At 73.5% G+C, this 46,504-nt stretch carries 29 protein-coding genes and 27 pseudogenes; 40 read left to right on the top strand and 16 right to left on the bottom strand.

The features are described from left to right. The 20 genes and pseudogenes from FF86_RS57185 to FF86_RS68225 all read left to right on the top strand — a co-directional run. Positions 1-200 (top strand): GDP-mannose 4,6-dehydratase (locus tag FF86_RS57185; protein ID WP_313954380.1); only part of this gene is annotated, 200 nt, incomplete at both ends. A gap of 38 nt (positions 201-238) precedes the next feature. Continuing rightward, a pseudogene (locus FF86_RS68210) lies at positions 239-304 on the top strand (hypothetical protein); the annotation flags it as partial. Between the two features lie 332 nt (positions 305-636). After that, entirely contained in the window at positions 637-1,773 is a 1,137-nt protein-coding gene (gene wecB / locus FF86_RS24745; protein WP_044887478.1) for a non-hydrolyzing UDP-N-acetylglucosamine 2-epimerase, read from the top strand. Between the two features lie 129 nt (positions 1,774-1,902). After that, positions 1,903-3,166: pseudogene (locus FF86_RS24750) on the top strand (nucleotide sugar dehydrogenase); the annotation flags it as partial. A gap of 274 nt (positions 3,167-3,440) precedes the next feature. Next, positions 3,441-4,001, top strand: a pseudogene (locus tag FF86_RS57190) (glycosyl transferase); the annotation flags it as partial. 33 nt (positions 4,002-4,034) lie between these two features. Further along, on the top strand, positions 4,035-4,889 hold the full coding sequence (locus tag FF86_RS57195) for a glycosyltransferase (protein ID WP_242419517.1): 855 nt from the start codon (positions 4,035-4,037) through the stop codon (positions 4,887-4,889). A gap of 212 nt (positions 4,890-5,101) precedes the next feature. After that, a partial coding sequence (locus FF86_RS24760; protein ID WP_396230071.1) for a glycosyltransferase occupies positions 5,102-6,128 on the top strand: 1,027 nt, incomplete at its 3' end. Between the two features lie 626 nt (positions 6,129-6,754). Continuing rightward, positions 6,755-8,060 (top strand): O-antigen polysaccharide polymerase Wzy (wzy, locus tag FF86_RS57200; protein ID WP_304438184.1); only part of this gene is annotated, 1,306 nt, incomplete at its 3' end. A gap of 908 nt (positions 8,061-8,968) precedes the next feature. Then, the gene (locus FF86_RS57205; protein ID WP_242419519.1) at positions 8,969-9,340 is read left to right on the top strand and encodes a polysaccharide biosynthesis C-terminal domain-containing protein; all 372 of its coding nucleotides are present in this window, start codon (positions 8,969-8,971) and stop codon (positions 9,338-9,340) included. After that, positions 9,340-10,272, top strand: a complete 933-nt coding sequence (locus FF86_RS24770) for a bifunctional 2-polyprenyl-6-hydroxyphenol methylase/3-demethylubiquinol 3-O-methyltransferase UbiG (RefSeq protein WP_052681391.1) — start codon at positions 9,340-9,342, stop codon at positions 10,270-10,272. The genes FF86_RS57205 and FF86_RS24770 overlap by 1 nt, the downstream gene beginning before the upstream one ends. Beyond that, positions 10,269-12,188 carry a glycosyltransferase gene (locus tag FF86_RS24775; protein ID WP_044887504.1) on the top strand — a complete coding sequence of 640 codons (1,920 nt, stop codon included), beginning with the start codon at positions 10,269-10,271 and terminating at the stop codon, positions 12,186-12,188. The genes FF86_RS24770 and FF86_RS24775 overlap by 4 nt, the downstream gene beginning before the upstream one ends. Positions 12,189-12,496: 308 nt before the next feature. Beyond that, on the top strand, positions 12,497-14,712 hold a 2,216-nt coding region (locus FF86_RS24780), incomplete at its 3' end, for an aconitate hydratase (protein WP_242419505.1). Between the two features lies 1 nt (position 14,713). Beyond that, positions 14,714-15,071, top strand: a pseudogene (gene acnA / locus FF86_RS57210) (aconitate hydratase); the annotation flags it as partial. A 1-nt stretch (position 15,072) separates the two neighbouring features. Further along, positions 15,073-15,280: pseudogene (locus tag FF86_RS57215) on the top strand (hypothetical protein); the annotation flags it as partial. A 213-nt stretch (positions 15,281-15,493) separates the two neighbouring features. After that, entirely contained in the window at positions 15,494-15,700 is a 207-nt protein-coding gene (locus FF86_RS24785; protein WP_044887483.1) for a hypothetical protein, read from the top strand. Positions 15,701-15,732: 32 nt separating this feature from the next. Then, on the top strand, positions 15,733-15,912 hold the full coding sequence (locus tag FF86_RS24790) for a hypothetical protein (RefSeq protein ID WP_044887484.1): 180 nt from the start codon (positions 15,733-15,735) through the stop codon (positions 15,910-15,912). A gap of 180 nt (positions 15,913-16,092) precedes the next feature. Continuing rightward, a pseudogene (locus tag FF86_RS68215) lies at positions 16,093-16,313 on the top strand (UDP-N-acetylglucosamine 2-epimerase (non-hydrolyzing)); the annotation flags it as partial. A 1-nt stretch (position 16,314) separates the two neighbouring features. Beyond that, positions 16,315-17,466: pseudogene (locus FF86_RS24795) on the top strand (UDP-N-acetyl glucosamine 2-epimerase); the annotation flags it as partial. A 1,334-nt stretch (positions 17,467-18,800) separates the two neighbouring features. Continuing rightward, the coding region (locus FF86_RS68220) for an ATP-binding protein (RefSeq protein WP_396230068.1) at positions 18,801-19,411 on the top strand (611 nt) is incomplete at its 3' end. 1,891 nt (positions 19,412-21,302) lie between these two features. After that, on the top strand, positions 21,303-21,731 hold the full coding sequence (locus FF86_RS68225; protein ID WP_396230072.1) for a response regulator transcription factor: 429 nt from the start codon (positions 21,303-21,305) through the stop codon (positions 21,729-21,731). A 63-nt stretch (positions 21,732-21,794) separates the two neighbouring features. Here the strand turns inward: FF86_RS68225 and FF86_RS24810 are convergent, their stop codons facing one another. Further along, positions 21,795-22,601, bottom strand: coding sequence for an inositol monophosphatase family protein (locus FF86_RS24810; RefSeq protein WP_044887488.1), 807 nt, complete (start codon positions 22,599-22,601; stop codon positions 21,795-21,797). 180 nt (positions 22,602-22,781) lie between these two features. Here FF86_RS24810 and FF86_RS57220 point away from each other — a divergent pair. From FF86_RS57220 to valS, 3 genes and pseudogenes are all read left to right on the top strand, one after another. Further along, positions 22,782-23,346 (top strand): class I tRNA ligase family protein (locus FF86_RS57220; protein WP_242419507.1); only part of this gene is annotated, 565 nt, incomplete at its 3' end. 1 nt (position 23,347) lies between these two features. Then, positions 23,348-23,510, top strand: a pseudogene (locus FF86_RS57225) (hypothetical protein); the annotation flags it as partial. Between the two features lies 1 nt (position 23,511). Then, positions 23,512-25,418, top strand: a pseudogene (gene valS / locus FF86_RS24815) (valine--tRNA ligase); the annotation flags it as partial. A gap of 28 nt (positions 25,419-25,446) precedes the next feature. Here the strand turns inward: valS and FF86_RS57230 are convergent. From FF86_RS57230 to FF86_RS57240, 3 genes and pseudogenes are all read right to left on the bottom strand, one after another. Next, on the bottom strand, positions 25,447-26,253 hold an 807-nt coding region (locus FF86_RS57230; protein WP_396230069.1), incomplete at its 5' end, for an MFS transporter. 1 nt (position 26,254) lies between these two features. Beyond that, positions 26,255-26,671, bottom strand: a pseudogene (locus FF86_RS57235) (MFS transporter); the annotation flags it as partial. 1 nt (position 26,672) lies between these two features. Next, positions 26,673-26,829 (bottom strand): annotated as a pseudogene (locus tag FF86_RS57240) (MFS transporter); the annotation flags it as partial. A gap of 411 nt (positions 26,830-27,240) precedes the next feature. Here FF86_RS57240 and FF86_RS24825 point away from each other — a divergent pair. After that, positions 27,241-28,353, top strand: a complete 1,113-nt coding sequence (locus tag FF86_RS24825) for a sigma-70 family RNA polymerase sigma factor (protein WP_044887505.1) — start codon at positions 27,241-27,243, stop codon at positions 28,351-28,353. Here FF86_RS24825 and FF86_RS24830 read toward each other — a convergent pair. Both FF86_RS24830 and FF86_RS24835 read right to left on the bottom strand, forming a co-directional pair. Then, entirely contained in the window at positions 28,336-28,854 is a 519-nt protein-coding gene (locus FF86_RS24830; protein WP_044887491.1) for a gamma carbonic anhydrase family protein, read from the bottom strand. The two genes, FF86_RS24825 and FF86_RS24830, sit on opposite strands and share 18 nt — an antisense overlap. A 119-nt stretch (positions 28,855-28,973) precedes the next feature. Beyond that, positions 28,974-29,235 (bottom strand): annotated as a pseudogene (locus FF86_RS24835) (DUF4235 domain-containing protein); the annotation flags it as partial. Positions 29,236-29,530: 295 nt separating this feature from the next. On the opposite strand from FF86_RS24835, the gene dut reads away from it, so the two are divergent. From dut to FF86_RS24855, 5 genes and pseudogenes are all read left to right on the top strand, one after another. Beyond that, positions 29,531-30,196 (top strand): dUTP diphosphatase, encoded by a 666-nt coding sequence (dut, locus tag FF86_RS24840; RefSeq protein ID WP_044887493.1) that lies wholly within the window; start codon positions 29,531-29,533, stop codon positions 30,194-30,196. Beyond that, on the top strand, positions 30,177-30,404 hold a 228-nt coding region (locus tag FF86_RS57245; RefSeq protein ID WP_242419510.1), incomplete at its 3' end, for a DUF3710 domain-containing protein. The genes dut and FF86_RS57245, both read left to right, overlap by 20 nt. Position 30,405: 1 nt before the next feature. Then, positions 30,406-30,890: pseudogene (locus FF86_RS24845) on the top strand (DUF3710 domain-containing protein); the annotation flags it as partial. Positions 30,891-31,053: 163 nt separating this feature from the next. Next, positions 31,054-31,440: an OB-fold nucleic acid binding domain-containing protein gene (locus FF86_RS24850; protein WP_044887494.1), complete on the top strand. Its 387-nt coding sequence runs from the start codon at positions 31,054-31,056 to the stop codon at positions 31,438-31,440. A 46-nt stretch (positions 31,441-31,486) separates the two neighbouring features. Next, the gene (locus FF86_RS24855) at positions 31,487-32,224 is read left to right on the top strand and encodes a DUF3159 domain-containing protein (RefSeq protein ID WP_044887495.1); all 738 of its coding nucleotides are present in this window, start codon (positions 31,487-31,489) and stop codon (positions 32,222-32,224) included. A gap of 21 nt (positions 32,225-32,245) precedes the next feature. Here the strand turns inward: FF86_RS24855 and FF86_RS57250 are convergent. The 5 genes and pseudogenes from FF86_RS57250 to FF86_RS57270 form a co-directional block, all read right to left on the bottom strand. Next, the coding region (locus FF86_RS57250; protein ID WP_304438183.1) for a TrkA C-terminal domain-containing protein at positions 32,246-32,631 on the bottom strand (386 nt) is incomplete at its 5' end. 1 nt (position 32,632) lies between these two features. Then, positions 32,633-32,941: pseudogene (locus FF86_RS57255) on the bottom strand (potassium channel family protein); the annotation flags it as partial. Positions 32,942-32,943: 2 nt separating this feature from the next. After that, positions 32,944-33,099 (bottom strand): annotated as a pseudogene (locus FF86_RS57260) (TrkA family potassium uptake protein); the annotation flags it as partial. Position 33,100: 1 nt separating this feature from the next. Next, positions 33,101-33,304, bottom strand: a pseudogene (locus FF86_RS57265) (TrkA family potassium uptake protein); the annotation flags it as partial. Between the two features lies 1 nt (position 33,305). After that, a pseudogene (locus FF86_RS57270) lies at positions 33,306-33,606 on the bottom strand (potassium channel family protein); the annotation flags it as partial. 164 nt (positions 33,607-33,770) lie between these two features. Between FF86_RS57270 and FF86_RS57275 the strand changes: the two are divergent. The 8 genes and pseudogenes from FF86_RS57275 to FF86_RS24890 form a co-directional block, all read left to right on the top strand. Continuing rightward, positions 33,771-34,719 (top strand): APC family permease (locus tag FF86_RS57275; protein ID WP_242419511.1); only part of this gene is annotated, 949 nt, incomplete at its 3' end. Between the two features lies 1 nt (position 34,720). After that, positions 34,721-35,638, top strand: a pseudogene (locus FF86_RS57280) (amino acid permease); the annotation flags it as partial. A gap of 1 nt (position 35,639) precedes the next feature. Further along, positions 35,640-35,870, top strand: a pseudogene (locus FF86_RS57285) (DNA-binding protein); the annotation flags it as partial. 98 nt (positions 35,871-35,968) lie between these two features. Further along, positions 35,969-36,791, top strand: an 823-nt coding sequence (locus FF86_RS57290) for a TRAM domain-containing protein (RefSeq protein ID WP_242419521.1), incomplete at its 3' end; no start/stop codon positions are given. A 1-nt stretch (position 36,792) separates the two neighbouring features. After that, positions 36,793-37,540, top strand: a pseudogene (locus tag FF86_RS57295) (class I SAM-dependent RNA methyltransferase); the annotation flags it as partial. 157 nt (positions 37,541-37,697) lie between these two features. Continuing rightward, positions 37,698-39,668: a 1-deoxy-D-xylulose-5-phosphate synthase gene (gene dxs, locus FF86_RS24880; protein ID WP_044887497.1), complete on the top strand. Its 1,971-nt coding sequence runs from the start codon at positions 37,698-37,700 to the stop codon at positions 39,666-39,668. Between the two features lie 146 nt (positions 39,669-39,814). Beyond that, positions 39,815-40,882, top strand: a complete 1,068-nt coding sequence (locus tag FF86_RS24885) for a lysylphosphatidylglycerol synthase transmembrane domain-containing protein (protein WP_044887498.1) — start codon at positions 39,815-39,817, stop codon at positions 40,880-40,882. 551 nt (positions 40,883-41,433) lie between these two features. After that, on the top strand, positions 41,434-42,243 hold the full coding sequence (locus tag FF86_RS24890) for a hypothetical protein (protein WP_128423625.1): 810 nt from the start codon (positions 41,434-41,436) through the stop codon (positions 42,241-42,243). Here the strand turns inward: FF86_RS24890 and FF86_RS57300 are convergent. The 5 pseudogenes from FF86_RS57300 to FF86_RS57330 form a co-directional block, all read right to left on the bottom strand. After that, positions 42,154-42,551, bottom strand: a pseudogene (locus tag FF86_RS57300) (MFS transporter); the annotation flags it as partial. The gene FF86_RS24890 and the pseudogene FF86_RS57300 overlap by 90 nt on opposite strands. Before the next feature lies 1 nt (position 42,552). Continuing rightward, positions 42,553-42,753, bottom strand: a pseudogene (locus tag FF86_RS57305) (MFS transporter); the annotation flags it as partial. Between the two features lies 1 nt (position 42,754). Then, a pseudogene (locus tag FF86_RS57310) lies at positions 42,755-42,807 on the bottom strand (hypothetical protein); the annotation flags it as partial. A 1-nt stretch (position 42,808) separates the two neighbouring features. Further along, a pseudogene (locus FF86_RS57315) lies at positions 42,809-43,749 on the bottom strand (MFS transporter); the annotation flags it as partial. A gap of 597 nt (positions 43,750-44,346) precedes the next feature. Further along, a pseudogene (locus FF86_RS57330) lies at positions 44,347-44,596 on the bottom strand (TetR/AcrR family transcriptional regulator); the annotation flags it as partial. A 134-nt stretch (positions 44,597-44,730) separates the two neighbouring features. Between FF86_RS57330 and FF86_RS57335 the strand changes: the two are divergent. The 3 genes and pseudogenes from FF86_RS57335 to FF86_RS24905 all read left to right on the top strand — a co-directional run. Then, the coding region (locus FF86_RS57335; protein ID WP_242419513.1) for a DUF262 domain-containing protein at positions 44,731-45,017 on the top strand (287 nt) is incomplete at its 3' end. Between the two features lies 1 nt (position 45,018). Continuing rightward, positions 45,019-45,731 (top strand): annotated as a pseudogene (locus FF86_RS32505) (DUF262 domain-containing protein); the annotation flags it as partial. A gap of 603 nt (positions 45,732-46,334) precedes the next feature. Beyond that, positions 46,335-46,504 (top strand): annotated as a pseudogene (locus FF86_RS24905) (IS701 family transposase); the annotation flags it as partial.

Genomic DNA, 46,504 nt, shown 5'->3' on the forward strand with positions numbered 1-46,504 from the left:
GGATTATGTGGAGGCGATGTGGCGGATGTTGCAGCAGGACACTCCGGATGACTATGTGGTGGCGACGGGGGTGACGCATAGTATTCGGGAGTTGTTGGATGCGGCGTTCGGGCGGGTGGGGATTTCGGACTGGTCGGGGTTGGTGCAGCAGGATCCGCGGTTTTTCCGGCCGGCGGAGGTGGATGTGCTGGTGGGTGATCNGTCGAAGGNGCGCGAGGTGTTGGGGTGGACGCCGCGNGTCGGGTTCGAGGAGTTGATCGCGATGATGGTCGACGCCGACCTCGTCACCGAGGCCGAGGTGGCCGCCCGCGAGCGCCTGACCGCCACCGCGCCACCGCCGCCCGTCGCGTCGCCTCTGTCCGGCGCGTCGCCCCTGTTCGTCACGTCGCCCCTGTTCGTCGCGTCGCCCCGCCCGACCTCGTCGCCCCGCCCTGCTCCGCCGCCTCGTACCACCCCGCCATCCCGCCCTACTCCGCCGGCCGCCCGCGCACCATCCGCGGGCCTGCCGGTCCAAGGGGCGTCACCCGAGGTCAGGCCATGACCGAAGGGTCAGCCGGGTCAGCCGGGTCAGCCGGGTCGGGCGGGGGTCGGGTGGCGCGGCCGCCCGGCCAGCGGATTCCCAGACCGGCACGGCCGATGCCGCAGGTGGCCCCGGGGCCACACGCGGTGGTCGTCGCGGGTGCCCGGCCCAACTTCGTCAAGGCCAAGCCGGTCCTGGACGCCCTGGCAGCCGGTGGGTTCCGCACCACGCTCGTGCATACGGGCCAGCACTACGACGAGGCGATGAGCGGGGTGTTCTTCGCCGAGCTCGACCTGCGCCGCCCCGACCATCACCTGGCGGCGGGCTCGGGTTCCCACGCCGTGCAGACGGCCGCGGTGATGACCGCCTTCGAGCCGCTGCTGGAGCGGCTGGCCCCCGACGTCGTCGTCGTGTTCGGGGATGTGAACTCGACGCTGGCCTGCGCGCTTGTGGCGGCGAAGGCGGGGGTGCGGGCGGCGCACGTCGAGGCGGGCCTGCGCAGCGGTGACCGGTCGATGCCCGAGGAGATCAATCGGATCGTCGCGGACCATCTCTGCGCCGACCTGTTCGCCACCTCGCCGGACGCGGTGGAGAACCTGCTGCGGGAGGGCGCCGCGCCGCGGTCGGTGCACCTTGTCGGCAACGTCATGGTGGACACCCTGCTGGCCCGCCGCGACGAGGCGCTCGCTCGGCCGACCCTCGCCGAGCTCGGGCTGCGTCCCGGCGGCTACGGGCTGGTCACCCTGCACCGGCCGGCCAACGTCGACGACGCCGCGGCGCTCGACGGCCTGCTCGGGGCACTTGGTGAGATCGCGACGCGCTGCCCGCTGGTCTTCCCGGCGCACCCGCGCACCGCGGCCCGGGTGGGCGGCCGACTGCCCGCGGGGGTCCGCCTGCTCGGGCCGGTCGGGTACCTCGACTCGGTGGCCCTGCAGGCCGGCGCCCGGATCGTCCTCACCGACTCGGGCGGGATCCAGGAGGAGTCGACGGTGCTCGGCGTGCCGTGCCTGACGCTGCGGGAGTCCACCGAGCGCCCACTGACGGTCACCGAGGGCACAAACCGGGTGGTCGGGCGCGACCGCCGGGTGGTCGTCACCGCGGCGCTCGACACCCTGGAACATCCGCCGCCTCCGCGCCGTCCGGCGCTGTGGGACGGGCAGGCCGGCCGGCGGATCGCCCAGGTGCTGGCGCAGGCGGTGGCGCATCCGTCGGCCGGCGGCGTGTCCGCCGGCCCGGTGGCCGCCGCGCGATGAGGACACGATGAATCGGTTGCGTCTCTCTATGTGATTAATGGGCAACACTCTGCTCATGTCATCGAACAAGCTGGTGGTGGTCGGGCAGGGCTATGTCGGTCTCCCGGTGGCGATGCGGGCCGTCGCCANGGGCTGGCACGTCGTCGGGGTGGAGGTGGATCCCGACCGAGCCGCGCGGCTCGCGGCCGGGCGCTCCTACGTCGAGGACATCCCGGACCTCGAGCTCGCCGCGGCCCTGCGCAGCGGCCGGTACGAGCCGACCGGAGACTACGCGCGGGCCGGGGGGTTCGATGTCGCGGTGATCACGGTGCCGACCCCGCTGCGCGAGGGCGCCCCCGACCTGTCCTACATCGTCGACTCGGCCCGCAGCCTGGCGTCGCTGGTCACCGCGGGAGCCACGGTGATCCTGGAGTCGACCACCTATCCCGGGACGACCGAGGAGCTGCTCGCCCCGCTGCTCGCCGAGGGCTCCGGGCTGCGTCCCGGGGTGGACTTCCACCTCGGCTACTCCCCGGAGCGCATCGACCCGGGGAACCGGACGTGGAACCTGGTGAACACGCCCAAGGTGGTCTCCGGCACGGGTCCGGCGTCGCTGGCCGCCGTCACCGCCTTCTACGACAGTCTGATCGAGCGGACGGTCCCGGTCGCCTCGACCCGCACCGCGGAGCTGACCAAGCTGCTGGAGAACACCTTCCGCCACGTCAACATCGCGCTGGTGAACGAGCTGGCGATGTTCGCCCACGAGCTCGGCGTCGACGTCTGGGAGGCGATCGACGCCGCGTCGACGAAGCCGTTCGGCTACCTGCGCTTCACCCCCGGTCCCGGCGTCGGCGGCCACTGCCTGCCCATCGACCCGTCGTACCTGTCGTGGCGGGTGCGCCGCAGCCTGGGGCGCAGCTTCCGGTTCGTCGAACTGGCCAACGACGTCAACGACCACATGCCCGACCATGTCGTACGCCGGGTGACCGAGATGCTCAACGCCCGTCACCTGCCCGTCGCGGGCAGCCGCATCCTGCTGCTGGGGCTGGCGTACAAGCGCAACACCGGCGACGCCCGCGAGGCACCGGCGACTCGCATCGCCGGCCTGCTGGCCGATCTCGGCGCCGAGGTGCGCGCCGCGGACCCGCACGTCGATCCGGCCCGGCTGCCGGCTCGGGTGACCCTCGTCGAGGCGGGCGCGGCGGAGCTCGCGGCGGCGGATCTCGTCGTCGTGCTCGTCGACCACGACGCCTTCGACCGCGACGAGGTGGCCCGGCACGCCCGGCTCGTGCTCGACACCCGCCGCTGGCTGCCCGGCCCCGCCGACGCCCGGCGATCGGGCCCCGCCGTCGTACGGATACCGGCCCAGGCGACCCGGCACGAAGACGCCGGACTCGCCGTGGAGTCCCTCTGAGCGCAGTGCGCCTACGGGACAGGTCGCGCTGGGCAGCACGGTGACGTCGGGGCCGACGTTCCTGACCGGGATCTCCTGCACCATCCAGGCGGGCCTGGGGACCAGGGGAAGCGGGCGGGTGGGGCGCTTTGCCCCACCCGCCCGCTCGTGCGTCCGGCGCCGGATGTCGCGCGCTGGCGCCCGAACTCTCCGTGAGTGCTGTATCTCTCTGTAGTCAAGTCATGGCTGTAGGTTGAGCACGTCGTGGAGGGAGTACCGGCGAAGGGCGGGCGCCATGCGAGTTGTCGTCGCGACGGAGGCACGGTTCCATCGGGGAGGCGACGACAGGGTGCTGGCCCCCACGCCCGCTGAGGCCCACCCACACTGGTGCGGTTACCTCGGCGTCTTCGACGAGGTCGTGGTGCTCGCCCGGGTCGGCCCGGCGTCCCCCGACCCGGCGTCCCCCGACCCGGCGTCCCTCGGCCCGGCCGCGAGGGCATCCTTCCCGGTCGAGGGCAAGCGGGTCCGGGTCGTCGCGCTGCCGTCCTACCAGGGGCCGGCCGGCTATCTGCGCGCCGTGCGATCGCTACGCTCCGTGATCGCCATGGGGCTCGACCCGGGCGGCCAGCTTGCTCCCACCTCCTGGCAGCGCGCCGCGGCCGCGGGTGCGGCGCGCCGATCGTCGCCGCCCGGGCCGATCCCGGCGCCCCGGTCGCCCGCCACCCCCCGTCCCGGGGCGCTGCCCGCCCGCCCGTCCCACGTTGTGGACACCCGCTACCTGGCGGTGATGCCCGGCATGGTCGGGGCGGCGCTCATCACCGAGCTGAGCGCCCGCGGGCTGCCCTACGCCATGGAGNTCATCGGCGACGCCGAAGCGGTGGCCGGCGGGATGTTCGGCCGCTGGGCGCGCAGGCCGGCGCGGCGCTGGTTGGCCCGGCGGGCCGCGGGAGCCCAGGCGGTCGGCTACGTCACCCGCGAGACGCTGCAACGCCGCTACCCACCGGCGGCCGGAGCGTTGACGGCCCACTATGCCTACGGTCGCCTGAGCGCCCAGGACTTCACCGCGGCCCGGCCGCGGGCCGCCCGGCCCCCGGTGCCGGCGACACTGGTGACGATCGGCTCGCAGGACCGCCGGTACAAGGGCCACGACATCCTGCTGGCCGCCGTCGGCCTGCTCGACGCGTGGGGGTACCGGCTGCGCGTCGTCATCGTCGGCACCGGCCGCCATCACCCCGCCCTCGTCCGCGCCGCCGGGCGTGCGGGGCTCACCGACGTCGTCGAGTTCGTGCCGGCGCTCGACCGTGCCGGCGTGCGCGCCGTGCTCGACGCCGCCGACCTGTTCGTCCTGCCGTCCCGGACGGAGGGCCTGCCCCGGGTGCTCATCGAGGCGATGGCCCGTGGGGTGCCCTCGATCGCCACCGCGGTCGGCGGGAACGTCGAGCTGCTCGCGCCGCAGGACCTCGTCCCGCCCGAGGATCCCGAACGGCTCGCCCTGCGGATCGCCGAGGTCCTCGCCTCACCCGGCATGCTCGCCGCCATGTCCGCGCGGAACCGCGCCGCCGCCGAGGACTACCGCGGCGACCGGCTGGCCGCGCGGGCGTCGGCCTTCTACGCGGCCCTCGCCGGGAACCCGCCGGCGGACGGCGCTGCGGCGCCGCCCCCCGAGCGGGCGGTGCCGGCGGTCGCGACGCCGGCCGCATCGCCACCCGTGCGGACCCCCCAGCCGACGGGGCGACGATCATGACCCCGGACCCCACGTCCGCCCTGGAGACCACCGGACGGACGGCGCCCGGGGACACCCGCGTCGATCGGCGGCCGCAGGCCCCGACCGGGCCCGTGATCGAATCTCGCCCCGTCGCCCCGGCGGCCGGCGAGGCCACCATGGCCACCCGGCCGGGGCCCGGCGACGCCGGCCGGCCCCGCCGCCCGGTGCGGGTGCTGGAGGTGCTGGGCCGGATGGATCGCGCCGGGGTGGAGCTGCGCGCGGTGAACCTGCTGCGTCGGCTGGATCCGGAGGAGTTCCGCCTGGAGTTCGCCGTCACCTCCGGTGCCTCGGGTTCGCTGGACGCCGAGATCCGCGACCTCGGTAGCGAGGTGTACTACTGCCGGGCCGACTGGCGGTTCGGCTGGCGGTTCCTGCGACTGCTGCGCCAGGTCCGCCCCGACGTGGTCCATTCCGCCGTGGCGACCTTCTCCGGGGTGGTGCTCGCGCTGGCCCGCCTCGGCGGGGTGCGCCGGCGGGTGGCCTACTTCGTCAGCAGCGCCGACCGGCACGGCGACAGCCTGCGCGGCCGGGTGCAGCGGGCGTTCGGGCGCCTGCTGCTCGACCGGTTCGCCACCGACCTCGTCGCGGTGAGCGAGGCGGCGATGCGGGGGTTGTGGCGGGAGGACTGGCGGCTCGATCCGCGCTGCCGCGTCGTCTACAACGGCGTCGAACTGGAGCCGTCCGGGGTCGCCATCGCCGCGCGGCGCCGCGCCGAGGACCTGGCCGAGGACGACCACGACGTGGTCACCCTCGTCCACATCGCCCGCCCGGACCCGCTGAAGAACCGGGCCCGCGCCATCGAGATCCTCGCCGCGCTGCGGGCCCGGTCGGTCCATGCGCGACTGCGCATCGTCGGCCGCCAGGACGACGCCGAGACCGCCAGCCTGAGCGCGCTCGCCGACCGGCTCGGCGTCGCCGAGCACGTGGAGTTCACCGGCGAGGTCCGCGAGATCCCCCGGCTGCTCGTGGCGTCCTCGCTGCTGCTGGTCACCTCGCTGCACGAGGGGATGCCCACGGTCGTGCTGGAGGCGCTCGCGGTGGGCACCCCGGTGCTCTCGGCGGACCTGCCGGGGGTCGTCGAGATCGGCCGCCTGCTGCCCGGGGTGGCGACGCTGCCGCTGGCCACGTCGGACGCCGTCTGGGCGGACACCGCCGACATGCTCACCGCCCTCCCGCCGACCATCGATCAGCGCCGCGAGGCGATGCGGCTGCTGCGCCNCTCCCCGTTCACGATGGACACCTGGCAGCGCGACATCACGGCGGTGTGGTCCTAGGCGATGGCCGTCCCCAGCCGCGGCGCCGGACCGTGCCAGTCCCGGTGGCCGTACCCATCCATCGCCGTGGCCCCCGTCCCGACCGCCCAGCCCACTCGGACCGCCCAGCCCACTCGGACCGCCCAGTCCACTCGGACCGCCCAGCCCACTCAAACCGATCGACGGCGTCGGGTGGGCGCGGCGCCGTCCCGCCGGGCGAGCGGGGTGGCGCTCGCCGGCTGCCTGCTGGCCCTGTTCGCGGTAGCGGCCTGGTCGTCGTCGTTCGCCGAGCTGACGGAGCACTCCGCCGCCCGGCTCAGCGTCGCGGTGGTCGCCGGCTGCGTGCTGCTGTGCGTCCGGGCCCAGCCGCGTGGGGTGTGGGCCTGCTCGTCGGTCTACCTGATCACCCTGTCGGTGTTCCACTTCGGGGTGGCGGCGCTGTTCGCCACCAGCACCTCCTTCGACCGGATCCGCGGTCAGTACGACTTCCGCTGGCTGGGCGTCTACCCGATGAGCCGGCTGTTCGCCGTGGCCACGCTGGGGGTCGTCAGCGCCGCGGTGGGCGTGGCGGCGATGACGTGCCTGCGGGCCATGCGCGCCGGAAGCGAGAGGCCCGAGCCCGCCGCGACCAACCGGCCGGCTGCCGTCGCGGAGCGGCCGGTCGTCGCGGAGCGGCCGGACCTGCGCGCGCCCGTCGGCTTCGTCCTGCTCGCGGTGTCGGTCCTCGGGCTCGTCACGATCGTGCTCGCCGCCGGCGGGACCGGGCTGCTGTTCGGGTCGTACGCCGCGGTCGGCGAGACGGCGTTGCGTGGCCCGCTGGTGCCCTACGTGCTGCTCGGGACGGGCCTGGGCCTCGTGCTCGCGGTCATCGGCGGGCCGAGCCGGTGGCGTACGGCGACTCTGGTGGTCTTCGCCCTGTTCGCGGTCGTGGCGCTGCCGCTCGGGCTGCGGGGCGAGGTGATGTTCCCGGCCGTCGCGGCGGCGGCGGTGGCCGCCCGCCGGCGCATCGTGGTGCGCGGGGTCGTCGTTCTGCTCGGCGCGGTCATCCTGTTGGCATTGATCGGTGGGCTGCGGGAGATCCGCCAGTCCGGTCTCGCCGCCACCCGGCTCAGCGCCGTCACCTTCAGCCCCGTCGACGGGATCGCCGAGCTCGGGGCCTCGATCCGCCCGATCGGCTCGGTGCTCGAATGGCGCGACGAGTTCGGCGAGCGCCCGCCCGCCGGCTCGACCTTCTACGGCCAGATCGACCGGCTGGTGTCCGGGCGGCTGCTCGGCCATCCCCAGCCCTCCCAGTTCAGCGATGAACGGCTGTTCAACGTGCTGATGCTCGATCGGGAGGGTCCGATCGGGGGGTCGCCGATCGCCGAGGCCTATTACAACTTCGGCGCTCGCGGCGTCGTCGGCTTCCTGCTGCTGACCGGTCTCGTCGTGGCCTGGATGGACCATGGCCGGTCCGTGCGCGGGACGGACACGGCCTGCCTCGTCCTGCTCGTCCCGTTGATCACCGAGGTGCGCAACGCCTTCGCGGCGGTGCCGGTTCAGGTGATACTCGGACTGGGCGTGCTCGGCCTGATCCGGGCCGCCGAGACCGTGGCCCCCCGCACCGTCCCCGCACGTCCGCAGCGGGATCCGTCGCGGCCCAGTCCGGTCCACCCGCACCCGCCGCGTCAGCTCGGGCAGACGCCGGCGCAGGCGGTGCGACGGCCCGGGCGGGCAGGGCAGCAGTCCCTGCCGGCGTGGGCCGAGGCGGCGATGGCGCCGGGTCCGCCGGCCGGGGGATCGTGGACGAGGGTGGACCCCGCACTGCCCCCGCCGGGGCGGAGGGTGGGCGTGATGCATCCCTACCGCGGGATCGGCCGGGTCGGTGCGGTGGTCACCGGGTGGCTGGGGCTGTCCGNCGTCGCCAGCCTGGGCCAGGCGGTGGTCACCGCGCGGATGCTGCCCCTGGGCGGTCGCGGGGCGCTGGTGGTCCTGCTGACGGTCTCCGCGCTGGGCTCGCTCGTCGGCGGGCTCGGCACCAACGTCGCGTTCCGGCACTACTTCGGCCGCGGCGACCCCCGGGTGTCCCTCGGTGACTACCTGGGGCTGTCCCTTGCCGCGACCCCATCCGCCACCGTCCTGATCACCGCGGCGTCGCTGCAGGTGATCCACCTGTCCGGCGGGGCGCGGGTGGACGCCGGTCTGGTGCTCGCGATCGCCGTCCTCGCCGCCGCGAACCTGCTCGCCGTGCAGGTGCTCGACGCGCTCAACGCCGCCGGTTTGATCGTCCTCGCCGCCGAGCTCGTCGCCGCCACCGGGCTCGCCCAGCTCGGGCTGCTGCTGGCCGGCCCGCGCCATCCGTCCCTGTCACACATCCTGGTGATCCTCGCGCTGTGCTGGGCCGCGCAGGCGGTGACGGGGGTGGCGGCGCTGGCCCGGAGGGGGCTGTCCGTGCGGCCGCGGGCCGACCCGCGGGCCTGGCGGCTGCTGGTCGTCAAGGGTGTGCCCGCGCTCGGCCTCAACGTGGGCGCGACGATGGCGTTCCGGTTCGACCGCCTGCTGGTCGCGGCCTTCGGCGGCGCCGCCGCCGCCGCCGTGTACTCGATCGCCGCCGCCACCTGCGAGGCACTGCGCCTGCTGCCCGGTTCGGTCGGCCAGGTGGTCTTTCACCGCACCGCGCGGGGCGTTCTGTCCCGTGCGGCGCTGCGGGCGGTGACCCGCAGCCTGCTCGCCATCCTGCTGGTCGCCGCGGCCGCCCTCGCGCTCGCCGCGCCGTGGCTGGTGCGGACCCTGTTCGGGCCGGGCTATGCCGCGGCGATCACCCCGATGCGCCTGCTGCTGGTCGCCGAGCTCCTGCTGGCCCCGTTCCTGGTCGAATGTCGGGCGCTGACCGGCCTCGGCCGCACCGGCGCGGCCGGTGGCGCCGGGCTGCTCGGCCTGGTCGTGTCGCTGGCGACCTACCCGGTGCTCGTGCCCTGGCGGGGACCCGCTGGCGCCGCGATCGGCAGCATGCTCGCCTATGCGCTCATGACGGCGCTGGCCCGCCGCGCGTTGCGGGGGGAGCTCGACGCCCCGCTCGCTCTCCCCTCCCCGCCGCCGACCGTGCCGCTGACCGCATCCCGCCCGTTCGGACCAGACGATTCGCGCGAGCCGGGCGGTGCCGAGCCGCTGCCCGTCCTCGGAAAGGGGATGCCCTGATGGCACCACACCCGGCGTGCGACACCCTCGTCGTCGAGCCGACCGTCCACGGCGGGCGGCTGGTGTTCTACCGCCAGGCGGCCGACGCCGCCTACTGGGACGAGCTGTGGGACGCCCAGCCCGCGGACTACCGCCGAGCCCGCGCGGGCCATCTCCCGCTCCATCTGCGCCGGGCGGTCCGTCGCCACCTGCGGCCGGGCGGCCGGGTCCTGGAGGCCGGGTGCGGGCCGGGGCAGTTCAGCGTCGCGATGGCGGCGCGGGGATTCGCCGCCGAGGCGGTGGACTGGGCGCCGCGCACCGTGGAGCGGCTGCGCGCGGCCGCGCCCGAGATCCGCGTCTGGCAGGGCGACGTCCGCCGGCTCGACGTGCCCGACGGCTGGTACGACGCCGTCTACTCGCCCGGCGTGTGCGAGCACTTCGAGGACGGCCCGCAGGAGGTGCTGCGCGAGACCCTGCGCGTGCTGCGACCGGGCGGGATCGCGCTGGTCTCCACACCATGCTTCAGCCCGCTGCTGCGCACCCTGGGCCGTGGCGGCCGGGTCGGCCGCGCCGGGGTCGGTGGCGCGGGCTCCGGCGGGGGGCCGGTCTGGCTGCCGCTGCCGGGGGCGGGGGCGTTCTACCAGTACGCCTTCACCCCGGCGGAGCTGTCCACGGTGCTGCGCGCCGTCGGCTTCGAGCAGGTACGGGCGCATCCCTACGGCGCGCTCGCCACGGCGCTGGAGTTCACCGCGGCCGGTCGGGCCGTGTCCGCCCGCGTTCCCCGCCCGCACCTGCGGCCGCTGGAGGCCGCCCTCGACCTGCTCGGCGCGGCCCACCTGTCCGGCCGGGCCTGCCTGTGGGTGGCCCGCCGGCCGGCCACGCCTCGCGTTCCGCGACCCGCGGCGGTGCCCGTCGCCCGCCCGTCCACGACCCGGAAGGACCGCTCCGCATGAAGATCGCCACATTGGTCAAGACCGGGGACGGGCCGTTGTGGATCATCCCGCACGTGCTCGCCGCGCGGGAGTCCGGCGACCAGGTGGTCGTGCTGCTGCCCGCGCCCGACCACATCGACAGCCGGGTGGCGCGGGAGCTGACGGCGCTGGGGATCGAGGTTGTCGAGAGCCCGGCTCCCCGGCGCGGCGCGTCGCCGGCCGCGCAGCTCGTCGGGATCCTCCGGCTGCGGGCGAGGCTGCGCGAGCTCGGCGTCGACATCGTGCACTACCACCTGTACGCGTCGGCGCTGGCGGTCCGGCTCGCCACCCTGGGTACCCGGATCACCCGGGTGTACATGGTCGCGGGCCCTCTCTACCTGGACAACACGCTGATCCGGCGGGCCGAGCGGGTGCTGTGCCGGCTCGACCACCTGCTCATCGCGTCCAGCGCGGACATTCGCCGGCGATACGCCGCGCTCGGCCTGCCAGCGCACCGGATGCGCACGCTGTCCTACGGCGTCGACCTGGAGCGCTTCAGCCCGGCCGACGACGAGCGGCGGCGGGCGGCGCGGGCGGAGCTCGGCCTCGGTGAGGACGAGTTCGTCGCGGTCTGCGTCGCCTACTTCTACCCACCGAAGCGGCTGGTCCATCCGGGCCAGGGCGTCAAGGGCCACGAGGTGCTCCTCGCGGCGTGGGCCCGCTTCGCCGAGCGGGGCGGCCGCGGGACGCTGATCCTGCTCGGTGGGGGCTACGGCGAGGCCGGCGAGAGCTACCGCGAGCAGGTCCGGGCGTGGGCCGCCCGGCTGCCCGGCGCCGACCGGGTCCGCTGGGTCGACAGCGTCACCGACGTCCGGCCGTTCTACGCCGCCGCGGACGTCAACGTCGTGTCGTCGTGGTCGGAGAGCTACGGTGCCGGGGGCGAGGCGTCTGCGTGCGGGGTTCCCTCCGTCGCCACCGCGGCCGGCGGGCTGCCGGAACTGGTCGACGAGGAGACCGGCTGGCTTGTCGGGCTCGGCGACGCCGTGGCGATGGCCGCCGCCCTGCAGGAGGCGGCGGCCGGCCGACGCACGCCCGCGGCCCGCCGCCGCGGTGAGGCGGCCCGGTTGCGGGCGGAGAAGCTGCTCGACCGCCGGGCGCTCAGCCACGATGTGGTGGCGGCGCTGCACCACGCCGCCCGCGTGCGGCACACGCCGCGTCGGGGGCTGCACCGGGCTTCGTCCCCGTCGTCCCCGAAGCCCTCCGCGGTCCAGCCGTCCTCGTCGCTTCCCGTCGGCCCGTCGGCCCGCCGGTCCGGGCCGGATCGGCCGGGCGCGGGGGCGCTGGTCGGCCGGGTCCGCCTGGCGCCGCTGGCGGCATTGCCCGGCCGGGCGTTGCGGGCGGCCTTCCGCACCTACCTGCTGCGCACCGACCCGGTGGGCTACGCCCGCAGCATCGGAGTGCGGCTCGGCGTGGACTGCCGGCTTATCGAGGTCACCGCCGCCACCTTCGGCACCGAGCCCTACCTGATCAGGCTGGGCGACCGGGTCGCGATCGCCGGCGGCGTCCGGTTCGTCACGCACGACGGTGCGGTCACCCGGATGCGCCGGCAGCATCCCGACATCGACGTGGTCGCGCCCATCAGGGTCGGCAACGACACGGCGATCGGACTGAACGCGATCATCATGCCGGGCGTCACGATCGGTTCCGACGTGGTGATCGCCGCCGGCTCCGTGGTGATGCGCGACGTTCCGGCGCGGTCCCTGGTCGCCGGGGCGCCGGCCCGGGTGGTGACCGACGTCGAGCAGTGGGAGCGGCGGATGCTCGCCCGGTCGGTGGGCACCGGCGCGATGAGTCCGCAGCGTAAGCGGGAGGTGTTCCTCGACCGGTTCGCGGCGGAGCTCGCGGCGGATCCGTCTGATATCGTTAGCACTGCTAATATCGTTAGCACTGCTAATTAAATGGCCGCACGTCCCCCCGGGGCGCCNTACGGTGGGATCCGGCGTCCCCGCCGCGGCGGGTGGGACCGCTCGAGCCTCGGTGGGCGCAGTCGCGTCGGCTGTGTCACAACCCCTCGGGCGCGGTCCCGCAAGGCGGGAAATGCCAGGATGGACACGAGCCGGTCGAGGATGGCCGACGCCGCGGGCGGCCCTGCGCCTACGCCAGCCGCCGTCGGCGGCGTCGCCATGGCGTAGCCGCAGGGGCGCGACCATGGTGGCAAGCCCCGCCGTCCGCGGGTGACGGACGGCGGGTCACGAGGAGGAGAACGATGGACAGCTTCGGCAGTACCGGATCGCTCGCGGTGGGTGATCGCACCTACACGATCAGGCGGCTGGACGCGGTGCCCGGGGCCGATCGACTCCCCTACAGCCTGAAGGTGCTGCTGGAGAACCTTCTGCGCACCGAGGACGGCGCCAACATCACCGCGGACCACGTCCGGGCGCTGGCGAACTGGGACCCGGCAGCGGCACCGAGCCAGGAGATCCAGTTCACCCCCGCCCGCGTGATCATGCAGGACTTCACCGGCGTTCCCTGTGTGGTCGACCTCGCCGCCATGCGCGAGGCGATGGCCGCCCTCGGGGGCGACCCGGCGAAGATCAACCCGCTGGCACCGGCCGAGCTCGTGATCGACCACTCGATCATCGCCGACAACTTCGGCCGGCCGGACGCCTTCGAGCTCAACGCCGCGCTGGAGTTCAGCCGGAACCGGGAGCGCTACCAGTTCCTGCGCTGGGGCCAGGCGGCGTTCGACAACTTCACCGTCGTCCCGCCGAACACCGGCATCGTGCACCAGGTCAACCTGGAGCACCTGGCCCGGGTCGTGTTCACCAAGGACACCCCCGAGGGCACGCTGGCCTACCCGGACACCCTGGTGGGTACGGACAGCCACACCACCATGATCAACGGTCTGGGTGTGCTCGGCTGGGGCGTCGGCGGCATCGAGGCCGAGGCCGCGATGCTCGGCCAGCCCGTGAGCATGCTCATCCCGACCGTCGTCGGCTTCAAGCTGACCGGTGAGCTGCCCGCCGGCACGACGGCCACCGACATGGTTCTCGTGATCACCGAGCAGCTGCGCCGGCACGGCGTCGTCGGCCGGTTCGTCGAGTTCTACGGCGAGGGTGTCGGCAACGTGCCGCTGGCCAACCGGGCGACGCTGGGCAACATGAGCCCCGAGTACGGCTCCACCTGCGCGATCTTCCCGATCGACGGCGAGACGCTGAACTACCTGCGCCTGACCGGCCGCCCGGCGGAGCAGGTGGCGCTGGTCGAGGCCTACGCCAAGGAGCAGGGTCTCTGGCACGACCCGAGCCGCGAGGCCGCCTACACCACCACCCTGGAGCTGGACCTGTCGACGGTCGTGCCGTCGCTGGCCGGCCCGAAGCGGCCGCAGGACCGGGTGCCGCTGTCGAACGCGAAGCAGGCGTTCCGCGCCGCGCTGGCCGACTACGCCCAGCCCTCGGCGTTCACCAACGGTGGCGCGGACGAGGCCGACGCCGAGTCGTTCCCCGCCTCCGATTCGGCGGCGGCGTTCGAGGACAAGCCGTCGGACGCGCCGATCTCGGTGAACGCCGTCGCCGGCGACATCACGAGCCGCCCGGCCAGGCCGACCTCGGTCACCCTCGCGGACGGCACCTCGGTGGAGATCGACCACGGGGCCGTCGCGGTCGCCGCGATCACCTCCTGCACCAACACCTCGAACCCGCAGGTCATGATCGGCGCGGCGCTGCTCGCCCGCAACGCCGTGGAGAAGGGGCTGACCCGCAAGCCCTGGGTCAAGACGACACTGTCCCCGGGCTCCAAGGTCGTCATGGACTACTACGAGCGGGCCGGGCTCGTGCCGTATCTGGACAAGGTCGGCTTCAACCTGACCGGCTTCGGCTGCATGACCTGCATCGGCAACTCCGGCCCGCTGCCGGAGGAGATCAGCACCGCGGTGAACGACGCCGACCTCGCGGTCGTCAGCGTGCTGTCCGGCAACCGCAACTTCGAGGGCCGGATCAGCCCGGACATCAAGATGAACTACCTGGCATCCCCGCCGCTGGTCGTCGCCTACGCGCTGGCCGGGACGATGGACATCAACCTCGACACCGACCCGCTCGGCCACGGCAGCGACGGCCAGCCGGTGTACCTGCGCGACATCTGGCCGACCGAGGCCGAGGTGTCCGCGGTCGTCGCCGACGCGATCCAGTCGGAGATGTTCGAGTCGGACTACGCCGACCTGTCCGGTGACGAGCGCTGGCGCTCGCTGCCGGTCGGCGACGGCGGCGAGGTGTCGCGGACGTTCGCCTGGGCCGACGACTCCACCTACGTCCGTCACCCTCCGTACTTCGAGGGCATGGCGACCAAGCCCGAGGCGCGCACGGACATCATCGACGCCCGCGTGCTCGCGGTGCTGGGGGACTCGGTCACCACCGACCACATCTCCCCGGCCGGTTCGATCAAGAAGGACTCGCCGGCCGGCCGCTACCTCGCCGAGCACGGCGTNGCGCCCGGTGACTTCAACTCCTACGGGTCGCGGCGCGGTAACCACGAGGTGATGATCCGCGGCACGTTCGCCAACATCCGGCTGCGTAACCGGCTGGCGCCCGGCACCGAGGGCGGCGTCACCCGGCACCTGCCCGACGGCGAGCAGCTGGCGATCTACGACGCGGCGCAGAAGTACGCCGCCGAGGGCGTGCCGCTGGTCGTGCTCGCCGGCAAGGAGTACGGCTCGGGCTCGTCGCGTGACTGGGCGGCCAAGGGCACCTCGCTGCTGGGCGTGCGCGCGGTGATCGCTCAGTCGTACGAGCGGATCCACCGCTCGAACCTGATCGGCATGGGCGTGCTGCCCCTGCAGTTCCCGGNGGGTGAGTCGGTGGAGTCGCTCGGCCTGACCGGCGAGGAGTCGTTCACCATCACCGGTCTCGCCGACGTCGACGAGAAGACGCCGTCGATCACCGTGCGCGCGGGCGACAAGACGTTCGAGGCGGTCGTGCGCATCGACACCCCCGGCGAGGCGGAGTACTACCGCCACGGCGGCATCCTGCTCTACGTCCTGCGCTCGCTGCTCTAGTCGACCTGCTCGAGTCGACCTGCTCGAGTCGACGAGTTCGAGTCGACGAGCGTCCGGCCCCGGTCGGAGCATGTGCCGGCCGGGGCCTCGCGGTCCCGGCCAGCGTGCTCCGGCCGGGACCGCGAGGCTCATCCCGCGTCGTCGCGGCAGTGCGCGCCGGGGTTCTGCTACGTCGTACCTTCTGCTCCTTCAGCGCGCCGGTGGTCCTGGGCGGTGCTGATCCAGCAGGCCATCGTCGCGTACGGCGACGTCGAGACGATCCATGATCGGGTACGTCGGCACTTCGAGGCAGGCGCGGACCACGTCTGCATCCAGGTCCTCACCACCGACCCGACCGCACTGCCTGACCAGCAGCGGCGCGAGCTCGCGCCGGCGCTGCGCCAAGCTGCGACCGCGCCCAGAGGGATCCCAAGAAACTAGCCGGGCCACGCCGCCAGCGCGGCGGTGACGACGTGATCGAGTTCGGCGTGGGTGGCGCCTTTCCGGATGACGCCGCGCGGCAGGCTCACCTGTCGAGAAACCTCGGCGCGCTCCAGGCCGCCGCGGCGGAGCTCTGCGTCGCCGCTCCGACGATCGAACCCGCCGACATCCTCGCCGCAAAGCTGCCAGGCCAGAGCACCCGGTCTGGCTGACGGGCTGCGTACGGTACGGGCTGTCCCCTTGGGTCGGGCCCGGATCGTGATGCGTTCTCGGTTACCTGAAAACTACAGACGGTGATACCTTCCCCTTGTGAGGCAGCCCCGGGCCGCCCGGCGATCGTCCGGGCGGGCCCCCGGCCGCTGGTGACGACGCGTTGCGCCAGGGGGAATCCGATGCCGCGTGGTACTCCGGAGCAGAGCGGGCCCTCCGTACCGACGGTTCCGTCGGGGTTGCCAGGCGAGCGGGTCACACCGCTGGTGCCACAGCCCAGCGGGCCGCAGCCCCGCCGCCCGTCGCTGACTGCCTCCCGGCCGGCGTCCGCCGTGTCGCGGGCGGCCGGCCCGACCGAGCGCCGCCTGCGGGTGCTGGTGGTGGTGGGCACCCGACCGGAGGTNGTCAAGCTCAGCCGGGTCGTCGCCGCCCTCGACCGGGCCGTCGACCTGCGCCTGGTCCACACCGGGCAGAACTACGACCACGACCTCAACCAGGTCTTCTTCGACGAGCTCGGCATCCGCCGGCCGGACCACGTCCTCGACGCCGCCGGGCCCACCCCCGCCGAGACGATCAGCCGGCTGATCTCCCGGCTGGACCCGATCCTCGCCGCCGAGGCCCCCGACGCCGTGCTCCTCTACGGCGACACGAACACCTGCTACGCCGCGATCGCCGCCAAGCGTCGCCGGATCCCCGTGTTCCACCTGGAGGCCGGCAACCGCTGCTTCGACCAGCGGGTCCCGGAGGAGATCAACCGGCGGGTCGCCGACCAGCTCAGCGACGTCCACCTGGCCCTGACCGAACGGGCCCGCGGGCACCTGCTCGCCGAGGGACTGCCCGTCCAGCGGATCTTCGTCGTCGGCTCCCCGGTCAAGGAGGTGCTCACCCACTACGCCCCGCTCATCGACACCTCGGCGGTGCTGACCACCCTCGGCGTGCAGGCGGGGCGCTATCTGCTCGCCAGCGTCCACCGCGAGGAGAACGTCGACCGACCCGAGGCGCTGTCGGCCCTGCTGGAGACCCTCAACCGGCTGGCGGCCCGCTACCGGCTGCCGGTGATCGTGTCGACCCATCCCCGGACCCGCGACCGGCTCGGGTCGCTGCGCCGCTCCGGGCGGGCGCCCCTGCTCGACGAGCGGGTCCGCTTCTGCCGGCCCTTCGGCTTCTGCGACTACATCGCGCTGCAGCGGGCCGCCCTGTGCGTGCTCTCCGACAGCGCCACCCTGACGGAGGAGGCCTCCCTCGTCGGCTTCCCCGCCGTGCTCGTCCGCGAGGCGCACGAGCGGCCGGAGGGCATGGACCGCGGGGTGCTCGTCGCCAGTGTGCTGCGCCCGGAGCGGATCCTCGATGCCGTCGAGCTGATCGTGCGGGAGGCCGAGAGCGACCGCCGTCCGCGGGTCGTCCCCGACTACGACGCCGACGACGTCTCCCGCCGGGTGGTGCACATCATCGTCAGCTACGTCGACCACGTCCGGCGGACCGTCTGGTACGGCGACACCGGCTCCAGCGCCGGGCCGAACCCCGCCGCCCCCGCCGCGACCGCGGACAGCCGCTGACCACAGCTCAGACACAGATCAGGGATCACCGTCAGGGATCTCCCCGACGCGCCGACCGGCCTTCGGTTCGCAGACTGCGAGCGCAGCTACTGGAACCGATCGGGGAGGTCGACCGGCATGCCCGGATTCTGGGACGCCACCATCAAGGCCGTCTACGCGGCCGACAGCGNCACCAACGACACCATCAATGTCATCGACATCGGTAAGGCGTTCGACGTCGTCGCCGATGTCGAGGTCGGCGGCGGCATCATCTCGTTCGGCGGGGCCGACTACCTGCTGAGCGTGGTCATCCGCAACCAGAGCACGTTCTCGGTGGTCTTCACCGCCAGCACAGGGGCTCACCTGCCGATCACGAAGGGGCAGACCTCGCAGACGGTCAATGAGCAACTGCGGCTGCAGGTCCCGGGCCCGTGGAACGCCGACGACGGGGACGTGCTCGACGTCCTCGCGACCTTCAAGGTCACCTCGGGGAACTTCGTCAACATCACGACGGTCACGGGTTCGGCGTTCCTCACCACGTCCTGACCGCGGCCGTGTCCCCGGGCTCGAACCGGCCCGGGGACACGGCCGGCACTGCCTGGTGGCCCCGGCGGGTGATCCCGTCGGGGCCACCGCCGTGTGTCAGGACCTCTCCAGCAGGCGGGCGAGCACCCGATGCGTCTTCGTGTCGGCCTCCGTCTCGATGGCCAGGCCGCGCACGCCCGCCGTTCCCCCGCCCAGTCGGCTTCCAGGCGGAACGTCTCCCCGCCGCGGCGGTGCGTGCCGAGCCATTCCGGACTCAACCGGGACCGGCGCGCTGGCCGCAGTTTGACAGTCGAATCGTCGCGGTCCCGCTCAAATCCGCCATACTGACGTATTCGTAGGATGATGCCGTCGTCGAACGGTGCTATTCCGTCGCATTCCTCGGTGGCGACGGGATCCACGCAGAAGAAAACGTGGCGCCGCGCGCCCGAGGTGGTGGGCAGGATCAGCGCCCGCCGGGCGGCGGCTCGGGACCCTGTCAGGGTCACCTTGGCCTGGACGCAGTCCAGGTGGTGGCGAGGATCCATCACTGCTCTCGACGGGTTGTCGGCCGTGTTCGTCGACCGCGGTCATCCGCGGGCAACACAGGAGAGGAACTCCGCGCTCCCACGACGGCCGAGTCGGCGGGCATGCCCTAACGCTGCTACCCCTTCCTCCCAGGTCAACACCCGGATTTCCGGGCGCGTGTCGGGGAGTTTCCGAAATGGCATCCGGATGGCCGTCACCGGCTATCCGAAAAGCCCTTTCCGGCATTCCCGGGCACGGCAGGATGGTGGCTGCGGACAGGACGTCGCGGGGGGAGGACGGCCGTGATGGAGGTCGTGGAGACCGCGGCCGGGGATGCCTCCGGCCGACGCCTGCTGGTCGGTCGGCAGCGGGAACGCCGCCTCATCGACGGACTGCTGGCGGCGGTGACGCAGCGCGGTGGTGCCCTCCTTCTGCGAGGCGAGCCCGGGGTCGGCAGGAGCACTCTGCTGCGGTACGCCGAGTGGCGATCCGCCGCTCGCGTGCTGTGGCTGCGCGGGGTCGAGTCGGAGTCCGCGCTCCCGTTCGCCGCGTTGGCCGATCTCGTGTTGCCCCTGCGGGAGAACCTGCGGGAGCTCCCCGACGCGCAGCGGGCCGCATTGGAGATCTGCGTCGCGCTCAGCGAGGGTTCGCCGGCCGGCCCATACGCCGCCTGCGCGGGGACACTGAGCCTGCTGGCCGCGGCGGGGGAGGACCGCCCGCTGGTGCTGCTCGTCGACGACCTGCAGTGGGTCGACCCGGCGTCGCGACAGGCGTTGCTGTTCGTCGCCCGCCGGCTCGCCTCGGAGCGGGTGGCGATGCTGCTGACCGTCTGCTCGCAGCCCGCCTCGGTGGGAGAGGAGAGCGGATTGCCCGCGGTGGAGGTCACCGGGCTGTCGATCCCGGACTGCGTCGACCTNCTTGCCGCCCATGGCGTGCGGATTGCCCGGCACGTGCTCGCCGACCTGGTTGGTCGAGTCGGCGGGAACCCGTCCGCGCTGCTCGACGCGGTGGCGTCCCTGCGGGCGGCCCAGCTCAGCGGGCAGGTGCCCGTCGACGAGCTGCCCCTGCCCGGCCGAAGCTGGGAACGGGGCTGGTCGCAGCGACTCGACGCCCTGCCCGAGGCCACCCGCGCCGCCCTGGTGGTCCTCGCGGCGGGCAACGCGGTGCCGGTCGTGACGCTGGAACGCGCCCTNACCGCGGCGTGCGGCTCGCTGGCCGACCTGGACGCGGCGCACGACGCCGGCCTGGTCCGCACAACGATCCCCGCGATCCCCGCGATCCCCGCGACCCCCGCGACCCCCGCGACCACTGTGGTCGGCGACCCGGAGTGCCGGCCTGCGCGGGCAGCGGTGGACACCCCGCCCGCCGAAGGCGGGTCGGGGCTGGCGTTCGCCCATCCGCTGCTGCGTGCGGTCGTGCTGCGCCGGGCCACCCCCGCCGCCCGGCTGCGGGCCTACCGGGCGCTCGCCGAGGTCTGCGACGGCGACGCGGCCGTGTGGTACGCCGCCGCGGGGGCCGAGGGCCCGGACGACCGGGTCGCCACCGCGCTCGCCGACGTCGCGGTCCGCACCCGTCGACACGTCGGCTACGGAGCGGCGGCCCGGGCCTGGCACCGCGCCGCTGAGCTGACCCGCCCCCGCGAGGTCCGCGTCGACCGGCTTCTGCGCGCCGCCGCCGACGCGCACCTCGGCGGCCTGGCACTCGAGGCCGGTTCCTGGGCCGAGGAGGCGGCCCGGCTCGCCGGTGACGCCGCCCTGCGGGCCGATGTGGAGCTGCTGCGCGGCCGGGTCCTGACCTGGTCCGGCCACCCCACCCGGGCGCACGAACAGCTCGTCCGCGCGGCCGAGTCGGTGATCGACGTCGCCCCCGACCGGGCCGGCGCACTGCTGGCCGAGGCCGTCCTGCCCGCCCTGATGGACGGTCGCATCACGATCGCGTTGCGGGCCGCCCAGCGCAGCCGGNGGCTCGGCGCTGGCCGGTCCGGGCACGCCCTGCCCCAGGCGGTGCACCGCGGCCGCGCCTTCACCCTCGCCGGCATGATCGGCGAGGCGAACGCCTGCCTTCAGTCCGCCGCCGGCCCGCTGGGCGCCGCCGACGACGTGGCCGATCAGCAGGCGTTGACCCTCGCGGGACAGACGCTGCTCGACGTCGAGGAGGACCGGGACGCCGTGCGGCTGCTGTCCGCGGTGGTGGACGCCGCCCGGCGCGCGGAGGCCCCGGCGATGCTGCCCTACGCCCTCGCGGTGCGCTGCGAGCTGGAGGGCTGGCGCGGACTGTGGGCGGCCGGCTATGCCGACGGCGTCGAGGCCGTGCGGTGGGCGGAGGAGTTCGGCCAGGTGGGCGCGCTGGGCTTCAGCCTGGTCATGCTCGCCCGCATCGACGCCGCCCGGGGGGATCGCGCGCGGTGCGAGCAGCGCATCGACCGGCTGCGCACGGAGATCGGGCCGTACGGGATCGGCATGCTCGACATGCACGCCGACGGGGCACTCGGCCTCGACGCGGTCGGTCACGGCGAGTACGACGTGGCCACGCTGACCCTCGCCGAGGCCTGGGACCGGGCGCGCGAGCGGGGGCTCGGCAACCCCAACGCGATCCCGATCGCCGGCGACCTCGCCGAGGCCCACATCCGCGCCGGGGAGCATGAGCGGGCCGCCGCGGTCGTGGCCTGGCTCGTCGACCGGGCGCGAGCGACCGGGCTCGCCTGGCCGGCCGCAGTCGCGGCCCGCTGCCAGGGGCTGATGGCCGAGGGACTGGCAGCGGCCGAGGCGGCGTTCGCCGACGCCGAGCAGGCGCACCGCCGCCGGTGGATGCCCTTCGAGGAGGCCCGTACCCGGCTGTGTCACGGCGAGGTACTGCGCCGCCTGCGCCGCCCCTCCGCGGCCCGGGTGCCGTTGCGGGAGGCGCAAGTGGCCTTCGAGTCGCTGGGGGCGCGCCCCTGGGCCCGGCGCGCGAGCGCCGAGCTCATCGCGACCGGGGACCGGGCCAACCGGGCCAGCCGGGCCAGCCGGGCGGCGCCCGCCCGGCTGGCGGAGCTGACCCCGGCCGAGCTGCAGATCGCCCGGCTGGTCGGCGCGGGGATGAACAACCTGGAGGCCGCCGCCGCTCTGTTCGTCTCCCGTAAGACGGTCGAGACCCACCTGACCCGGGTGTATCGCAAGCTCGGGATCCGTTCCCGCAGCGAGCTGGCCCGAGCGCTGCTCGACGCGGGCATCGACGACGGACTGCCGCAGCAGTGACCAGCTCGCCCCAGGCCGCCCGCGGCGCGGGCGAGGCNGCCGGTCGGCGGCCCGCGAACCGGATCAGTCGCGGTCGGCCGGGGGGTCCTCGGCGAGCAGGTCCGTGAGCGGGCCGAACAGCGCCGGCGGGGCGGCGACGGTGAGGTCCTCGGTCGCCGGCCGGCCGTGCAGCCCGCCGACCCGCAGGCCCGCCTCGGCCGCGACCAGCCCGCCGGCGGCATGGTCCCAGGGCTTGAGGCCGCGCTCGTAGTAGGCGTCGACGAGGCCGCCGGCGGCGGCGCACAGATCCAGCGACGCCGCGCCCATCCGGCGGATGTCGCGGACCCGGGGCACCACCCTGGTGAGCACCGCGGCCTGGGCGGCGCGGCGGGACTCCAGGTAGCCGAAACCGGTCGCGACGAGGGCGCCGGCCAGGGTCGTCACCGTCGACCCGGTCAGCGCCGTGCCGTCACGGAAGGCGCCGCCGCCGCGGACGGCCGTGTAGGTCGCGCCCATCGCCGGGGCGTGCACCACCCCGGCGACGACCTCGCCGTCGACCTCCGCGGCGATCGACACCGCCCAGTTCGGCAGCCGATAGAGGAAGTTCACCGTGCCGTCGAGCGGATCGACGATCCAGCGCACGCCGGTCGACCCGGCGGAGTCGGATCCCTCCTCGCCGAGCAGGCCGTCGCCCGGACGCAGCTCGCCGAGCCGGCGGGCCACCAGGGCCTCGGAGGCGCGGTCCAGGGCGGTGACCACGTCGGTGGGGGAGGACTTCGTCGTCTCCGCGGCGACCGCGCCCTCGCGGCCCCGAGCGAGCAGCTCGCCGGCCTCGCGGGCGATCGTCAGCGCGACGTCGAGCAGGATGTCCGGGTCTGGCAGGTCGCTCATCGGTCGGCGCTCCGGGGCTCGGGCTCTGGTTCGGCTTCGGGCTCATCCTGCCAAGGTGGCCTCGCACGCGAGCGTCCCGGCCGGTGAAAGCGGTCACGCCAGGCGGACGCGCGGGGTCTCGGGGGGTCTCGGGGGGCCGGGCACGGCGGTCACGATCGGCGCGCCCGTAGGATCGTCGCTGTGGTTGGCACAGACGGCACTGATCGCTCCGCTCGCGCGGTTCCCGCGAAGCCCAGCCTCGATGGCATCGAGGCGCGGTGGTCGGCGGCATGGCAGGACGAGGGCACCTACACCTTCGACCGCACGGTCGACCGGGGGCGGGTGTACTCCATCGACACCCCGCCACCGACCGTAAGCGGCTCGCTGCATGTCGGCCACGTGTTCTCGTACACGCACACCGACCTCATCGCCCGCTACCAGCGGATGCGCGGCCGTGAGGTGTTCTACCCGATGGGCTTCGACGACAACGGGCTGCCCACCGAGCGCCGGGTGCAGAACTACTTCGGGGTGCGCTGCGACCCGTCGCTGCCCTACGACCCGGACTTCGCCCCGCCGGCGAAGCCGGGCAAGGAGCAGGTGCCGATCTCGCGGCGCAACTTCGTCGACCTGTGCGAGCGGCTGACGCTGGAGGACGAGAAGGGCTTCGAGGAGCTCTGGCGCCGGCTGGGGCTGTCCGTCGACTGGTCGCACACCTACGCCACCATCGACACCCGCTCGCGCGCCGTCGCCCAGCGGGCGTTCCTGCNCAACCTCGCCCGCGGCGAGGCCTACCTGGCCGAGGCACCGACGCTGTGGGACGTCACCTTCCGCACCGCGGTCGCCCAGGCGGAGCTGGAGGACCGGGAGCGTCCCGGCGCCTTCCACACCCTCGCCTTCCCCCGCGGCGCCGACTCCCACGGTGGTACCGACNCGGCCGGCTCGGCCGCGGCGGAGCCGGTGGTGATCGAGACGACCCGTCCGGAACTGCTGCCCGCCTGCGTGGCCCTGGTCGCCCACCCCGACGACCCGCGCTACCAGCCGCTGTTCGGGTCCACCGTGCGCACCCCGCTGTTCGACGTCGAGGTCCCGGTCGTCGCCCACCGGCTCGCCGATCCCGACAAGGGATCCGGCATCGCGATGATCTGCACCTTCGGTGATCTGACCGACGTCATCTGGTGGCGGGAACTGCGCCTGCCGGCCCGCGCCGTGATCGGTCGCGACGGCCGGCTCGTCCCGGAGCCGCCGGCCGCGATCACCTCGCCGGCGGGCCGCGCGCACTACGCCGAGCTCGCCGGCAAGACCGTGCACAGTGCCCGCACGCGCATCGTGGAGCTGCTCACCGGGGCCGGTGCCCTGCTCGGCGAGCCGCGGCCGATCGCCCACCCGGTCAAGTTCTACGAGAAGGGCGACCGGCCGCTGGAGATCGTCACCACCCGCCAGTGGTACCTCCGCAACGGTGGGCGGGACGAGCCGCTGCGCGCCGCGCTGCGGGCCCGCGGCCAGGAGCTGCGCTGGCACCCGGAGTACATGAAGGTCCGCTACGAGAACTGGGTCGACGGCCTCAACGGGGACTGGTTGATCAGCCGGCAGCGGTTCTTCGGTGTGCCGTTCCCGGTGTGGTACCCCCTCGACGACGCCGGCGCGCCGCGTTACGACGCGCCGATCGTGCCGGCCGAGGCGGCCCTGCCCGTCGACCCGTCCAGCGACGTGCCGCCGGGCTACACCGACTCCCAGCGCGGGGTGCCCGGCGGGTTCGCCGCCGATCCGGACGTGATGGACACCTGGGCGACGTCCTCGCTCACCCCGCTGATCGCCAGCGGCTGGGAGAGCGACGCCGACCTGTTCGCCCGGGTGTTCCCGATGGACCTGCGGCCCCAGGCCCACGAGATCATCCGGACCTGGCTGTTTTCCACCGTGGTCCGCACCCATGCCGAGTTCGGCGTGCTGCCCTGGTCGAACGCGGCGATCTCCGGCTGGATCCTCGATCCGGACCGCAAGAAGATGTCGAAGTCCAAGGGCAACGTCGTCACCCCGATGGGCCTGCTGGAGGAGCACGGTTCGGACGCGGTCCGCTACTGGGCGGCGTCCGGGCGGCCGGGCACCGACACGGCCTTCGACGTCGGCCAGATGAAGAACGGCCGCCGGCTTGCCATCAAGATCCTCAATGCCAGCCGCTTCGCGCTGGGCCTCGGCGCCGAGGAGACGCCCGCGGGCACCCCGGTGCCGGTCGGTGGTGCCGTGCCGGTCGGCGAGCCGCTGGACCGGGCGCTGCTCGCCGCGCTCGCCGACGTCGTCGACGCCGCGACCGCCGCGCTCGACACCTACGACTACGCGCGGGCCCTGGAGGTCACCGAGTCGTTCTTCTGGCGGTTCTGCGACGACTACGTCGAGCTGGTCAAGGGCCGTGCCTACGGCTCGTTCGGGGCCGCCGGCGCCGCCTCCGCGCACACCACCCTCGCGGTGGCCCTGTCCGTGCTGCTGCGGCTGTTCGCCCCGGTCCTGCCGTTCGTCACCGAGGAGGTCTGGTCCTGGTGGCGGCCGGGCTCGGTGCACCGGGCGAGCTGGCCGGACCCGGCGGAGATCCGCAAGCTCGCCGACGGCGGGCGTCCCGAACTGCTCGACGCCGTCGGCGCGGCGCTGACCGGCGTGCGCCGCGCCAAGTCCGCGGCGAAGGCGTCGATGAAGGCCGAGGTCGCGAGCGCCCGGATCAGTGGGGAGGCCGACCTCGTCGCCCTCGTCGAAGCGGCGGCCGCCGACCTGCGCAGCGCCGGCAGCATCCGCGAGCTTGCGTTCGGCCCCTCCGGCGGCGAGATCGCCGTCGCCGTCGACCTCGCCTGATCCCGGGTGCGGAGATCGGCGGCGGAGCTCAGATGCCGCGCAGCCGCTGGGCTGAGGGCCGCAGGTAGACGAACCAGGTGACGACGAAGCACAGCGCGTAGTAGGCGATGAAGGAGATGTACGCCGCGTCGCCGGACTTGTAGCTCAGGAACGACTGCCGGAAGGCCAGGTTCACCAGCACCCCGCCGAACGCGCCGATCGCGCCGGCCAGGCCGATCAGCGCGCCGGAGCGGCGCCGGGCGAGGTGCTGGGCCGCCAGCGGATCGGCGCCGGCGTCGACGGCGAGGCGCGACTTCGCCCGGAAGATCGCAGGGATCATCTTGTACGTCGACCCGTTGCCGACGCCGCTGAAGACGAACAGGGCGATGAACCCGACGAGGAACAGGGCCAGCGAGTCCGTCAGCGAGGCGACGAGCACGACCGCAGCCGCTGCGGCCATCGCCACGAAGTTCGCGAACGTGATGCGGGCGCCGCCGAACCGGTCGGCCATGAGGCCGCCGAGCGGGCGGATCAGCGAGCCGAGCAGCGGCCCGAGGAACGTCAGGTAGGCGGCCTTGATCGGGGTGTCGAACCGGTCGGCGAACTGCACCTGCAGCACCTGCCCGAAGGCGAAGCCAAAGCCGATGAACGAGCCGAACGTGCCGATGTAGAGCAGCGACATCACCCACGTGTGGCCGTCGCGGGCGACCTCGCGCATCGCGCCCCGGTCGTTGCGCGCCGTGGAGAGGTTGTCCATGAACAGCGCCGCGCCGAGCGAGACCAGCACGATCAGCGGAATGTAGATCGCCAGGACGACCCGCGGGTGGCCCTTGCCCGCCGTGGCGAGCACGAGCAGNGCGACGAGCTGGATCGCGGCCACGCCCAGGTTCCCGCCGCCGGCGTTGAGCCCGAGCGCCCGGCCCTTGAGCCGGTCCGGGTAGTAGGCGTTGATGTTCGTCATCGACGAGGCGAAGTTGCCGCCGCCGACGCCCGCGACCGCGGCGACGATCAGCAGGGTGGTGTACGAGACGCCGGGTTCGAGGACGATCGCGGCGAGGATCGTGGGGACGAGCAGCAGCAGCGCGCTGAAGATCGTCCAGTTGCGCCCGCCGAAGCGGGCGACGGCGAACGTGTACGGGATGCGCAGCACGCTGCCGACCAGCGTCGGCAACGACGTCAGCAGGAACTTTCCGGCGGGATCGATGTGGTACTTCGGCCCGAGGAACAGGACCATCACCGACCACAGCGACCAGATCGAGAAGCCGACATGCTCGNCCAGGATCGAGAAGATCAGGTTGCGGCGGGCGATGCGGGACCCGCCGCCGTCCCAGAAGGTCGGGTCGTCGGGCCGCCAGTCGTCGATCCACCGGCCCCGGCGGGACGCGGCCGGCGCGAGGTCGGTGGTCGGGACGCCTTCCAGCGTGGCACTCATGTGATGATCCTCCGGGGTGCGGGTGATGCCACGACCGTAGGAACGCACCGTTACGCGGCGACGCGCGAGCTGTGACACTCTCTGAGACATCCGCTCACCCGGCCGGGAGCCGCGCGGTGAGACATGCGGTCGCGGGCCGCCGGCCGCCCGTGAGATCGTCGCCCGGCCACCCGGCCACCCGGCCACCCGGCCACCCGGCCGCCGGAGGATGTCACCCCGATGCCGGATATCCCGTCCAGGTGGGGGAGGGGGCGTGCCACGCCCGACGGTCGGGGCCGGTGACGTCCGGTCCGTGGCGCCCGGAAGCTTGCGGAGGAGCCGATGAGGACAGTCCCGCACCGCGTCGCGGAGACCCCCGACGCCGTCCCTGCCGAGGCACCGCGTCCTGACGGGGAGTCTGTGCCGGGCGGCGTGTCCGGCGCGGCCGGTCCCGCGGCGCTGGCCGCGGCGTTCGAGGCCGAGCGTCCCCACCTGCGGGGGGTGGCCTACCGCCTGCTCGGCTCCTTCGCCGACGCCGAGGACGCGGTGCAGGAGGCCTGGCTGCGCCTCGGCCGGGTCGACGCCGACCGGATCTCCGACCTGCGCGCCTGGCTGACCGTGGTGGTCAGCCGGCTGTGCCTGGACCAGCTCCGCTCGGCCCGCGGGCGCCGGGAGGGGTACGTCGGGCCCTGGCTGCCCGAACCGTTCGTCGCCGGGCTCGCCGGCGGCGACGGCGCCGGGGGCGGCGCCGATGCCGGCTCGCCTGTGCTGGACGCCGCGTTCGTCGCCGGTGCGGCGGTGCCGGTCGGTCCTGACCCCGCCAGCGGGGGCCGGGCGCCGGACCCGGCCGACCGGGTGACGCTCGCCGAGTCGGTGAGCATGGCGATGATGGTCGTGCTCGAAACGCTCAGCCCGGCCGAACGCACCGCCTTCATCCTCCACGACGTGTTCGGCTACGACTTCACCGAGATCGCCGCGGCCACCGGGCGCACCCCGGCCGCGGCCCGCCAGCTCGCCAGCCGGGCGCGGCGCCACGTCCGTGACCGGTCGGTCCGCTTCGACCCGGATCCGGCGTCGCGTCGCCGCGTTGCCGAGGCCTTCTTCGCCGCGGCGGCCGGCGGCGAGCTCGACGGGCTGCTGTCCCTGCTCGATCCGGACGCCGTCCTGCGCTCCGACGGTGGGGGACTCGCGCAGGCCGCCCGCCGGCCGGTGGTGGGCGCCGACCGGGTCGCCCGGTTTGTGCTCGGCATCCTCGCGAAGGCGGCCCGGCGCGCCGACGGGCGGGTGCGGATCCAGCCGATCGAGGTCAACGGCGAACCCGGCTTCGCGAACTTCGAGGGCGACGTCCTGCGCTACATCGCCGGCCTGCACGTCGCGGGCGGCCGGATCGTCGAGATCAACATCATGGCGAACCCGGAGAAGATGCGGCACCTACCGGCCGCGGCCCCATCCAAGGCCGCGGCCCCACCGGGGGTCCCAGCCTTGCCGGGGCGCACGGTGGGGCCGGGTGACGGGGCCGGGGCGGGTTCAGTCGATCCGGCGTAGCTGCTCGCGGTAGCGCTTGCCGTTCGCCACGTAGACGGCGGCGCCGGCGGCGAGATCTGCCTGGTCCGCGCCGCCGGGCAGCACCTTGGCCGGGATCCCGAGCGCCCGCCCGCCCGGCGGCACGACCGTGCCGCCCACGACGACGGCCCCGGCCCCGACCAGCCCGCCGCGCCCGACCCGGACCCGGTGCAGGACCACCGAGCCGGACCCGATCAGCGAGCCGTCCTCGACCACGCAGCCCTCCAGGTGCGCGAGGTGCCCGATCGTGCAGTCGTCGCCGACGACGGTCGCCAGCTCCTCGGTCGCGTGGATCACCGTGCCGTCCTGGACGGAGGTGCGGGCGCCGATCACGATCGACCCGTAGTCGCCGCGCAGCACCGCCCCCGGCCACACGGTCGACTCGGGGCCGATCGTCACCGTGCCGATGACGATGGCGTCCGGGTGGACGTAGGCCGTCGGGTCGATGACGGGGACGGCGTCTCCCAGGGCGTACACGGCCATCCGGCCTCCCGCGGGTCGTCGTGCGCGACTGTGGCCTCCATCGTGCCCCGCCGAGACCGCCGGGTGTGCGGATCAGTCCGTCGAGGTGGAGACCTCCGGACGGACCATGCCGGGCGGCNGGGAGCCCGTCGCCCTGGCCCAGCCGCGGGCAACCGTCCGCTCCGCCGCGAGCCGGCCGAGCCCGATCGCCAGCCCGGAGATCGCCGCCCAGGCGATCGCCTCCGCCCAGGCGGTGTCCGGGTCGGCCGGGTTGACCGGCGGGTCGGACTTGCGCACCTTGCGGTACACGGCCGTGACCCCGCGGCTGGCCGCCGTGCCCGCGAGCGCCGTCGCCGCCCCGCCGACGACCTTCCATCCCAGCTTCGATGCCGCTTTCGCCACCCCGCACCTCTCGTTCTGCGCCGCGGGCCGCACTGGCCCGCCCGTGTGTTGTCCCTACCCCGGTGGCACCGCTTACCCCCAGCTGGCCTGGGTGGGCCGCCGGTGGTCCCTATCCGATCACGGCCGGGCGGTCCCGCCGCCACGCGGGGCGCACCGCCGGTGCCGCGCTGGGGATGGCCTAAGGTTCATCTCGCGGATCGCGGACATCCGGCGCGGCGCAGCGGGCGCCGGCGACGGCCGTCGGCGGCGACCATCCACCTCCCCGTTCGGCCCGTCCAGGCAGGAGAGCAGACCCATGACCGCCCCCGATCAGACGATCCCCGCTGCCCCCGTGGCTTCCGTTGCCCCAGAGGCTCCCGCGGCACCGCCCGGACCGGCCGCGCCCGAAACGGTGGCCGGGGCTGTGGCGTCGGACACCGGGGCCGCGGCGGCGGGTCGGGTAGAGGTCCTCGTGCGGCGGCTGGACCGCGAGTCGGTGCCGCCGGCGTACGCCCAGCCGTCCGACGCGGGCGCGGATCTGGTGACCACGCAGGATGTGACCCTCGCGCCGGGCGAGCGCGCCGTCGTCGGCACGGGCCTGGCGATCGCGCTGCCGGTGGGCTACGCGGCGTTCGTGCATCCGCGCAGTGGCCTGGCCGCCCGGCACGGCGTGACGGTGGTCAACGCGCCCGGCACGGTCGACGCCGGTTACCGTGGTGAAATCAAAGTAGTTCTCATCAATACCGATCGATCCGATCCGATCACGTTGCGTAGGGGCGACCGGATCGCCCAGCTCGTGGTGCAGCGTGTGGAGCATGCCGTCTTCCGCGACGTGGACGAGCTGCCCGCCTCGGTGCGCGGCAGCGGTGGGTTCGGTTCGACGGGTGGCTTCGGCTCGACGGAGGGTCCCGGCGCCGGGGTCGGCGCGGGGACGCCCGGGGGGGCGGGAAGGGAGTCCGGTGGTGTTCGGCCGCGGGCGTAGGGAATCCGATCAGCACGAGGCGTCCCGGCCCCAGGCGCCCGAGCGGCGCGCGCCGGTCGCCAAGGCGGCATCGGTGGTGTTGGACGGTCCCTACGACGTCACCGAGGTGCCGGAGGACGATCTTCACCGGCTCGACCTCGGTTCGTTGCGGATCCCGGCGCTGCCGGGCGTGCAGGTGCAGTTCCAGGTGGAGGAGGCGACCGGCCAGNCGTTGACGGTGCTCGTCACCGACGGGCGCAGCGCGATGGAGCTGTCGGTCTTCGCCGCGCCCAAGAGCCGCGGCCTGTGGGACGAGGTGCGCGCCGAGATCCTGACGACGATCGAGGCGGCCGGCGGTCGCGAGACGAACGGCGCGTTCGGGCCCGAGCTGCGGATGCTGCTGCCCACCGGCCGCCCGGGCGAGACCGTTCCCGGCCGGATGATGGGCGTCGACGGCCCGCGCTGGTTCCTGCGTGCTGTGGTGACCGGCGTGGCCGGGGGCGAGCCGGGGGCCGCCCCGCTGCTCGACGAGACGCTGCGTCAGCTTGTGGTGTCCCGCGGGGACGGCGCGATGCCGGTGCGGGATCCCCTGCCGCTGACCCTGCCCCGGGAGGTCGCCGACCATCCTGACGGCCCCGGCGGCTCGGCGACCGCGGCGACGAGCGGGCGGCCCGAGATGCCGGCGCCCGGCGTCCGCACCGCCGAGCTCCGCTGACCCGGGGCGCAGCGGTTCGCAACGCGCCGCCCTGTACCGCACACGGTACGTATCCGCACGTGGATCGCTCGATCGTGCGGCTTGCCGCGGGCACACTGAGCCTCGGTCATTCGTTGCATCAGACGTGTTCGGGCAGGGTTGCTCGCGCGGGAACGGAGGAGCCGTGGGCGAGCCACACGGTTGGTGGGGGCGCAAGCTCCACAGGCTGACGGCGGGAACGAACGAGCTCGACGCCGAGGATCTCCAGGCCGCCTCCGCGGCGGCGGGCGCCGTTCCGATGAGCGGTTGTCGTGACCGGGACGAGACCTGCGTCGCGGGTACCATCCAGGCGGTGACGGTGCGCGCGCGGGCCGGCGCGCCGACCCTGGAGGTCGACATCTACGACGGCAGCGGCACCGTGACGCTGGTGTTCCTGGGCCGCCGGGACATCCCGGGCCTGCGGGCCGGTGCCTCGGTGAAGGCGTCCGGTCGCGTCACTGTGCAGGAGGGTCGCCCGAGCATCTTCAACCCGCGGTACGAACTCCTGCCGGTCCCCTCCGCGAGCGCCTAGGTTCGGGCGGGGAACCGGCCCCTCACCGACAGGATCCCCACCGACGATGCCACGACTGCCCACCCCCGACGCGCCGCCGATGACGATGTCCGAGGCCATCGGCGGGCCCCGGGGAATCATCGACAGCTCCATCCCGACCGTGGCGTTCGTGACGGTGAACGCCGAGGCCGGGCTGACCGCCGGCATCGCCGTCGCCATCGCCGCCGCGCTTGGCCTGCTCGTCCTGCGCATCGTGCGGCGCGAGCCGACGCAGCAGACGTTCTCCGGCCTGTTCGCCGTCGCGGTCGCCGCGTTCGTCGCCTCGCGCACCGGCGACGCGAAGGGGTTCTTCCTCCCCGGCATCGCGAAGAACGCCCTCGGCGTCGTCGTGGCGCTGCTGTCCGTGGTGCTGCGCCGGCCGATCGCCGGCTATCTCATGGCCGGCCTGGACGCCCGCTACGTGGGCTGGAAGGACGATCCCCGCCAGCGGCGGGCCGCGGTGTGGGCGACCCTGGTCTGGGGCGCCGTGTTCGCCCTGCGCTTCGGCGTGCAGGGCGTGCTCTACCTCGCCGACGAGTCCGGCTGGTTGGCGGCGGCGAACATCGCGCTCGGCCTGCCGCTGTTCGGCCTCGCCGTCCTCGCCAGCTTCGCCATCGTGCGCCGGCTCGCCCCGCTGCCGCCCGAGCCGCCCGCCGCGTCGGGCGCGGCCGTGGTCGAGGGCGAGGTGGTCGAGGGCGAGGTGGTGCGGGCCGACCCGCCGTCCCCCGAGGCACCGGTCGTCGATCCGCTCCGCCCGCCGCGTTGAGCCCGGGGTCGTCCGGACGGATCAGCCTCCGGTGAGAGTCTGCTCGGGCACCGGGCCGAGCAGGGCGGCGAGCTGCTCCTCGGCCTCCGAGCTGGTCGCGACCGCGAGCACCTCGTCGCCGTGCTCCAACGTCGCGTCCGGGGACGGGATGACCGCCCGCCCGTTGCGCAGGATCACCACGAGGGCGGTGTCCGGCGGCAGGGTGATCTCGCCGATGCGCCGACCGACCACGGGCGCGTCCTCGGCGAGGGTGAGCTCGACGAGGGAGGCGTCGCTCTGCCGGAAACGCATGAGCCGCACCAGGTCGCCGACGCTGACGGCCTCCTCGACCAGCGCGGTGAGCAGCCGCGGGGCGGAGACGGCGACGTCGACCCCCCACGACTCGGTGAACAGCCACTCGTTCTTGGNATGGTTGACCCGGGCGACCACCCGCGGCACACCGAACTCGGTCTTCGCCAGCAGCGACACAACCAGGTTGACCTTGTCGTCCCCGGTCGCCGCCACGAGGACGGTGCATTCGTTCAGCCCCGCGGCGTCGAGCTGGGACAGCTCGCAGGCGTCGGCGAGCAGCCACCTGGCGTCGGGCAGCGCGTCGGTGCGGATCTTCTGCGGGTCCCGCTCGATGATGAGCACCTCGGAGCCGTTCTCCAGCAGTTCGGCGGCGATGGAGCGGCCCACCTTGCCCGCACCCGCGATCACCACCCGGCGCACGTTCACCGTCACTTCTCCTCCGGACCAGTGCGCAGCACCGTGTCGGCCTCGGTGGCACGGGCCTTCGTCACGGCCACGTGCAGCACGTCGCCGTCCTGAACGAGGGTGCGGGCGTCGGGCAGCACGCCCTCGCCGAACCGGGTGACGCAGACGACCCGTACCCCNGCAGCCTCCTCCAGCTCGCGCAGCTTGCGGCCCACCCAGGCGGCCCCGGGCGGGATCGCGGTCAGCAGCACCGAACCGGACGGATCGGACCACTGCGCGGTGACGGCATCCGGGAGCAGCCGGCCGAGGATCTGGTCGCGGGTCCAGCGCACGGTCGCGACGGTGGGGATGCCGAGCCGCTCGTAGACCTCGGCGCGGCGGGGGNCGTAGATCCGCGCCACGACCCGCTCGACCCCGAACATCTCCCGGGCGACCCGGGCAGCGATGATGTTCGAGTTGTCCCCGCTGGACACGGCGGCGAACGCGGCGGCCCGCTCGATGCCCGCCTCGACGAGGGTGTCGCGGTCGAAGCCCATCCCGGTGACGCGCTGGCCGGCGAAGGTCGCGTCCAGCCGGCCGAACGCGGCCGCGTTCTGGTCGATGATCGCTACCGAGTGGCCGAGCCGCTCGACACCGCGGGCGAGGGCGGAGCCGACCCGGCCACAACCGAGGATCACGACATGCACGAGGGGAGCGTAGTCGGATCCGGCCCGCGCGGCGCGGATCGTCACCGGAGTGCTCTGTATACGGAGATCCGCCACCCCCGGGCGCGTGACCCCGACCGGCACGGGTTTGTGTGCGCCACATCACAGTTGCGTGTAGCGGTAGCCGACATCGGTAGCATCGCCGCGTGGCGCTCACGGACCGCCTGAAGCGCGGTTTCGTCGGTCGACCGATCGGGAGCGACCGGCTCGGGGAGACATTGCTCTCCAAACGCGTCGCGTTGCCCGTTTTCGCGAGTGACGCCCTGTCGTCGGTCTCCTACGCAACAGAGGAGATCCTGCTCGTCCTGTCGCTGGGCGGGTTGGCCTTCTACCACCTCTCGCCCTGGCTGGCCGGCGCCGTCATCGTGCTCATGCTGACGGTGGTCGCCTCCTATCGGCAGAACGTGCACGCCTACCCGAGCGGCGGCGGCGACTACGAGGTCGTCTCGACCAACCTCGGCCCCCGCGCCGGCCTGCTCGTCGGCAGCGCCCTGCTCGTCGACTACGTCCTGACGGTCGCCGTGTCGGTGTCGGCGGGTGTCGCGAACCTGACATCGGCGGTCACCGGGCTGGCTCCGCACAAGGTCATCATCGCCGTCGTCATCGTCATCGTGCTGACGATGATGAACCTGCGGGGCGTGCGCGAGTCCGGGACCGCCTTCGCCATCCCGACCTACGGCTTCGTGGCCGGCATCGCCGTGATGATCGTAACCGGCCTGATCAAGACGGCCTTCGGCCACACCCCGCGGGCCGAGAGCGCGGGCTACCACGTGGTCGCCGAGCACGACTACGCCGGGTTCGCCCTGGCGTTCCTGGTGCTGCGGGCGTTCGCCTCGGGCTGCACGGCGCTGACCGGGGTCGAGGCGATCAGCAACGGCGTGCCCGCGTTCCGGAAGCCCAAGAGCCGCAACGCCGCGACCACCCTGCTGCTCATGGGCGTCATCGCGGTCGCCATGTTCGCCGGCGTCACCGCCCTGGCCCTGATCTCGGACGTGCACGTCGCCGAGCACACCAAGGACCTCGTCGGGGCCAGCGGCGAGCAGCCGACGGTCATCGCCCAGGTCGCCGCCGCCGTCTTCGGCGACGGCTCGCCCGNCTTCGTCTACATCGCCACGGTCACCACGCTCATCCTCATGCTCGCCGCGAACACCGCCTTCAACGGCTTCCCGGTGCTGGGCTCGATCCTCGCGCGTGACGGCTACCTGCCTCGCCAGCTCCACACCCGCGGCGACCGGCTGGCCTATTCCAACGGGATCGTCCTGCTGGCCGGCTTCGCGGTCGTGCTGATCGTCACGTACCACGCGCAGGTCACCGCCCTGATCCAGCTCTACATCCTCGGGGTGTTCATCTCGTTCACCCTGAGCCAGACGGGGATGGTGCGGCACTGGGCGCGCATCCTGCGCTCGACCGGCCCGTCGGCACCCGACCCCGCCGGCCGCCGACGGATCCGCCGTTCCCAGACGATCAACTTCATCGGCGCCTGCCTCACCGGCACCGTGCTGGTTCTCGTGCTCGTCACGAAGTTCACCCACGGCGCCTGGATCGTCTGCCTGGCCATCCCGATCATCTTTCTCGGCATGCGGGGGATCCGGGGCCACTACGACCGGGTCGCCGTCGAGCTCACCCCGGAGCCGGGCCCCCCGACCCTGCCCTCGAGGATCCGGGCCGTGGTCCTCGTCAGCAAGATCCACGCACCGACGCTGCGGGCGCTGGCCTACGCCAAGGCGTCCCGGCCGCACAGCCTCGTCGCGCTCACCGTCGCCGTGGACCAGGCCGACGCCGACCGGCTGCGCGACGCGTGGGCGGAACGCGGCATCAGCATCGATCTGGTGGTGCTCGCCTCCCCCTACCGGGAGGTCACCCGGCCGGTGCTGGACTACGTCGCTCGGATCCGGCGGGAAAGCCCCCGCGACGTCGTGGCCGTCTACGTCCCGGAGTACGTCGTCGGTCACTGGTGGGAGCACCTGCTGCACAACCAGAGCGCGCTGCGGCTCAAGGCCCGGCTGCTGTTCCANCCCGGTGTGATGGTCACCAGCGTGCCGTGGCAGCTCGCCTCGTCCAGCGGCGCGGAGCGGCGGGTGGAGCGGACCGGCGCGGGCGCCGTGCGCCGCGGCCGGGCCGCCCTGCCTGGACCCGTTGGCGGCCCGCCCACCCTGGAGCCGACCCGCGGGTCGACGGGCGCGGCGGGCTCCACCGGCGCGGTCGGCCCCGCCGATGTCGGGTCGCCGCCGGCGGAGCGGGAGTGAGCCCCGCTCGCCGCCGGCCGGCCGTCGCCGCCCCCGCCGCCGGCTCGGCGGGGAAGTCCGCCGGCTCGACGAGGGGCGTCGCCGAGGCTGCGACCGCGGTGGGGTCGATCATCGAGCTGGTGGTGGGGCAGGTGGCCCACGGCGGGTTCTGCGTGGCGCGCGCGGGCGGGCGGGTCGTGTTCGTGCGGCACGCGCTGCCCGGGGAGCGGGTCCGGGCCCGGGTCACCGACGACTCCCACGACCGCTACTGGCGCGCCGACGCCGTCGACGTCCTCACCCCTGCTCCGCAGCGGGTGGCGGCTCCCTGCCCGCATGCCGGTCCCGGCGCCTGCGGGGGCTGCGACTGGCAGCACGCCGACCTCGCGGCGCAGCGCCGGGGCAAGGCCGAGGTGATCGCGGAGGCCCTGCGCCGGTTCGGCGGCCTGGACGCCGAGGCAGACCCCGAGGCCCACCCCGCACCCGGCTCGCCCGCCGCACCCGGCTCGCCCGCCGCACCCGTCCCGCCCGCCGCGCCTCGTGCGGCCGCTGTGCCTGCGGACCGACCGGGGGAGGCCAGTACCCGACGCGGGCCCGTGCGAGTGATCGTCGAGGCGGTGTCCGTTGACGGCGGGAGTGACCAGGCGGGGAGTGACCAGGCGGGGAGCGACCAGGGGGGGAGTGACCAGGCGGGGAGCGGTGCGGACGACGGCCTGGGCTGGCGGACCCGGATGCGCTTCGCCGTCACCGCGCAGGGCGAGATCGGACTGCGGGCCAGCCGTTCCCACGAGGTGGTCGCCACCCCGGACTGCCGCATCGCCCACCCGCTCGTGGCCGCGGCGCTGGCCGGGCGCCGGTTCCCCGGCGCCGACGCGGTCGAGGTCGCCGCGAGTCCCTCCACCGGTCAGGTGGCCGTCGCGGTACATCCGGCCGGGGCGGCGCCGGNGCCGGGCGAGGTCGTCGAGACGGTGGAGCAGCGGCGGTTCCAGCTCGGGCCGGACGTGTTCTGGCAGGTCCACCCGGGGGCCCCGCGGGTGCTGGTCGCCGCCGTGCGCGACGCGTTGCGGCCCGGTCCTGGCGAGACCGCGCTCGACCTGTATTCGGGGGCGGGCCTGTTCGCCGCGTTCCTCGCCGTCGACGTCGGCCCCGGCGGCCGCGTCGTCGCGATGGAGTCCGACGCCGCGGCGGTCGCCGCCGCCGCCCGCAGCCTCGCCGACCTGCCCGAGGTCTCGCTGCGCTCGGTGCGGGTCACCCCGGCGACGGTGCGCGGGGTGATCGGCAGCGGACCGACGGCCGGCCGCGTGGACATCGCCGTGCTGGACCCGCCGCGCACGGGGGCGGGGCCCGCCGTGATGGCCGCGCTGCTCGCCCACCACCCGCGTGCCGTCGCGTACGTCGCATGCGACCCGGTGGCCTTGGGCCGGGACCTGGCCGCCGCATCCGAGCTTGGTTACGAGCTGGTCTCGCTGCGTGCGTTCGACCTGTTTCCGATGACCGCGCACGTCGAATGCGTGGCCCTGCTGAAGCCGCGCGTCACCGAACCCGCTGTAACCGAAACCGTACGGCAGGTGGGACGCATCGCCGCCACCGGGACCGATCGCTCGGCTCCGCCGCCGCCCGGTCGCCCCGGCGTGTCGTCCGCGCGCCACGCCGGGGCGCGCGGTACGTCTGCGTACCCGCATCCCGACCAATAGTGTGCGAGTCGGGGGTGCATTTTACCCCGAGCAGGTCTATTGCCTCCTCATCCACGAGGAACTCACATGTCGTCAGCCCGTCTGCGAGCGCGCAGGGGAGCTGCGTAGACTTTGCCGGACCCGGACCGATCCCCTTTCGGGAGAGGGAGTTCACGCCGTGTCGCTTCTGTCCACGATCAGCTGTCCCCAGGACGTCAAGCGCCTCGACCATGAGGAGCTCGGCACCCTGGCGGCCGAGATCCGTGATTTCCTCATTCACGCCGTCGCGCGTACCGGAGGCCACCTCGGACCCAATCTCGGTGCCGTCGAGCTGACGCTGGCGATACACCGAGTGTTTGATTCGCCGTTTGACCGCATCCTCTGGGACACCGGCCACCAGTCGTATGTCCACAAGATTCTCACCGGTCGGTCGGGTGATTTCGACGGGCTGCGCCAGCGGGGCGGCCTTTCGGGCTACCCCAGCCGGGCCGAGTCCGAGCACGACATCATCGAGAACTCGCACGCCTCGACCGCCCTGTCCTACGCCGACGGGCTCTCGCGCGCCTACGCGCTGCGCGGGGAGGACCGGGCCGTCGTCGCGGTCGTCGGTGACGGCGCGCTGACCGGCGGCATGTGCTGGGAGGCCCTGAACAACATCGCGGCGGATGACCGCCCCGTCGTCGTCGTCGTCAACGACAACGGCCGGTCCTACGCGCCGACGATCGGCGGCCTCGCCGACCATCTGGCCGCCCTGCGCCTGGCCCCCGAGTACGAGCAGGTCCTCGACGTCGTCAAGCAGGTCCTCGGCCGCACGCCGCTGGTCGGCGCGCCGCTGTTCGACGCGCTGCACGGCATCAAGAAGGGCATCAAGGACGTCGTCCAGCCGCAGGGGATGTTCGAGGACCTCGGGCTGAAGTACGTCGGCCCGGTCGACGGTCATGACGTCGTCGCGGTCGAGTCCGCCCTGCGCCGCGCCCGCGACTTCGGCGGGCCGGTCATCGTCCACTGCGTCACCCGCAAGGGCTTCGGCTACCCGCCGGCCGAGCAGGACGACGCCGACAACTTCCACGGCGTCGGCGTCATCGACCCGGTCACCGGCAAGCCGGTGTCCACGTCGAAGACCACGAGCTGGACGAACATCTTCTCCGAGGAGATCGTTCAGCTCGGCGCCGAGCGGCCCGACGTGGTCACCCTGACGGCCGCGATGCTCCAGCCGGTCGGCCTCGGCCCGTTCGCCAAGGCGTACCCGGACCGGGTGTTCGACGTCGGCATCGCCGAGCAGCACGCCGTCACCTCGGCCGCCGGGCTCGCCATGGGCGGGCTCAAGCCGGTCGTGTGTCTGTACGCGACGTTCCTCAACCGTGCCTTCGACCAGGTCCTGATGGACGTCGCCCTGCACAACCAGCCGGTGACGTTCGTGCTCGACCGGGCCGGGGTGACCGGTGAGGACGGCGCGTCGCACAACGGCATGTGGGACATGTCGTTCCTGCAGGTCGTCCCCGGCCTCGCGATCGCCGCCCCCCGGGACGCGCCGACCCTGCGCGCCGAGCTGCGGGAGGCCGTCGAGACCACCGACAAGCCGACCGTGGTCCGCTTCCCCAAGGGCAAGGTGGCCGCGGACGTGCCGGCGATCGACACCATCGGCGGGGTGGACGTGCTGTTCCGCTCGCCGGCGGTGGCCCAGCGCCGCGAGGTGCTGCTCGTCTCGGTGGGCGCGATGGCCGCCACCTGCCTGGAGGTGGCGCGGCTGGTCGCCAGCCAGGGCATCGGCATCACCGTCGTCGACCCCCGGTGGGTCAAGCCGCTGCCCACCGTGCTGGTGGACCTGGCCCGGGACCACGACCTGGTCGTCACCGTCGAGGACAACGGCCGGGTCGGCGGGGTCGGGTCGTCGCTGGCCCAGCTCCTGCGCGACGCCGACGTCGACGTCCCACTGCGTGACTTCGGCATCGCCCAGCGCTTCCTCGACCACGCCAAGCGCGACGAGATCATCGCCGAGGTCGGCCTCGCCCCCCAGGACCTCGCCCGCAAGGTCGTCGAGGCCATCGCGAAGCGTCAGCCCGCGCTGGAGGGCGACCCGGCCGCGGACGCCGACCAGGCCTCCCCGGGCGCGCAGCGTACCGGCGAGCAGGTCGCCGACCAGCACTGATCGTCGCTGCCCACCGCGTCTCGCGGATTCGGCGCCCCACCACCGGCACCCCCGGCGGTGGGGCGCCGCCGTCTGCGCGCCGCCCGACGGGGCCGGTCCCGGGGGTCGGCGCACCGACGGCCGGGATCCCGGCCTAGGCTGGCCCGGTGGGTCAGCACACCGCGTCGGCCGAGCCGGCGGCCGTCTCCGCGCGCCGGTCCGGGCGCGGCCCGCGCTGGTGGCTCGTGCGCGGCGCGCTGCTGGTGGCCCTCGGCCTGCTGGCGGTGGCCCTGGTCAGCCAGTGGAACGACGTGCGGGACTCGTTCCGCCTGCTCACCGTCGGCAGCGTCGTCGCCTCGGGGGTCGCGACCGTCCTCGCCGTCGGGACGACGGTGCTGTCCTGGCGGGCGTTGCTGGCCGGGCTCGGCGCCGAACTGCCGCTGCGGGCGGCGGTACGGATTTTCTTCGTGGGTCAGATCGGGAAGTACATCCCGGGCAGCGTGTGGCCGGTCCTCGCTCAGATGGAGCTTTCCCGCGACTACGGCATCTCCCGGCCGAAGGCGGCCTCGGCGAGCCTGGTCGTGCTGGCCCTCGCCGTTCCCAGCGGGGGTCTCGCCGCCGCGGTCACCCTCCCGTTCGTCTCCGCCGACGCGCTCGCGCGCTACTGGTGGGCGCTGGCCGCCGTCCCGGTGTTCGCCGTCGTGCTCTACCCGTCGGTGCTGTCCCGGCTGCTGGCGCTGGGATTCCGGCTGCTGCGCCGCGCGCCGCTCGACGAGCCGCTGACGCTGCGCCCCATCGCCGCCGGCGCCGGCTGGCTGCTGGTCAGCTTCTGCTGGTACGGCCTGGCGACCTGGCTGCTCGTGCGCGATCTCGATCCCGAGGTCGGCGGAGGGCGGCTGCTGCTGCTCTCGGTCGGCGCCTACGCCCTGGCCTGGACCGCCGGCTTCCTGGTGCTGGTGGTTCCGGCCGGCGCGGGGGTCCGCGAGGCGGTGCTCGTGCTCGCGCTCGCGCCCGCCGTCGCGGGCGGTCCCGCCACGCTCGTCGCCCTGGTTGCCCGGCTGTTGGCCACCGTGGCCGACCTGGTGTGGGCCGGCGTCGGCGTGGCCCTGCGCGGGCGGGGCGCGCCGATTCCCGCCGCGTCCCCGGAACCTGGTCCGGATGCCGGGCCCGGGCCCGGGGCGCCGCCGGGGGAGCGTGCCGCCGACCCTCTGCCGGACCCGGCGACGCGCCGCTAGCGGAGCAGGCGGCGCCTGCGTCGAGCCGCCGGTGCCCCGTCCGCCCCCGTGGGATCTCCTCGCCCCCGCCCACGCTGCCCATACGGGCAGGATGATGTGATGGGCGGCGGGGCGACCGGATCGAGAACCGACGGTTCGACCGGCCACGAGGGAGACGTATGAACGGCCAGGGCAGCGAGAACCCGTCCGGTCGGCGGGAGCCGGGCGCCGAGGACGCTGACCTGGCGGACACGACCGGGCCCCTGGGCCCCTGGGCCCCGCCCGCGCCGCCCGCCGCTCCCTTCGCCGCGACCGCATCCGGACCGGGCTGGAGCCCGGCGCCCGCGGATCGGCCTGCCGGCCCACACCCGCTCCTGGCTGCGCAGATCCCCCGCCCGCAGCCGGCACCGCGGCGGCCGGGCACCGAACGCGGCACCGGGACCGCCTGGTCCTCGCCCCCCTCCGCCCCCGTGGGCGCGGCCCCTCCTGGCGCGGTGCCCCATGGCCCAGCCCCCACAGGTCCCGCTCCGGTGGGCCCGGTCCCCGTCGGTCCCGCCGGCGTCGGACCGCCCATGCGGCCGATCCCCGTCGGCGTGGGCGGGCCACCGAACATGGTGGCTCCCGCCGGACCACCCAGCGGGCCCGGGTCCCCGCCCCACGGCTGGGGCGGCCCGGTCTGGCCGGGCGGGCCGGCCGGGCCACCGGCCAGGCCACCGGGGGCACCGCCGCGCCGCGGGCCGGCCCGCTGGCTGATCCCGCTCGTCCTCGTGCTCGCCGTGGCCGTCGGCGCGGGCGGCACCGGCATCGTTCTGCTCACCCGGTCCGACAACGGCCCCGCCGAGGCCGTGCGGTCCTATCTCGGCGACGTCCGCGCCGGCCACTACGACGCCGCCTACGACCGGCTGTGCAGCTCGGTCCGGGGCAACCGGTCGGCCGTCGAGTACACGATCCTCATGCGGGCGCTCGACGGGATCAGCGGGGGCATCGCGTCGTTCGCCGTGCGGGGCGTGCAGACTCGCCATCCCGCCGCCGCCCAGACGATCCGGGAGGTCCAGGTCGACATCCGGCGCGGTGACGACTCGGCCAGCCGGGAGTCCTACCAGGTGGGCAGGGAGTCCGGCGGCTACTGTCTGCTCACCCCGGGCGCGCCCTTCACCGCCGGTGCCGGCGGCGGCACCGCGGACGGGCAGCCGCCGGGACCGTTCGGTGGGTTGCCGGACATCCCTGGGAGCGGTGGCTCGAGCGGTGGCCTGGGTGGCGGTTCGGGCGGCGATGGTTCAGGCGGTGGCGGTTCAGGTGGTGGTTCGGGCGGTGGTGACTCGGGTGGTGGCTCCGGCCGCGGTGGCCTGGGCGACGGGAACCCGCCGGCCCGCGCCGCCTGATCCGCCGTCCGCCGACGCGGGGAGGTCGGTGGCACCGATCGCCGCGCCGCTGCCTACTCCCGCGGCCGGCTGCGCCGTCTCGGCCGGCCCTGCGTCCTCGGACGCCTCGTCGGCGGTCCCGGCGGCGAGGCCGCCACGCCTGGGGATGGACAGGGCGCAGAGCAGGGCGAGGGCGACGGCGATCACGCCCAGCCACAGCGCGGGCCGCGTCCCGTCGACGAACGCCGCCGGCGTGTCATAGCCGCCGCGGGCGGTGAAGACCGACGACAGCACCGCGATGCCGAGCACTCCACCGAGCTCGCGCAGGGNGTTGTTGGTGCCCGACGCGATGCCCTGCATCCGGGCGGGCACGACCCCGAGCGCGACGGTCGCGATCGGCACGAAGAACAGTGCCATGCCGACACCGGAGAGGATGAACGGCCCGATCAGTGCCGAGTACGACATGTGCGTGGTGAGCACCAGCGCGATCCAGGCGAGTCCGGCGGCGTTGAGCGCCAGCCCGCCGACCAGNAGCGGCCGGCCACCGATGCGGTCCGACACCGGCCCGGCGAGCGGCGCGATGAGNAGCGGCATCGCCGTCCACGGCAGGGTCCGCACGCCGGCCTGCAGCGGCGAGTAGCCGTAGACGTTCTGCAGCGCCTGGGCCAGCAGGAAGATCGAGCCGAACATACCCATCGAGAACAGCAGCGCGGTGGCGTTCACGGCCGCGAAGCCGCGGACGCGGAACAACCCCATCGGCAGCATCGGCGTCCCGCCCCGGCGGGCGACCCGAAGCTCCCAGGCGACGAACGCGGCGATGCCGAGGCCGCCGAGTACCAGCGCGCCGAGCACCGGGGTGCTCGTCCAGCCGTGCCCCTCCCCGCGGACGAGGCCGAAGGTGACGCCCAACAGCCCGGCGCTGATCAGCGCGGCGCCCGTGAGGTCGAGCCGGGACGAGCGGACCCGCGACTCGGTGAGCGCGCGCAGCCCGACGGGCAGCGCGACGAGGCCGATCGGCACGTTGACCCAGAAGATCCACTGCCAGCTCGCGCCCTCGGTGACCGCGCCGCCGATGAGCGGGCCGACCGCCACGGCCAGCCCCGTCATCGCCCCCCAGATGCCGAGGGCGGCGCCCCGGCGCTCCTCGGGCACGGCCGCGGCGAGCAGCGTGAGGGTCAGCGGCAGCACGAAGGCGGCGCCGACACCCTGCACGGCGCGGGCGGTGATGAGGACGCCGATCGACGGGGCGAGCGCGGCACCCGCGCTGCCCAGGGTGAACACGGCGAGACCGGCGAGGAACACCCGCCGGCGCCCGAGTCGGTCACCCAGGGCCGCCCCGGTGAGCAGCAGGACGGCAAACGGCAGGGTGTAGGCGTTCACCGTCCATTCCAGGCCTTCCAGACCAGCACCGAGATCCTCGCGGATCCGCGGGAGCGCCGTGGTGACCACCAGGTTGTCCAGGGACACCATGAACGCGGCCAGCGACGTCACGACGAGGGTCCAAGCGGTGCTGGGGCGTCGGGGCATGGCGGTTCTCCTTCCGTTTCTTGTGAGCACTCACTATCTTTGTCAGGTAGTAACCAGTCACTACCTTGGACGTGCGCGCCGGGCTATGGCCCGCCGGGAGCCGGCGTGCCGCGGTCGATCCGGATCAGGTGGGGTGGGGCTCCAGGGCGCCGGGCCCCGGAAGGTCGGGGCCCGGAAGGTCGGGGCTCGGCGCGTCGGGTCTCAGGGCGCTGGCGGCGGTCGAGCCCGGCGGTGCCACCATGCAGATCATCTGCGCCCACTGTTCGTCGAGGACGGCGAGGTCCATCGCCGCGATGATGTTGAACAGCATGCCGTAGGCGAAGAACAGCCGGATCTCGTCGGTCGGCAGGCCGGTGATGNGGACGACGTCGTCCCACAGCCGGTGGAAGCCGGTGNGGGTCGCGACCTGGACGTCCGGGTCGTAGCAGCCGGAGTAGGCCTGCAACTGATTCAGCAGATACGTCGGGTCCGCCAGCAGTTCCTGGTAGGACTCCTTCATGGCGTCCAGCGCGGCCTCGCCGGTCAGCTCGCCGACGGCCCGCTCGAAGTGGGTGGCGGTCCGGCGAAAGGTGTCCTCGATGACGGCGAGGAACAGCNCCTTCTTCGTCGGGTACAGCCGGAACAGGTACGGCTGGGAGATGCCGGCCCGCGCCGCGATCGACTCCGTGGACGTGCCGGTCAGCCCGCCGTGGGCGAACTCCACGACGGCCGCGGCGAGCACGCTCGCCCGCCGCTGCTCGGCGCTCATCCGCCCACTGCCACCCTCAGTCCGTGTCCTCACACTGGCAAGGTAGTGGCCACTCACTACTTTGTCTAGCATGAGCCACTCGTCGTTGGCCCACAGCATCGGCCCGGGCCTCGGCGTCTCGGCAGGCCAGTAAGGTGATCATCACTCGCTGCGTCGTTGGGTCGAGACGAGTCCTCGTAGGGCAGTGTCGGGCGCGGGGCGGCCGTTCGCTCGTAACGTGAAGGATGGTTGCCATGTCGACCGACGGACTCGGCACCCAACCCAGTGCTACGACGTACGAGTTGGAGGATCTCGTCGCCCAGGCCTGGCAGGGTCGGGTCCGGGTCCCTCATTTCCAGCGTGACTTCCGCTGGGGAAGCCAGGATGTCGTCCGGCTTTTCGACAGCATCATCAAGGGATATCCAATCGGCAGCTTGCTGCTTTGGGTTCGGCATTCTGGTGTCGAGTCTGTCACGCTGGGGGAGTTGCGGATTGCAGCCCCAGAAGGTGAAAACACCTTCTGGGTCGTCGATGGTCAGCANCGCATCACGAGTATTGCCAACGCGCTGCATCCCGAGGGGAACAGGCACAGCCCGTTCTCTGTGCACTACGACCTCAAGGCTCAGAAATTTGTTGATCGCCCCAGGGTGATGGACGATTATTACATACCCCTACCGATTTTGTTTGATCTCGTAGAGCTGATTGGCTGGTTCTCTGATTCGGGTCGGGGTGCCCGAGAGTATTTTCCTGTGGCGCAACGTATTGCAACGATGCTTCGCCAGTACAAGATCCCAGCCTACCTGGTCCGCCAGGACGACGAGGAAGTCCTTACCGACATCTTTGACCGAATGAACAACTTCGGCAAAAGGTTGAGTCGGGCCGAGATATTCTCCGCTCTGTTTGCCGGTCCAGAAGAGGGCTCGGCCCAACGCCTCTCGCTGTCGCGGATCGCTGAGCGCGTTGACGCGCAGACCGGGTTCGGCCTAATTGATGCAAACACGGTACTGCACTCGATACGCGCCAGGCGTGGCCCTGATCCTATGCGTGATATACGTGGCGAGTTTGCTGATGGTGACCGGCGGGTTACATCGGATTTCCCCGGCGAGTCGCAGGAATCGGCTTATGCCGAGAGCGAGGCGGCGCTTGTGCGAGCTGTCGCATTTCTGCAGCGGGACGCCGGTGTGCCGCATCTCTCCCTGCTGACATACAAGGCCCTGCTCGTCGTACTTGTTCGATTCTTTGCGCACTTTCCCGANCCTACCGAACGGAATCGGATCCTGCTCCGCCGTTTCTACTGGCGTGCGGCTGTGGGTGGTCCAACGGTGTTCAAGGGCAGCTTCACCCAGGTGAGCCGCATTCTCTGTGCTCTGGTCCGGCCGGGTCATGAAGAAACGTCGGTGCAGGAACTTGTCAAGTCNATGGATCGATCGGTGAGGGAGATTCCGAGCGCCGTGCGATTCCGCACGAACGAGGCGGTCGGGAAGATCATTCTATGCTCCTGGTGGTGGCTACAGCCCAGATCTCCGCTTTTACTGGTAAACGGTACAAAAAAACGATCTTTCGGAGCTGCTCGTCGAACAGTCGACGGCGGCGCTCGCGGTGCACCGTCTTTTCCCGCNCGGAGCCCGGAACGTCCAGCAGCTATGGGCTGCGGCCCGGCTCTTCATTCCGAGCCCGACGGAGTCCCTCGAAAGCTTCCTAGTACTACAGCGACAGTGGTCGGTGTGTGATCTCTTGCTTCGAGTGCGGTGTGGTGTGGACGGAAGAGCGGCCACCGTGTGTTTCTCCATGTTTTGTGAGAACAAAGGGAGAGACCGCGGTGGCCGCGGCTCAGAGTGTATCCGAGGTGGATGTAGCGATGTGGGAGGCGGGGCTGGAGGAGCTGTTCGGCCGGGTGGAAGGCTGTTTCCGGTCTGATCAGCCCCGGGCGCAGGCGCGGGCGTATGTGGCGGGGTTGTTGTCTCGGACCGAGCGGAAGAACGGGTGGACGCTGGCGGAGTTCAGCCGTGAGTCCGGGCCGCAGAAGAT

This window comes from Frankia sp. CpI1-P (assembly GCF_001421075.1).
Lineage (GTDB): Bacteria > Actinomycetota > Actinomycetes > Frankiales > Frankiaceae > Frankia > Frankia torreyi.

Bases quoted from the DNA above. Each gene is read 5' to 3' on its own strand.
- wecB (WP_044887478.1), top strand. From the start codon at position 637: ATGCCGCAGGTGGCCCCGGGGCCACACGCGGTGGTCGTCGCGGGTGCC.
- FF86_RS57195 (WP_242419517.1), top strand. From the start codon at position 4,035: ATGTTCGGCCGCTGGGCGCGCAGGCCGGCGCGGCGCTGGTTGGCCCGG.
- FF86_RS57205 (WP_242419519.1), top strand. From the start codon at position 8,969: ATGCGCCTGCTGCTGGTCGCCGAGCTCCTGCTGGCCCCGTTCCTGGTC.
- FF86_RS24770 (WP_052681391.1), top strand. From the start codon at position 9,340: ATGGCACCACACCCGGCGTGCGACACCCTCGTCGTCGAGCCGACCGTC.
- FF86_RS24775 (WP_044887504.1), top strand. From the start codon at position 10,269: ATGAAGATCGCCACATTGGTCAAGACCGGGGACGGGCCGTTGTGGATC.
- FF86_RS68225 (WP_396230072.1), top strand. From the start codon at position 21,303: ATGCCCTTCGAGGAGGCCCGTACCCGGCTGTGTCACGGCGAGGTACTG.
- FF86_RS24810 (WP_044887488.1), bottom strand. From the start codon at position 22,601: ATGAGCGACCTGCCAGACCCGGACATCCTGCTCGACGTCGCGCTGACG.
- FF86_RS24830 (WP_044887491.1), bottom strand. From the start codon at position 28,854: ATGGCCGTGTACGCCCTGGGAGACGCCGTCCCCGTCATCGACCCGACG.
- dut (WP_044887493.1), top strand. From the start codon at position 29,531: ATGACCGCCCCCGATCAGACGATCCCCGCTGCCCCCGTGGCTTCCGTT.
- FF86_RS24855 (WP_044887495.1), top strand. From the start codon at position 31,487: ATGCCACGACTGCCCACCCCCGACGCGCCGCCGATGACGATGTCCGAG.
- FF86_RS24890 (WP_128423625.1), top strand. From the start codon at position 41,434: ATGCGGCCGATCCCCGTCGGCGTGGGCGGGCCACCGAACATGGTGGCT.